The sequence below is a fragment of the Psychrobacter sp. JCM 18901 genome (assembly GCF_000586435.1).
Taxonomy (GTDB): domain Bacteria; phylum Pseudomonadota; class Gammaproteobacteria; order Pseudomonadales; family Moraxellaceae; genus Psychrobacter.
This window is the reverse complement of the sequence record NZ_BAWH01000007.1, coordinates 1-57,671: the sequence shown is the minus strand read 5'-3', so window position 1 is coordinate 57,671 and position 57,671 is coordinate 1. Positions and strand designations below refer to the sequence as shown.

43 protein-coding genes, 1 tRNA gene and 14 pseudogenes (1 of these 58 running past the window's edge) are annotated in these 57,671 nt (G+C 42.8%); 23 read left to right on the top strand and 35 right to left on the bottom strand.

Translation table 11 applies throughout. The features are described 5' to 3' along the window. Both TT11_RS07110 and TT11_RS07105 read left to right on the top strand, forming a co-directional pair. Positions 1–84: the 3' end of a hypothetical protein gene (locus TT11_RS07110; protein ID WP_261869781.1), read on the top strand. It extends 732 nt beyond the left edge of the window; only the last 84 of its 816 coding nucleotides appear in the window; its start codon lies beyond the left edge, outside the window; the stop codon is at positions 82–84. Then, positions 69–473: a hypothetical protein gene (locus TT11_RS07105; RefSeq protein WP_261869780.1), complete on the top strand. Its 405-nt coding sequence runs from the start codon at positions 69–71 to the stop codon at positions 471–473. Before TT11_RS07110 ends, TT11_RS07105 begins: the two co-directional genes overlap by 16 nt. A 144-nt stretch (positions 474–617) precedes the next feature. Here the strand turns inward: TT11_RS07105 and TT11_RS17175 are convergent. Next, positions 618–1,855 (bottom strand): annotated as a pseudogene (locus tag TT11_RS17175) (argininosuccinate synthase). Positions 1,856–2,190: 335 nt separating this feature from the next. Between TT11_RS17175 and pyrC the strand changes: the two are divergent. The 4 genes and pseudogenes from pyrC (at position 2,191) to TT11_RS07075 (ending at position 4,823) form a co-directional block, all read left to right on the top strand. Next, positions 2,191–3,278, top strand: a pseudogene (pyrC, locus tag TT11_RS07090) (dihydroorotase). A 149-nt stretch (positions 3,279–3,427) separates the two neighbouring features. Further along, on the top strand, positions 3,428–4,213 hold the full coding sequence (gene rnt, locus TT11_RS07085; protein ID WP_261869776.1) for a ribonuclease T: 786 nt from the start codon (positions 3,428–3,430) through the stop codon (positions 4,211–4,213). A 284-nt stretch (positions 4,214–4,497) separates the two neighbouring features. Beyond that, on the top strand, positions 4,498–4,695 hold the full coding sequence (locus TT11_RS07080) for a hypothetical protein (RefSeq protein WP_134292217.1): 198 nt from the start codon (positions 4,498–4,500) through the stop codon (positions 4,693–4,695). Positions 4,696–4,747: 52 nt separating this feature from the next. Then, positions 4,748–4,823: transfer RNA gene (locus tag TT11_RS07075), tRNA-Glu, on the top strand. A 239-nt stretch (positions 4,824–5,062) separates the two neighbouring features. On the opposite strand, the gene TT11_RS07070 is transcribed toward TT11_RS07075, so the two are convergent. The 12 genes and pseudogenes from TT11_RS07070 to TT11_RS07005 all read right to left on the bottom strand — a co-directional run bounded on the left by TT11_RS07070 (position 5,063) and on the right by TT11_RS07005 (position 19,220). Next, positions 5,063–5,428 carry a hypothetical protein gene (locus TT11_RS07070; protein WP_261869775.1) on the bottom strand — a complete coding sequence of 122 codons (366 nt, stop codon included), beginning with the start codon at positions 5,426–5,428 and terminating at the stop codon, positions 5,063–5,065. Beyond that, positions 5,421–5,672 (bottom strand): BLUF domain-containing protein, encoded by a 252-nt coding sequence (locus tag TT11_RS07065; RefSeq protein WP_261869773.1) that lies wholly within the window; start codon positions 5,670–5,672, stop codon positions 5,421–5,423. Before TT11_RS07065 ends, TT11_RS07070 begins: the two co-directional genes overlap by 8 nt. 416 nt (positions 5,673–6,088) lie before the next feature. Continuing rightward, positions 6,089–6,844, bottom strand: a pseudogene (ispD, locus tag TT11_RS17170) (2-C-methyl-D-erythritol 4-phosphate cytidylyltransferase). Positions 6,845–6,984: 140 nt separating this feature from the next. After that, positions 6,985–7,293 carry a septum formation initiator family protein gene (locus TT11_RS07045; protein WP_057761172.1) on the bottom strand — a complete coding sequence of 103 codons (309 nt, stop codon included), beginning with the start codon at positions 7,291–7,293 and terminating at the stop codon, positions 6,985–6,987. 165 nt (positions 7,294–7,458) lie between these two features. Further along, positions 7,459–8,775 (bottom strand): annotated as a pseudogene (eno, locus tag TT11_RS07040) (phosphopyruvate hydratase). Between the two features lie 326 nt (positions 8,776–9,101). Continuing rightward, positions 9,102–11,459 (bottom strand): annotated as a pseudogene (locus tag TT11_RS07035) (heavy metal translocating P-type ATPase). A gap of 236 nt (positions 11,460–11,695) precedes the next feature. Then, positions 11,696–11,920 carry a heavy-metal-associated domain-containing protein gene (locus TT11_RS07030; RefSeq protein ID WP_057761178.1) on the bottom strand — a complete coding sequence of 75 codons (225 nt, stop codon included), beginning with the start codon at positions 11,918–11,920 and terminating at the stop codon, positions 11,696–11,698. Between the two features lie 254 nt (positions 11,921–12,174). After that, positions 12,175–12,432 carry a heavy-metal-associated domain-containing protein gene (locus tag TT11_RS07025; protein ID WP_201548208.1) on the bottom strand — a complete coding sequence of 86 codons (258 nt, stop codon included), beginning with the start codon at positions 12,430–12,432 and terminating at the stop codon, positions 12,175–12,177. A gap of 27 nt (positions 12,433–12,459) precedes the next feature. Next, complete coding sequence (kdsA, locus tag TT11_RS07020; RefSeq protein WP_102092253.1) at positions 12,460–13,335, bottom strand: 3-deoxy-8-phosphooctulonate synthase; 876 nt, start codon at positions 13,333–13,335, stop codon at positions 12,460–12,462. Between the two features lie 213 nt (positions 13,336–13,548). Continuing rightward, positions 13,549–15,183, bottom strand: coding sequence for a CTP synthase (locus tag TT11_RS07015; RefSeq protein WP_201568858.1), 1,635 nt, complete (start codon positions 15,181–15,183; stop codon positions 13,549–13,551). Positions 15,184–15,368: 185 nt separating this feature from the next. Next, positions 15,369–16,412 carry a porin gene (locus TT11_RS07010; RefSeq protein ID WP_201548205.1) on the bottom strand — a complete coding sequence of 348 codons (1,044 nt, stop codon included), beginning with the start codon at positions 16,410–16,412 and terminating at the stop codon, positions 15,369–15,371. A gap of 612 nt (positions 16,413–17,024) precedes the next feature. Beyond that, positions 17,025–19,220 (bottom strand): annotated as a pseudogene (locus tag TT11_RS07005) (malate synthase G). A 552-nt stretch (positions 19,221–19,772) separates the two neighbouring features. Between TT11_RS07005 and TT11_RS07000 the strand changes: the two are divergent. Continuing rightward, the gene (locus TT11_RS07000) at positions 19,773–20,555 is read left to right on the top strand and encodes a tRNA-(ms[2]io[6]A)-hydroxylase (RefSeq protein ID WP_261869766.1); all 783 of its coding nucleotides are present in this window, start codon (positions 19,773–19,775) and stop codon (positions 20,553–20,555) included. A gap of 178 nt (positions 20,556–20,733) precedes the next feature. Here TT11_RS07000 and TT11_RS06995 read toward each other — a convergent pair whose 3' ends face one another. The 6 genes and pseudogenes from TT11_RS06995 to mtgA all read right to left on the bottom strand — a co-directional run bounded on the left by TT11_RS06995 (position 20,734) and on the right by mtgA (position 25,284). Further along, positions 20,734–20,934 carry a hypothetical protein gene (locus TT11_RS06995; protein WP_261869765.1) on the bottom strand — a complete coding sequence of 67 codons (201 nt, stop codon included), beginning with the start codon at positions 20,932–20,934 and terminating at the stop codon, positions 20,734–20,736. Between the two features lie 72 nt (positions 20,935–21,006). After that, positions 21,007–21,333, bottom strand: a complete 327-nt coding sequence (locus TT11_RS06990) for a hypothetical protein (RefSeq protein WP_102092250.1) — start codon at positions 21,331–21,333, stop codon at positions 21,007–21,009. 66 nt (positions 21,334–21,399) lie between these two features. After that, the gene (locus TT11_RS06985) at positions 21,400–21,657 is read right to left on the bottom strand and encodes a hypothetical protein (RefSeq protein WP_261869762.1); all 258 of its coding nucleotides are present in this window, start codon (positions 21,655–21,657) and stop codon (positions 21,400–21,402) included. Between the two features lie 63 nt (positions 21,658–21,720). Beyond that, positions 21,721–21,891, bottom strand: a complete 171-nt coding sequence (locus TT11_RS06980; protein WP_185156594.1) for a hypothetical protein — start codon at positions 21,889–21,891, stop codon at positions 21,721–21,723. 316 nt (positions 21,892–22,207) lie between these two features. After that, a pseudogene (ppk1, locus tag TT11_RS06975) lies at positions 22,208–24,406 on the bottom strand (polyphosphate kinase 1). A gap of 218 nt (positions 24,407–24,624) precedes the next feature. Then, entirely contained in the window at positions 24,625–25,284 is a 660-nt protein-coding gene (gene mtgA / locus TT11_RS06970) for a monofunctional biosynthetic peptidoglycan transglycosylase (RefSeq protein ID WP_261869760.1), read from the bottom strand. A 298-nt stretch (positions 25,285–25,582) separates the two neighbouring features. Between mtgA and TT11_RS06965 the strand changes: the two genes are divergently transcribed. The 5 genes and pseudogenes from TT11_RS06965 (at position 25,583) to TT11_RS06945 (ending at position 31,559) form a co-directional block, all read left to right on the top strand. Then, positions 25,583–25,897 carry a glutaredoxin family protein gene (locus TT11_RS06965; protein WP_261869758.1) on the top strand — a complete coding sequence of 105 codons (315 nt, stop codon included), beginning with the start codon at positions 25,583–25,585 and terminating at the stop codon, positions 25,895–25,897. A 470-nt stretch (positions 25,898–26,367) separates the two neighbouring features. Then, positions 26,368–28,141: pseudogene (locus TT11_RS06960) on the top strand (L-lactate permease). Positions 28,142–28,232: 91 nt separating this feature from the next. Then, a pseudogene (locus TT11_RS06955) lies at positions 28,233–29,419 on the top strand (L-lactate dehydrogenase). A gap of 106 nt (positions 29,420–29,525) precedes the next feature. Next, positions 29,526–30,529: pseudogene (locus tag TT11_RS06950) on the top strand (rhomboid family intramembrane serine protease). A gap of 217 nt (positions 30,530–30,746) precedes the next feature. After that, positions 30,747–31,559 (top strand): MipA/OmpV family protein, encoded by an 813-nt coding sequence (locus TT11_RS06945; protein WP_261869755.1) that lies wholly within the window; start codon positions 30,747–30,749, stop codon positions 31,557–31,559. Between the two features lie 112 nt (positions 31,560–31,671). Here TT11_RS06945 and TT11_RS06940 read toward each other — a convergent pair whose 3' ends face one another. Both TT11_RS06940 and fumC read right to left on the bottom strand, forming a co-directional pair. Further along, positions 31,672–32,103, bottom strand: a complete 432-nt coding sequence (locus TT11_RS06940; protein WP_261869753.1) for a peroxiredoxin — start codon at positions 32,101–32,103, stop codon at positions 31,672–31,674. A 407-nt stretch (positions 32,104–32,510) separates the two neighbouring features. After that, positions 32,511–33,915: pseudogene (fumC, locus tag TT11_RS06935) on the bottom strand (class II fumarate hydratase). Between the two features lie 226 nt (positions 33,916–34,141). Here fumC and TT11_RS06930 point away from each other — a divergent pair. From TT11_RS06930 to TT11_RS06915, 3 genes are all read left to right on the top strand, one after another. After that, on the top strand, positions 34,142–34,699 hold the full coding sequence (locus tag TT11_RS06930; protein WP_261869751.1) for a 5-formyltetrahydrofolate cyclo-ligase: 558 nt from the start codon (positions 34,142–34,144) through the stop codon (positions 34,697–34,699). 106 nt (positions 34,700–34,805) lie between these two features. Beyond that, a complete protein-coding gene (locus TT11_RS06920) occupies positions 34,806–35,054 on the top strand; it encodes a hypothetical protein (RefSeq protein ID WP_261869749.1) in 249 nt (82 codons plus the stop codon). Between the two features lie 155 nt (positions 35,055–35,209). After that, positions 35,210–35,626, top strand: coding sequence for a hypothetical protein (locus TT11_RS06915; protein ID WP_261869747.1), 417 nt, complete (start codon positions 35,210–35,212; stop codon positions 35,624–35,626). A gap of 118 nt (positions 35,627–35,744) precedes the next feature. On the opposite strand, the gene TT11_RS06910 is transcribed toward TT11_RS06915, so the two are convergent. Continuing rightward, a complete protein-coding gene (locus tag TT11_RS06910) occupies positions 35,745–37,106 on the bottom strand; it encodes a Na+/H+ antiporter family protein (protein WP_261869745.1) in 1,362 nt (453 codons plus the stop codon). A 631-nt stretch (positions 37,107–37,737) separates the two neighbouring features. Between TT11_RS06910 and lon the strand changes: the two are divergent. Continuing rightward, positions 37,738–40,144, top strand: a pseudogene (gene lon, locus TT11_RS06905) (endopeptidase La). Between the two features lie 360 nt (positions 40,145–40,504). After that, positions 40,505–41,062: a superoxide dismutase family protein gene (locus tag TT11_RS06900; protein ID WP_179797811.1), complete on the top strand. Its 558-nt coding sequence runs from the start codon at positions 40,505–40,507 to the stop codon at positions 41,060–41,062. 225 nt (positions 41,063–41,287) lie between these two features. Here the strand turns inward: TT11_RS06900 and topA are convergent. From topA to TT11_RS06885, 3 genes and pseudogenes are all read right to left on the bottom strand, one after another. Beyond that, a pseudogene (gene topA / locus TT11_RS06895) lies at positions 41,288–43,958 on the bottom strand (type I DNA topoisomerase). A 284-nt stretch (positions 43,959–44,242) separates the two neighbouring features. After that, positions 44,243–44,458, bottom strand: a complete 216-nt coding sequence (locus tag TT11_RS06890; RefSeq protein WP_261869742.1) for a hypothetical protein — start codon at positions 44,456–44,458, stop codon at positions 44,243–44,245. A 7-nt stretch (positions 44,459–44,465) separates the two neighbouring features. Next, the gene (locus TT11_RS06885) at positions 44,466–44,840 is read right to left on the bottom strand and encodes a hypothetical protein (RefSeq protein ID WP_261869741.1); all 375 of its coding nucleotides are present in this window, start codon (positions 44,838–44,840) and stop codon (positions 44,466–44,468) included. A gap of 358 nt (positions 44,841–45,198) precedes the next feature. On the opposite strand from TT11_RS06885, the gene TT11_RS06880 reads away from it, so the two are divergent. Then, positions 45,199–45,738, top strand: a complete 540-nt coding sequence (locus TT11_RS06880; RefSeq protein WP_261869740.1) for a DUF2799 domain-containing protein — start codon at positions 45,199–45,201, stop codon at positions 45,736–45,738. Positions 45,739–45,951: 213 nt separating this feature from the next. On the opposite strand, the gene TT11_RS06875 is transcribed toward TT11_RS06880, so the two are convergent. The 5 genes from TT11_RS06875 to TT11_RS06855 all read right to left on the bottom strand — a co-directional run bounded on the left by TT11_RS06875 (position 45,952) and on the right by TT11_RS06855 (position 48,244). After that, entirely contained in the window at positions 45,952–46,353 is a 402-nt protein-coding gene (locus TT11_RS06875; RefSeq protein WP_025651314.1) for a biopolymer transporter ExbD, read from the bottom strand. 144 nt (positions 46,354–46,497) lie between these two features. Then, on the bottom strand, positions 46,498–47,175 hold the full coding sequence (locus tag TT11_RS06870; RefSeq protein WP_261869738.1) for a MotA/TolQ/ExbB proton channel family protein: 678 nt from the start codon (positions 47,173–47,175) through the stop codon (positions 46,498–46,500). 108 nt (positions 47,176–47,283) lie between these two features. Then, complete coding sequence (locus tag TT11_RS06865; protein WP_261869736.1) at positions 47,284–47,574, bottom strand: energy transducer TonB; 291 nt, start codon at positions 47,572–47,574, stop codon at positions 47,284–47,286. A gap of 17 nt (positions 47,575–47,591) precedes the next feature. Continuing rightward, on the bottom strand, positions 47,592–47,885 hold the full coding sequence (locus tag TT11_RS06860; RefSeq protein WP_261869732.1) for a hypothetical protein: 294 nt from the start codon (positions 47,883–47,885) through the stop codon (positions 47,592–47,594). A 203-nt stretch (positions 47,886–48,088) separates the two neighbouring features. After that, entirely contained in the window at positions 48,089–48,244 is a 156-nt protein-coding gene (locus TT11_RS06855) for a hypothetical protein (RefSeq protein ID WP_261869729.1), read from the bottom strand. Positions 48,245–48,802: 558 nt separating this feature from the next. Between TT11_RS06855 and TT11_RS06850 the strand changes: the two genes are divergently transcribed. From TT11_RS06850 to TT11_RS17165, 5 genes and pseudogenes are all read left to right on the top strand, one after another. Next, on the top strand, positions 48,803–48,958 hold the full coding sequence (locus TT11_RS06850; RefSeq protein ID WP_261869727.1) for a hypothetical protein: 156 nt from the start codon (positions 48,803–48,805) through the stop codon (positions 48,956–48,958). Then, complete coding sequence (locus TT11_RS06845) at positions 48,951–49,787, top strand: siderophore ABC transporter substrate-binding protein (protein ID WP_261869725.1); 837 nt, start codon at positions 48,951–48,953, stop codon at positions 49,785–49,787. The genes TT11_RS06850 and TT11_RS06845 overlap by 8 nt, the downstream gene beginning before the upstream one ends. 82 nt (positions 49,788–49,869) lie before the next feature. Then, positions 49,870–50,955 carry an ABC transporter permease gene (locus tag TT11_RS06840; protein ID WP_370587816.1) on the top strand — a complete coding sequence of 362 codons (1,086 nt, stop codon included), beginning with the start codon at positions 49,870–49,872 and terminating at the stop codon, positions 50,953–50,955. Between the two features lie 96 nt (positions 50,956–51,051). After that, a complete protein-coding gene (locus tag TT11_RS06835; protein WP_261869722.1) occupies positions 51,052–52,137 on the top strand; it encodes an iron chelate uptake ABC transporter family permease subunit in 1,086 nt (361 codons plus the stop codon). A gap of 78 nt (positions 52,138–52,215) precedes the next feature. Next, positions 52,216–52,985: pseudogene (locus tag TT11_RS17165) on the top strand (ATP-binding cassette domain-containing protein). Between the two features lie 428 nt (positions 52,986–53,413). On the opposite strand, the gene TT11_RS06820 reads toward TT11_RS17165, so the two are convergent. The 5 genes from TT11_RS06820 to TT11_RS06800 form a co-directional block, all read right to left on the bottom strand. Then, positions 53,414–53,566 carry a hypothetical protein gene (locus TT11_RS06820; protein WP_370587815.1) on the bottom strand — a complete coding sequence of 51 codons (153 nt, stop codon included), beginning with the start codon at positions 53,564–53,566 and terminating at the stop codon, positions 53,414–53,416. Between the two features lie 76 nt (positions 53,567–53,642). Beyond that, positions 53,643–54,131 carry a PepSY domain-containing protein gene (locus tag TT11_RS06815; RefSeq protein WP_261869854.1) on the bottom strand — a complete coding sequence of 163 codons (489 nt, stop codon included), beginning with the start codon at positions 54,129–54,131 and terminating at the stop codon, positions 53,643–53,645. A gap of 44 nt (positions 54,132–54,175) precedes the next feature. Continuing rightward, on the bottom strand, positions 54,176–54,697 hold the full coding sequence (locus TT11_RS06810) for a PepSY domain-containing protein (RefSeq protein ID WP_261869717.1): 522 nt from the start codon (positions 54,695–54,697) through the stop codon (positions 54,176–54,178). Positions 54,698–54,912: 215 nt separating this feature from the next. Next, entirely contained in the window at positions 54,913–55,110 is a 198-nt protein-coding gene (locus TT11_RS06805; protein WP_261869716.1) for a TonB-dependent receptor, read from the bottom strand. Then, a complete protein-coding gene (locus tag TT11_RS06800) occupies positions 55,074–57,233 on the bottom strand; it encodes a FepA family TonB-dependent siderophore receptor (protein WP_261869714.1) in 2,160 nt (719 codons plus the stop codon). The genes TT11_RS06805 and TT11_RS06800 overlap by 37 nt, the downstream gene beginning before the upstream one ends. Positions 57,234–57,671: the final 438 nt, after the last annotated feature.

Here is a 57,671-nt window from a genome sequence, read left to right as displayed (position 1 = left end):
CAGCAGGGTCGTCACAACGATATGCTAGTATTTACGGAGATGCATGCCGTTGCCTTACCACATCAACGTTGCTGCTTCAATTAGCCAAAATCTCAGATATCTATCTCAGTCGAAATCGACTGCGCGTTAACTCTGAACCAGCCAATCCGCCTAAACCGCCTTTAGTAAGTTTGGGACTAATCGGCGGCAATAATGATAATACACCAACCACCACTAGTGAAAAGCCCATCGAGTATGAGGCTTCTACACCGCTATGGAAAAATCCTGTCATTCTTATCATCATACTTGTCGTTGGTGTCCTTGGTGCGCTCGCTACCTTAAAATACCAATCGCAAAAATCTGACGGTGCCATCCTTGCAACTGAAGAAGTATTAGAACAAGATGCCATTGATGAGCGTCAACAGCAAGATGTGGCCATTGTAATGGTAGATGAAGATGAACCTGACATTGCAAAGACAGAAAAAGCTGAATAAAAAGCTTTACTATTAAGACAGCTATCCTCAAAGCAACCATTTTAGCAATCATTTACTAACCATAAAAAAGAGACCCTATCAATATAGAGTCTCTTTTTTGTTGTGCGATCTAAGTTACGAATTGACTATAAGTAGCCCAAAAACTTACTTAGATAAATCGCGACCACGGCTAGCTTCGATAGCTAGACGTAAGCCATTTAGACGGATAAAGCCTTCTGCGTCTTTTTGATCATAAGCGCCCGCGTCATCTTCGAAAGTAGCGATTTTTTCATCAAATAATGAGTCGTCAGATTTACGACCAACGACGCTCACGCTACCTTTATACAGTTTTACACGTACAGTACCGTTGACGTATTCTTGTGACTTGTCAATCAATGCTTGTAGCATCATACGTTCAGGACTGAACCAATAGCCATTGTAGATGATTTTTGCGTAGCGTGGCATTAGCTCATCTTTTAGATGGGCAGCTTCACGATCAAGCGTTAGTGATTCGATACCGCGATGCGCTTTTAGCATAATCGTGCCCGCTGGCGTCTCGTAGCAACCACGTGATTTCATACCGACGTAACGGTTTTCAACGATATCTAAACGGCCGATACCATGTTTGCCACCGATTTCGTTCAGCTTAATCATGACTTCATAAGCTTCAGCGCTTCGCCATCGATAGCAACGATGTCGCCTTTTTCGTATTCTAGTTCTAGATATTGCGCTTCATCAGGTGCTTCTTCTGGCTGACAGACCAGCGCCACATGTCATCTTCTGCTTCAGTATACGGTTCTTCTAGGACACCGCCTTCATAAGAGATGTGCAGTAAGTTAGCATCCATTGAGTAAGGAGATTTTTTTCTTATTGCCCGCATAATCGATTGCGATATCATGCTCTTCAGCATATTTCATCAGACTTTCACGCTTGATAGATCCCACTCACGCCAAGGGGCAATAGTCACTACGTCTGGTGATAAAGCGACCGCACCTAGCTCAAAACGAACTTGGTCATTGCCTTTACCAGTCGCACCATGACTGATAGCATCGGCATTATGCTCTTTAGCAATCTCAACCAAACGCTTGGCAATCAATGGACGGGCAATAGACGTACCTAGCAAATACTCACCTTCGTAGATAGCATTAGCACGGAACATAGGGAATACATAATCACGAGCGAACTCTTCGCGCAAATCTTCGATATGAATATGCTTGATACCCATTGCTTGAGCTTTGGCTCGTGCTGGCTCAACTTCTTCGCCTTGACCGATATCAGCGGTAAAGGTGATTACTTCCGCATCATAAGTTTCTTGTAGCCATTTAGCGATGATTGAGGTATCAAGACCACCTGAATAAGCCAAGACGATTTTATTGATATTTTTTTGGATCAAGTTGAGCCATGAATAACTCCCATTATGAAATATAGTTTTAGAAAAGGCGACGATCAAATCGAAAGCAAGTCGAACGATAATTACCTGCTCAGTGTACATCATATTTACTATGGGCAAAAGTCTAACTGCCATAAGGCGTGCGCTTTTGACTTAAATTCTAGTCAACCTCATTTTTGCCACCAGAATTTCAACATCATTTAATGACAAGATATTAATCTTAGCTCGATGAATTATGTATAGATATCTAGCCTTATATTTAGTCAAGTGGGCAAATCTGTTATGATAGACCCACAGTATCACTCCCTTTTGTTTCCTTTATTTGACGATATAGAGCGCTTTGACACTATGACTGATTCGATTAGAGAATTGACCATCCTTCAGCCAGATGACTGGCATATTCATTTGCGTGACGATCTCGCTTTAAGCACGACCGTACCTCATGCAGCAAGCAGCTTTAACCGTGTCATCTGTATGCCAAACCTTGTGCCTCCAGTCAAAAATGCACAAGAGGCTATTGCCTACCGCGCACGTATTATGGAGCAATTAGCAGCAAGTGATTTAAGTCTTGAGCGCAAGTCAGCTTTTGATCCGCGTATGACCCTATACTTAACGGATAATACCACTGCCCAAGACATCGAGTTGGCAGCGCAGTCAGGTATCGTACAAGCTGTCAAACTCTACCCTGCTGGAGCAACTACCAATTCCGCAGATGGCGTCACTAATATCAATGCCTGTGTCGATGTTTTTGAAGCATTAGAGAAGTACAATTTGCCACTACTGATACATGGCGAAGTGACACAAGACCATATAGATATCTTTGATCGCGAAAAGCGTTTCTTAGATGAAGTGCTGGCACAAATTATCGTGAAATTCCCTACATTGAAAATAGTAGTAGAGCACATCACTACCAGCGATGCGGCAGATTTTGTATTGTCACAAGGTAACCATGTTGCTGCGACTATCACGCCGCAGCATTTAATGTTTAACCGCAATCATCTATTGGTTGGTGGTATCAAACCGCATTTTTATTGCCTACCTATTTTAAAGCGTGAAAGCCATCAAAAAGTGCTATTAGATGTGGCTACTAGTGGTAATCCAAAGTTCTTCTTGGGTACCGACTCTGCACCGCATGCGACAGACAAAAAAAAGAAGCCGCTTGTGGTTGTGCCGGTTGCTATAGTGCAGCCACGGCGCTGCCTTTATATGCGACCGCCTTTGATAGTGTTGGAAAAATAGATAAGTTAGAGGGCTTTGCCAGTCGTTTTGGTGCTCAGTTCTACGGCTTACCTCTAAATGAAAGCACTATCACGCTTGTCAACACGCCTATGCAAGTACCTACTGACTATCCTTATTTTGATGGTGCATCATTGACGCCCTTGATGGCAGGTGAGACGCTACCTTGGTCGATTAAGCTTAACGCCCGCAAAGCTTAGCATTCAATAAACGACCTATTATTTTATCCTATGATATTAATGATACCTTTGTAGTAGATTTCTTTGTACTAAAGGTACAGTTAATATCATAGGATGCTTATTTCTTATTCAATATATTAGTACGACTGATAAAAGTGATTTAACTTTATATGACCAATCAAAACATAGCGACCTTGCCTGACGAAGACTTATCACACCCTAAATCTGCCAGTCTTAATGCTACTCTAAATACTTCTCCTAAAGATGCAGCCTCAGCGACAGATGAGCAAGCGCCTATAGCCTTAAAAGACCGCTTTCGTAAGTTCTTGCCTGTCGTCGTCGACGTGGAAACAGCAGGCTTCAATGCCCAGACCGATGCCCTGTTAGAAATTGCCTGCATTCCTGTTTTACTGAATGAGCAAGGTGTATTTTATCCAGGTGAAGCTTTTAATGCTCATATCGAGCCTTTTGAAGGTGCAAACTTAGAACCAAGTGCGCTTGCTTTTACCGGTATTGACCCTAAAAACCCAATGCGTAAAGCCATTGCGGAAGATGAAAAAACAGCCTTACGCCGCATCTTTAAAGGGTTGAAAGACGTACGCCGTGACGAAGAATGCCGTCAATGTGTCTTAATTGGGCACAATGCTCATTTTGACTTGGCTTTTTTGAATGCAGCTGTGCTACGAACCAATAGCAAAAACCACAATCCATTTCATAACTTTTCAGTATTCGATACCGTCACCTTATCAGCATTAGCGTTTGGTCAAACCGTCCTAGCACGCGCTTGTAAAGCAGCAGGGTTAGAGTTTGATGGTAAGAATGCTCACTCAGCTCTGTATGACACTCAAAAGACTGCTGAACTATTCTGTCATATACTGAATAACTATCCCATGTTGGCCAATGCGCTGCATAATGAAGACGCGAAAGAAGAGTCAACTGATAGCGACAGTCAATAAGTCACATATTCTATATTGCCAATCATACATAATAGTGCTATTTGTAATACTTGATGACTTTGACATCTTGATTTGGCAATCAATAGGGATATGATTGATATCATAATATATAGACGGAACTATTTTTTTCGTGATTACAGACATAGTTGTTCTATTCGATACGAATAACTGTCTGATGATAAAATATCACTCTTAAGCGATGTAGTTATATCCTATAGATGGTTTAAGTTGCTCACACTGTCTTGATAGCAAGCACTATCAAGATTAATAGGAGGGACTTTATTATGGATCCACAGCTCAAGTTATGGGGCACCATTCTCGGCTATATGCTGCTCGCATTGACGATTAGCGCCTGTACTTCTTTATGGATTCGCTATCATTTAAAGCGAAATGACCTGCATCCACGTCGCGCAATTAAAAAAAGATATTTAATTTTAAAAAGACGTAGAAAAAGGCTTGACAGGAAGCGCCGACGCTATTAAAATACGCACCACTTCGGCATAAATGGTGAAAGCAGTTGAAGTGTTGTTACTAGTCCCCATCGTCTAGAGGCCTAGGACACCGCCCTTTCACGGCGGTAACGGGGGTTCGAATCCCCCTGGGGACGCCACTATTTGGCGTCACTTGTTAGCACTATTGCTTAGCATTAAATTAGACTAACAAGCGTACCACCAAAAACCCAGTTCATAATTTATTATGAACTGGGTTTTTTTATGTCTCTCATTAAAAGCCAACTTATTCTTCTAAATAAAAAAGCCAGCATTAATTGAATGCTGGCTTTTTCTTTTGGTTGTCTTATTAATTGTAAATATAGCTTGGCTCAATGGGTACTTTATTCATATCTATCGATTACAGCAGCAACCATAGCAACGTAGCAACTATCATTAATCCCAATATCGTCTGGATCAAAAAGAACGCCTGATGCTGCCCTACAACTTTACTTAGAGTCACCCCTAGCGTGCTGTATTTGACAGGAGGCGTATCAACGTTACCTGTTCTCGTTTGCTCTTCATAGTAGCCTTGCAATATGTCTAAGAACTTCTGCCACTCATTAGAATCCCATTCATACGGCTTAAATGGCATTAACTTTTTAAGCTCAGGCTCTTTAGTCATCCAACGCTCAAGGGTAATCGAACGTAATGACCAACCAGCAAAACGGCGTTTGGTAATTTCAGAAAAATCTAAAATCTTTAATTCTTTATGTCGATCATCCACCAACAAACGATTTTTTTAGATTGGTTAGTGCCTGCTCTGAGCCTTCGACACACTGTAAAAAGTAGCCATTGCCATAGCAAAGAATACCCGTGACATTATCTATTTGATTACGTTCAACCGCGGTCTCTGAGATATCATTAAGCGTGCTAGGACTTGAAAGACCAGTAGAGGTAATCCGGCTTATATATACAAGCTGGCAGAGATCTGGCGTTACTGGATTTGTTGAATCGTTGATTGTTGACAATCAGCTTCTCCCTATTATCAGGTAAATGTCGCTAAAACAATCATACTAACTTCAGAAAAAATATAGAGACAACATAACTAAGCGTAATGAATCGGTCTGATATATTATTGATTTTATAAGTTTTTATATTAATTGTATTAAGTTAGTTACATCATAGGTTAGTTTGGTCATTAAAGCAACCTATTACTGGACATAGGCCCGCTCAGACACAAAAAACATATGTAATAACCATATTATATTCCAAAGTAGATTATATATATTCCTGGTATATGCTTTAGTAATAGTTAATTTTTTTAGAATAGTACAGAAAAGTCTAACGAGGATATAGTAGCTACTGAAGCCATAATTCTTATCATGGCCACCATTAAGTATAAAAGGAGTAAAACTGATGCTCGTTAGCAGAAGTAGGATTGAAACTAAGACTGAAGTGCCATAATCGCTGTTAACAGTACCGCATCATCAGGATAGGTCAGTTTTATATTCTGGCGACTACCAGAGACTAAGCGTATTGGAAAACCTAGTTGTTCAAAAGCACTGGCTTCATCTGTGATGCTTAGCTGATGTTCAAACACATGATTTAGGACTTTTTTTTAATTGACCTAAACGAAATACTTGCGGGGTTTGTGCTTGCCACATGTTGCTACGATCAATAGTAGATTTGGTATAAGAATGTGGACGACTCTCTTCTGCCGAGGTAGCTTGCTGATAAGAAGCTTTTAACGTATCGGCACTGGTGTCGCTAGAATAGCGCCGTAAGGCTCCAGCATCGCTGCTTCAATCACTTGATCGATATCTGAACTTGGTACAGCAGGACGTGCTGCATCATGGATAAGCACCAAATCTGAATCATCAGCACCTGTCTGACTAATCGCTTCAACGCCCGACTGTACTGACTGCCAACGCTCTGCTCCGCCGACTGCATATCGCACAGGAAGTGCAAACTCTAACTGTTGAGCCGTGCTGTCATCGGCTGATATGACCAATAGACATTTATCAATGTAATCGCTATAAGCAAGTCGTGCCACGCTATGCTGCAACAGCGTCTGACCTTCTAGCATTGTATATTGTTTGGCAATAGACGCACCAAAACGGCTACCGCGACCAGCTGCGACGATCATGGCATGTATATTAGGGATTGTATTCATAGTAGTGTACTCATGGTTTGAGCCCATGACAGTATATGTAAAGAGGAATAAAGCAGGTGTTAAGTGTGATGAATGGTGTCAGATAACAACATTATGATGCTGCATCATGAAAATTAATTCATGTCGTAAAAGTTAGTGTATTCGTGAAAGCTAGTGTATTTATAAAGCTAATAGTTGCTGTGCGTGGTTGGTGCGGTGGATACTTGGACAAAAGTCTCATTGGGTTTGATTAAACCTAAATCTAAGCGAGCATGCTCTTCTACGGCCTCAAGCCCCGTTTTTAAATCTTGAACATCGGTGCGTAGTAAGTTGTTTGCTGCAACTTGATTGTCATTCAAACGTTGTTGCTCTTCAATTTGAGCTGTCAACTTATTGTGTTCAAAACGGCCATTTTCACCCAACCAATACTGATATTGCAATCCTAAAAGCACTGCCACGGCTAAAGCAAGTAGTATAAATTGGCTAAAATATTTCATAAGGTGATAACGCCAAACGGTATAAAAGAAGATAGTAAAGTTTAAGCTGATTAGGCGATATACAAATGATTATATATCGCCTAAGTATTGACTTCAGCTGATGAGTCTAGCTTTTTAGCGTACATTACTTAACGCATATTACGCGCCAAAGAGCCAGTCAGACGCTTAGCCACGTAGACCGATAAACTCTTCACGGCCACGATAGCTTGCACGTACTTGCTGCTCAATACGTAGCAATTGGTTGTACTTCGCTACGCGGTCTGAACGGCATAGCGAGCCAGTTTTGATCTGACCTGCCGCTGTACCAACTGCCAAATCTGCAATGGTGCTGTCTTCAGTTTCACCTGAACGATGTGAAATGATAGTTGCATAGCCATTTTTCTTAGCCATATAAATCGCATCTAGCTTTCTGACAAGGTGCCAATTTGATTAAATTTAATCAAAATTGCATTGGCAATGTGCTTATCAATACCTTCTTGCAAGATCGCAGGATTGGTCACAAACAAGTCATCACCAACTAATTGGACTTTATCACCAATCTGCTCAGTCAGATATTTCCAGCCATCCCAATCTGACTCGTCAAGACCATCTTCGATAGAGATAATAGGATACTGACGTGCCAGCCCAACTAGATAGTCTGAGAACCCTTGGCTATCAAAGGCTTTATTACCTTCGCCTGCCAAGACGTATTGACCGTTTTTGTAAAATTCACTAGCTGCACAATCTAGCGCAAGATGAATATCTTCACCAGCTTTGTAGCCAACTTGTTCAATCGCTTGCATGATAACCGTGATGGCTTCTTCGTTACTACGTAGGTTCGGCGCAAAACCACCTTCATCACCAACGGCAGTGTTGAGACCTTGTGATTTCAATACTGACTTCAAGCTATGGAAAATTTCTGTACCAGCACGTAGCGCTTCTGAGAAGCTTGTGAAGCCTACAGGCTCAATCATAAACTCTTGGATATCAACCGTGTTGTCCGCGTGCTCGCCACCGTTCAAGATGTTCATCATCGGTACAGGCATGGTCAACGACGTTTGATTACGTAGATTGGCGATGTATTGATGTAATGGCAGATTCTGTGACTTGGCAGCCGCTTTGGCCGTAGCAAGTGACACTGCTAGCATGGCATTCGCACCCAAGCTTTCTTTGTTTTCTGTGCCGTCTAGCGCAATCATGGCATCATCAATGGCCTGTTGCTCAGTCACATCTTTGTCAATCAAGGCGCTGCGGATTTGACTGTTGACGTTAGAAACGGCTTTTTTTGACGCCTTTACCCATATAGCGAGATTTGTCGCCATCACGTAACTCAAGCGCTTCACGTGAGCCTGTTGATGCGCCACTTGGAGCAGCAGCACGGCCGACAGTACCGTCAGCTAAGATAACATCAGCTTCGATAGTTGGGTTGCCGCGCGAGTCTAAAATTTCACGAGCGCGAATGTCTTTAATTGCGGTGACGTTGTTGGTTTCTTCAGCGTACATAATGTCTGTTAATTCCTTTGGTCATGCCAAGTTTGTGAGATAAATAACGGCAGCTAGCATACAAAAAAGATAAAGCAAAATATCATATAGCACGTAATCCTAAAAACCCTTTATACCTTTCTATCTTGTAGCTATCGTTACCTAGCAATTAGAGGGATATAAAGCATATTAATAGTCGGCTATAGTGCTTGGCATCATAGCATATATTTTACCAAACTTCCCTTATCTTACACTGACTTGCGGTCATAAATATCATCATAGATAGGTATATCTCATATAATTGTTTGGTCTGCGTTGATGAAATATCAGCGCTACTATAGCAATTATTATTTCGCTAAACGCTCTTTATCCGTATGAGAGGTGGATACCGTATTATCTAACTCAACCTCTGTCTTAAACCGTGTCAATCGTAGTGCATTCATGAGTACTGAGATGGAGCTAAGCGCCATAGCAGCGGCAGCAATCATCGGATTCAAAAATCCAAATGCAGCAAGCGGAATGCCAAGACAGTTATAAATAAAGGCAAAAAACAGATTTTGTTTAATATTGCGCAGCGTTGCTTGAGCGATTTTTTTGTGCCGCATCGATATGCATGAGCGACTCACCCATTAGACGTGCAGAGGCACTATGCTGAGCGACATCAGTCCCCTCAAACATCGCAAAACTGGCATCGGCAGTAGCCATCGCTGGCGCATCGTTGACGCCGTCTCCTGCCATCGCTACCTTATGACCAGCAGTTTGCAATAGTGCAATTTGACTGGCCTTGTCACGCGGCTCATTTTGCCATAAGCCTTATCAATGCCCAACTGCCCTGCTACATGATCGACGACGGACTGCTTATCACCACTCATCAGAATCACATTAATACCCGCATCTTGTAGCGCAGTGATTGCTTGCGGCGTATCTGCCTTTAAGTCATCAGCTAGGGCAAACGCGCCTAATGGCTCATCATTGATACTAATCGCAACGGTACTGGCAATTTGCCATACTTTTGGCATGAATCTTGGCAACGTCAAGTTCGCAAACTCTGCCGTACCCACTTTTACTAATCCAAGCCCTTCGATATTTGCTTGTATACCAGCGCCTTTTATCACACTGATGTCAGTCACATTAAATAGAGACAGTTGACGGTCTTTAGCCGTATTGACGAGGGCAGTTGCTAGTGGATGACTGGCATGCGCCTCGACACTGGCGGCAATCTGCAATACATCGTCCACAGCAAGCGATTTATCAACCATGACATGATCGACGATAGTAGGCTTGCCAATGGTCAATGTACCTGTTTTATCGAGTACTACCGTATCTATATTACCTGCTGCCTCAAGACTTTGCGCATCCTTGAACCACACACCATGACGCGCAGCAACGCCCATACCCGCCATAATTGCCGCTGGCGTGGCCAAACCAAGTGCACAAGGACAAGCAATGACCAATACCGATACTGCGTGCATTAAAGCAGTATCAACCATACCTGTTAGCCACCACGTGACTCCAAAAGTAACCAACGCAATCGTTACTACCACAGGGACAAAAATAGCCGTTACTCGATCAGCGAGACGCGCTAGATTAGCTTTTGAGCCTTGTGCATCACTTAACGCTTGTACCATATCGCCGAGTTTCGTGTCGCTGCCCTTCGCACTGACACGGTATAGCAGACTGCCATTCTCTACCAAAGCGCCTGCCAGCAATCCATCACCTTGTTCTTTTTTTGAGAGCTACCGACTCGCCAGTTAAATGACTCTCCACGCACCAACCGCTGCCTTCTATGACGGTACCATCTGTAGCGACGCGGCTGCCTTGCTTTGCACGTAGGACGTCATCTACTTGCACATCAGATAATGTAATACGATGAAATTCACCATTTGGCTGCTGCTGCTCTACTTCATCAGGTGTCAATGACAATAATAAATCAATACTGTTTAGGCTGTGCTTCTTGGTACGTTCCTCAAGATATTTACCTGTACGTACAAAGGCAATGACCATCACCCCTGCTTCAAAATATACGGCTGGGCTGTTACCAGTACCGTGTCCACCCAAATACCCACTTTGCAATAGACTGTTTAAAGTACCATCGCCGTGCGTGAGCCAAAGGTAAGTCGAATATGCCCATATCGTCACTGTACCAATGACCACCAGTACATCCATATTGCAAGGCCACCTTTTATAGATGCCCATGCGCTCTTATAAAAAGGTAACGCCAAGCCAAACTGTACTACAGTCGCTAAAATAAATTGCACCCAGACTGGCGGCATCCACGCCATACCAAAACCCGCCAACATACCTACCATACCCACCAAAAACGGCACCAAACAAACCCATAATCCGATTAAACGCCATGGGTATTGAGTGGCGGTATCTTCGTCAGTCTGAGCAAATAAGCTATCGGCTGCCTGCACATTAGCGACAAAGCCTGTTTTATTCACCCACTCCGTCACCTGTTCGGGCGTCGTTTGGGTCGGATCATAATCGACATTGGCAGTCTCGCCAGCAAAATTTACACTTACCTCGTACACCGAAGGCTTTTTGTTAAGCACCTTCTCGATTCTTGAGGCGCAGGCCTGACAAGTCATGCCATCAATCGCCAATTGCAAATGCGCGCGTTGCGGGGTCAGTGGCGTGTTGGACTCAACATCAGTTTCGACATCATAAGACTCATCTTTGGTAGTACGGGTGGTATCGTTCATAAACAAAACTCGTCATGGTGCCTATAAATTTGTAGGAACCACATAAAATATCAGTGGGTTAGTAAAAAAATTCAAATAAAGCAATTGGGTAATATCGTATTCAGTATGAGTATTTTAGACAAAGTAGCAATGTATTAAAGTATCGAGACTGAATACTCATAATCGTTAATCATTAAAAAACCAGCTATCATGCGTGTAATAACATAATAGCTGGTTCTTTACGTAGAAGATGAGATTTATGAGTTAGCAACTGTCGCCTCAAATCCCGCATCGTCAATAGCTGAAGCAATAGCCTCTGCACTGGTTTTGCTATCATCAAAGGTTATCGTCGCTAGGTTATCAGCGAGGTCAACGGTAATAGTTTCTAATCCATCAATATCGGCTGTTGCCGTATGTACGCTTGCTACGCACCCGCCACAGGTCATACCATCAATTTTAATAATACGTGTTTGATCTGCCATATTGGGCTCCTTATTTTTATTAGTAATGAGCAACTCTAATAGTGATTCTGTTAATGCTTACTTTGATATTTTTTAAGTTACCAAAGTAAGGCCAACTATCAAAGCTACATTAAATAAGCATAAGCCCTATTATCCTCGACAACAAGACCGTTTGGTTGTTGCTTTATTAACGAGATGCTATTAACGAGAAAGTAACTTATTAATAAAAACGTAAAAGAGCGCATCAACAAATTTATAGCAATAGCTATTTGTAATTATAAATCGTTATGGTGCGGGTTCTGTGGTGAATCAATCGGAAATGGCTGAGTCACATAGTCCACCATACTAATCGCTGCTGTTAAGGCATGGATACTAGTATCTGTATCATCATAGCTTACCGTTGCGACATTATGCTTAGGATCCAAACTAATAGCCGTCACGCCTGAGATATTCTTAAGCACAGTCATTACGCTATCTAAGCCCTCTGCATCATCGATATTTTCGATGCTTACTTGCGCCATCTGAATTGCCATTGTATAGCCCTCTTATAACGTACCGTATCAATGAGTATCCAATACTTCAAAACCTTTGACCAAATCATCAATTTGCTTAAGCTGACGTAAGAAAGGCTCTAGTTGGCTCATACGCAGCGCACATGGACCATCACACTTTGCAGTTTCTGGGTTTGGATGCGCTTCTAAAAATAACCCTGCCAACCCTGTAGCCATACCTGCACGGGCAAGCGTTGTAATCTGCTCACGACGTCCACCAGCACTATCACTACGTGCACCTGGCTGTTGTAAGCTATGCGTCACGTCAAAGAATACCGGTATATCCATCTGCTTCATGGTATCAAAACCAAGCATATCCACGACCAGATTGTTATAGCCAAAGGCACTACCACGCTCACAAAGTATCAATTTGTCATTACCACCTTCTAAGCACTTATTAACGATATGACGCATCTCGTGAGGAGCCAAAAACTGCGCCTTTTTGATATTAATAATGGCATCTGTTTTTGCCATCGCATGTACTAGATCTGTCTGACGCGACAAAAATGCAGGTAGCTGAATAATATCGGCCACTTCAGCGACTGGTGCTGCTTGATGTGGCTCATGCACATCAGTGATAATCGGTACTTGGAATTTTTCTTTGATCTGACCTAGCCAATCGATACCTTGCTCTAAACCAGGCCCACGATACGAATGCAGACTTGAGCGGTTGGCTTTATCAAAGCTTGCTTTAAAAACATAGCCGATACCCAAGCGCTTGCAGATATCAACATACTGCTCAGCAATCTCAAATGCCAATTCTTTAGACTCTAAAACATTCATACCACCGAACAATACAAAAGGCTGGTCGTTACCAATGTTAATCGTATCGTTATTAGGAGTGTTGAGCGTGATATGTGATTGTGCAGTCAATAAGTTTTCCATGAAGCCATTACCTCTTATTTTGTTATTAATATCTCTATCACATATTGTAACCGATAGGCTGATTAAAAAAAGTATGCAAGCGTAATTAGACATTATTAATGAGGATTGACTTGTTAATAACTACTAACAGTTTGGATTAAGCAAAAAAAAGACCAATCCGAAGATCAGTCTTTTTTATAATAAACGCTTTCAATATACATTACATTTTGAGAGCTATTTTGCTTCGCTGTGGTTCTTAGCGGCTTTTACAAAGCTGTTAAACAGTGGATGACCACCGCGCGGTGAGCTAGTGAACTCTGGATGGAACTGTACAGCAACAAACCATGGATGCTCAGAGATCTCTACCGACTCTACCAAATGCTGCTTGGCAGAATAACCAGAGATGGTCATACCTGCTTGCTCTAACGGCTCGATATAACGGTTATTCATCTCATAGCGATGGCGATGACGCTCAGTGATATTGCTTGCACCATAAATTTGGCTTAGCTTACTGCCAGAAACCAGCTCTGCTTGCTGTGCGCCTAGACGCATCGTGCCACCAAGGTCTGAATCATCACTACGAATCTGTAGCTCGCCGCGCTCATCTAACCACTCAGTGATTAGACCAATGATAGGCTCAGCTGTCTTACGATCAAACTCAGAAGAGTTGGCGTTAATATTAAGTACGTTACGTGCATACTCAATCACAGCCAACTGCATACCAAGGCAAATGCCTAAATATGGAACGTTGTTTTCACGAGCATAAGTGATGGCTTTTATCTTACCCATCGTACCGCGCTCACCGAAACCGCCTGGTACTAAGATAGCATCAGCATCATTTAGCTGAGCAAGTAAAGTATCATCATCTTCTAGACGTTCAGCATCGATGTAGTCAATCTTCACGTCTACTTTATGCGTGATACCTGCATGTAGCAATGCTTCGTTGATAGACTTATAAGCATCTGGAAGCTCGACATATTTGCCGACCATCGCAACAGTCACTGTTCCTTCTGGATTCAACTGGGCTTCAACTACTTTATCCCAATCGCTCAAATCAGCTTCAGGCACATCAAGACCGAAACGCTCACAGATTAAATCATCAAGATCTTGCTCGTGTAGCGTGCGCGGGATTTGATAAATACTTTGTGCATCTTCACACATGATTACCGCACGCTCTTCAACGTTGGTAAATAGCGCAATCTTACGACGGTTGTCTTGAGAGATGTGATGATCAGAGCGACAGATTAAGATATCAGGCTGTAGGCCAATAGAGCGCAGCTCTTTTACTGAATGCTGTGTCGGCTTGGTTTTGGTCTCACCAGCACTAGCAATATACGGTACTAAAGTAAGATGCATTAGCATAGCTCTATTACGGCCAAGCTCTACTTGCATCTGACGTACGGCTTCCATAAACGGAAGTGATTCGATATCACCAACGGTACCGCCAATTTCGATAATAGCGATATCATACCCTTCGCCACTGGCAAGGATTTTGTTTTTGATTTCATCAGTAATATGCGGAATAACCTGTACCGTACCGCCAAGGTATTCACCACGGCGTTCTTTATTTAAAACATTTTGATAAATACGGCCGCTGGTAAAGTTATTACTTTTACTCATTTTTGAGTGACGCAAGAAGCGCTCGTAATAACCCAAATCTAAGTCTGTCTCTGCGCCATCTTCGGTGACAAACACCTCACCATGCTGAAATGGGCTCATCGTACCTGGATCGACGTTGATATACGGATCCATCTTGGTCATCGTGACAGTCACGCCACGCGCTTCTAAGACCGCAGCAAGAGAAGCGGCGGTGATACCTTTTCCTAGTGAGGACACTACCCCACCGGTCACAAATATAAACTTGGTCATAGTACTCATCAACAATTGGTAAAGAAGGATTTTACTAAAAATACGCCATAAAATATAGGGCAAAAATGCAAACTGTCTGAAACTCTTGTTTTCTACCTCAGCGGTAGACTTTTGTCACAAATAATACATACAACAAAAAACCCACCCCGAAGGATGAGTTTTTTATTTAGATTCTAATGGTTAGATTAGAATAAGTACTCTAGACCACCACCGATAGCTAGTACGTCAGCATCAGTATTGCCAAGGTCAGCTGAGTTATTACCAGCATAAGCATGTACAATCATATTATCTTGATAGTAGTATTTACCACCAACAACGATTTGATCTGAGTCAAAGTTGTCAACACCATCTAGGTTGTCAGTTTTGTTGTACTGAACATAAACAGTTGCTGGACGAGCAAAGTTAGATAAGCCTAATGCACCACTAACTACTAGACCTTTCTCTTTTTCGGTATCACCCTCATAGTCAAAATCAGCTACTTGATATAGAGCACCTAATGTTACAGGAGCTGCCATGTATTTACCTAGATCAACAGTTGCTGTACCACGGATGATATCACCATTGATGTTTTGGTCTTTATCGTACGCAACACCAGCAGTGAAGCCAGTACCTTGGTCAAACATTAGCGCAGCACCAAAGCCACTATTACGATCATCACTATCCTCTACAAAGCTTTCGTCAGCACTATACATAACAGAAAGTTGTAATGGTAGGTTGTTGTATTTTGGAGACATCCAAATAACTGAGCTGTTGATACGGCTACTATCAGCCATATTCAAACCACCATAGTTTTCGTTATCTTCAAGTTTATTGCCACCTAGGTTATCCCAATAACCATCGTTAACGACTACGTTGTTGATTTTATCTAAAGTAGATTGGTTTTTACCAGCACGGAATTCACCGAACTGCTTGTTTACAACACCAAGATACGTATCACGGTTAGAGAAACCATCGCTATCACCGTCAACACGAGTACCATACTCTAAGCGATAGATGACGTCAGTATTTGCCGTCATCGCTTCAGAACCTTTGATACCGATACGTGATGAGTTAGAGTTGATCTGTACTGAGTCAGACTCTCTGTCTGCACGAGCATCACCATTTGGGTAATCAACTTCGGCATTTACATAATCAGCAGTAACAAACGCTTTACCATATAAGGTAGGAGCGGCATTGGCTGCAGAAACAGATAGAGCAGCAACGGCTGTAGCTAAAAGTAGTTTTTTCATGGGGTATCTCCACTTTACAATTGTAGTAATGAGCAAGCTATTATTAGCTGGCGCCCATAATGGTATCGTCACAAATCCTCAAAGATATAATGTGTAACTGGCTACCGAGATTAGTCAGAAACAAGTGTGGCGAAGTTCTATTACAGTAAGATGAAAAAAACCATGATTTACATAACTGGGATTAAAAAAGTAACTGCCATGTAATCTTTAGTTTTTATCCTTCCATTGCGTAACATCGGTTACCAAACTCATACTTCGAGTACAAGCATAACAACTTTGACATAATTTGCAACATATTTTTTTTGCCTTTTCGATACATCCATTATCAAATAACAGACCCTTCATTTTATTTGAACGATTGTTAAAAAAACTTCCGCTTACTCAATTAGATACGAATAATATTGGTTAATATGATTACTAATATTCTTAAATTTTTATAATAAACATCGAATAATAGTCCAAAATAAAGCGCTATTTACTAAAAAATAAATAGCGCTAATTAAGAAGTTAATAATCTATTTGAGCAAATTCATTAGTTACAAATGAGCAAGACTGACTAGCATACTTGCTCATCAAGTATGCTCAAATGCCTGTCATATTTAATCTATTGTTCTAAGCGTTTGCTTTAAGATCCAAACGTGCTTGATGTAACAATGGCTCAGTATAACCACTAGGCTGCTCACGTCCTTTAAAGACTAAATCACAGGCGGCTTTGAATGCATAAGAGCTATCGAAGTTATCTGCCATTGATTGATAGTCATCATCGCCTGCATTTTGCTCATCGACGACCTTGGCCATGCGTTTCATCGTATCCATCACTTGCTGCTCACTAACCACGCCATGATGCAACCAGTTGGCAATATGTTGGCTCGAGATACGCAAAGTAGCACGATCTTCCATGAGACCGACATCGTTGATATCAGGCACCTTGGAGCAACCAACACCTTGATTTACCCAGCGTACGACATAACCCAAGATACCTTGAGCATTGTTTTCAAGCTCCTGCTGCTTTTCTTCGTCAGTCCAATCGGTATTTTTCGCCAATGGGATGGTCAAGATGTCATCCAAGCTAGCACGCTTGCGTGATTTTAGCGTGTCCTGTACATCAGCCACGCTTACTTGATGATAGTGTATGCTATGCAAGGTAGCGCCCGTTGGTGATGGTACCCACGCAGTGCTAGCACCAGACTTAGGATGAGCAGCCTTAGTATCCATCATCTCTTTCATTTCATCAGGCTTAGCCCACATACCCTTACCGATTTGCGCGCGACCTTGTAGGCCTGTCTCTAGACCGATATCGACGTTCCACTGCTCGTAAGCAGCTGCCATGCTTGCGATTTCATCTCGCCTTTTGGTACAAATGGACCTGCATTCATGCTGGTATGCATCTCATCACCAGTACGATCTAAGAAACCTGTGTTAATAAAGATAACGCGCTCTTTAGCTTGGCGGATTGCTTCTTTTAAGTTCACCGTCATACGGCGCTCTTCGTCCATGATGCCGATTTTGAGCGTATTGCGCTCTAGACCTAATAGATCCTCTGATGCATTAAATAAGTCATTGGCCATTTTAACTTCTTCAGGGCCATGCATTTTTGGCTTCACAATATACATTGAGCCTTGACGCGAGTTTGATAGCTCGTTTTTGCCTTTAATATCATTAAGTGATAATAGTGGCGTGATTAAGCATCCATCAAGCCTTCAAATATCTGCTCTTGACCATCGCCTAGATCGACTAAGATGGCAGGGTTCTGCATTAAGTGACCGACGTTACGAATTAATAATAGCGAACGACCTGGCAAGATCAGCTTGCCACCATCTGGCGTGTTATATTCACGATCTGGGTTTTGCTTACGTGTACGCGTCTTGCCGCCTTTTTCAAAGGTTTCTTGTAGGTCGCTATTCATTAAGCCAAGCCAGTTACGATAGACTTCGACTTTTTCTTCTGCATCTACAGCAGCAACAGAGTCTTCACAATCCTGAATGGCTGTCATAGCCGACTCAAGCAGTACGTCCTTGATGTTTGCTGGATCGTCTTTACCCACTGGATGGTTGCTATCGATTTGAATCTCAGCATGCAAGCCGTTGTTCTTTAACAGTACACCTGTAGGAGATTCAGCGTCACCGACGAAGCGACAAACTTAGCCGTATCTTTTAGCTCGGTACTGCTATTACCTTGTACGACTTCTAGCTTGCCATCGACTACTTTAAAACCAGTCACATCATTGTAAGAACCAGATGCTAGTGTGAAGTGCTCATCTAAGAAGGCTTTAGCGTAAGCGACAACAGCAGCACCGCGAGTAGGATTATAGCTACCGCCCGCTTCTTGTCCATTATCACTGCTGATAACATCGGTACCATACAAAGCATCGTATAAGCTACCCCAACGCGCGTTGGTCGCGTTAAGCGCATAACGAGCATTACGAACTGGTACGACCAGCTGCGGCCCTGCGATGTGCGCGATTTCGTCATCGACGTTTTTGGTATCAACCGTAAACGCTTCGCCTTCAGGTAGCAGATAACCAATTTCTTGCAGGAATGTCTTATAAGCTGGATAATCGATTTCGCCATTTTTTGCAGGATTATCTAGGTGCCATTGGTCAATTTGCGCTTGAATCTTGTCACGAGTCGCAAGCAACGCTTTATTGCGCGGGGTAAATTCTTTAATAACCTTTTCGAAACCTGACCAATAATCGTCTGAATCCACACCGACTTTCGGTAGTACTTCGTTTTCAATAAAGTCATATAACTGCTGATCGATGGCAAGACTGCCTTTTTGAATACGATTGGTGTTAGAAGACTGGCTCATATTGTTATCCTTATCTGTTCGTGAGGGGTACTAATACTGAGTTGTGACAGTAACTGTTTAAGATTTTTTTAATCTTGTAAGGTTTTAAATGTTCATATCTCATTCGTTGTGGAATCTTTGATTCTCTAATTTTTCCGAGAAGATATATCTACAAATTTGATGTTCTAGTAAAAGGTAACCTATTAATACTAGACTGACTCTTTACTAAGAGTGAATCATAAAAGTAAGACGAAATGCTTAAATAGCAAAATCTCATCCTACTATCAAATAATAAAATTAACAAGGAAACACCATTCACTAAGTAAATACTTAGGCTGTTTAATAATGATAATGTATAAGTGGCCTACTCTAGGAGCTATAATCATCATCTGGGAAATAGATGCAGCAACGTTAATATAAACAGTAAGTAATCATTGGCACCTTTAATTATGCTTAACCGTTATCTATTAATAAACACCTATTGATGACTGTCAGTTATTTAGCATCGTATCTAGGTCAGACTAACGATATAATTACTGGTATTACCATTCATAAATAAAGCTTTCTTAGACTATGACTATCAATCAAAAAGACCTCGCAACATTACAACCAACAGCAAATACGATAGATAACGATAATATCGAGAAAAATTCTGTCGAAGAAAATCTCTCTCAAACTGTAAATAATAGTGCTGAAAAAGAGCTGCCTGAAGAAGATAGCATCGATATTACGCATCTACGTACTCCTATAAAGGTAGACCTTTCTCCTGTTTACAGCTTTTTGGGTGCTCGAACCACACAAGCTTGGGTAGATGCTGCGACTGAAAATCTACCTATGATCATTCAAGACCACGCTAACTGCGAAAAAAAGGCCGCTGGCACTGCGATGAATTTAATATTTCGTTATGAGTTCTCGTATGACTTGCAGCGTAAACTTGCACAGCTGATACGAGAAGAGATGCTGCACTACGAGCAAGTACTGGGTATCATGAATGAGCGCGGTCAGGAATGGAAATATCTAAGTGCTGGACGCTACGCCAAAGGTATGTTGAAGCATAAACGCACTTACGAGCCAGCAGCGATGGTTGATGTATTAATAATTGGGGCATTTATTGAGGCGCGCTCTTGTGAGCGTTTTGCAGCATTGGCCGAAGTCATCGATGATGAACGCTTAGCAAAATATTATCGTTATCTGCTCAAGTCAGAGAGCCGTCATTTCGAGGATTATCTCGCGCTTGCTCAATCATTGTCAGATGAGAATATCGATGAGCGAGTTGCTTTCTTTAAGGAAGTAGAGGCTGAATTAATAATTAGCCCAGATGCTGAGCTACGCTTTCATAGTGGTACACCCGCTTAAAGCCCATGCCTTACTTAAACATGTCTATCTATACAATGTCGAAAGTAAAAATATAGTAAGCAAAAAAGGCACTGTGTTTGATACGAGTTATATACTCTTACCAAACACAGTGCCTTTCTGTTTATGTACAAATGCCTATTTATGTACAAATACTAATAGCTACCGATATAGTTAATTCTTACTTTTTATCTTCCATCAGTGGACTATCATACTGTTTATGATTCTTGGCAACATTATGCGGATCATGATCTTCCGTAGCTTTTTCTGCTGCGGCTGGATTTGCTTTCTGTAATGCATCATCAGGGACAATACCATTATTATCATCTGCATCTTTTAAGTTATGATCGCTATTGACGCTTTCATTATGTGAGTTATTCATTGGTACTCCCTACTATAATAATTACTCGTCTAATCCAAGAAACGCTATATATCTTTCGAGATTTAAACCTATCTAATCTTTTTCATCAGGATTTAAAATACGGGTTTGTGCATTATCAATATTGGCATAACGATTTAAATCATTAATACCCTCACTCTTGGGGGCTGCACTACCGACAGTATCTTCATTGATATTGTCATCAAATGCGGTACTACCTTCTTGATCACGACGATCTGGTTGGCGCGCTGGATTGTCATTGTCATTTACGTGTTCTGAGTCGACCACAGACTCATCAAAAGTATCAGTCCCTTTGTTCTCAGTGGTATTTCTCTCAATTGCACTATGATCATCAGATCCTAGTACCTTTGTCTTGTCTATTGCTGAGTCTTTGGCTTGCATTATCATATCCTCTTTCTATATTTATAATTTTATCGATTTGGTTAGCACGCTGTTATCTATAGTCCTTTACTCATTACCTTTTTGGCTCAAGTCGTAGGCACTTAGTTCTGCTGCGTTCTTGCCACCTGCTGGAAGATTCTCTTCTTTACGTGGATCAGCATAAACTTCGTCAGTCTCTTGTGAGTCTTGCTCAGGGCCATCGATTTCAGGCTTGTGCTTGCGCCCTGCGTAGCTATCTTTAGGGTTTTCTAATTGATTACTAGCAGGGTCATCCACGATTACCTTTTCCTCTGTGTCTGTTACTACTGGTTCTTGCATAGTCATGGCGCGTCCCTCGCTTTATTATTGGTTATTATTAATTATTGGGTCGATGTTCGATGTTATAGATTACTTATCAGTACGTAGATCATCATCGATAAAAGGCGTTTGCTCTTCTTCGCTTAATGATTCAGGAGCGTCGACTTTTTTATTCTCTGCTAAGTTCTTCTCAACTTCCTGACCATTTACCTGTTCTGCAGCTTGCTTGATATCTGAATTGTCATCGTTAGTAGTACTCATGGTTTATTTCCTATTATTATGATTTGATTACGTGGTTTTGGAATATTAAATAGATATATGTTTCGAGATTATACCAACGCTTAAATGAGCAACCAATACTTCTCAAGTAGCGTCGGAATTGATATTAATTATAGGTATGACCTTGGGTAATGCACCAGTGTACTGCCGTATCAATATGTGAATAATTGTGAGGTTGCAAGTCAGTTTGTAACTTTTGCAATTGGTGAGCACAAAAAAACCAAGCACCAGTATTTACCAGTGCTTGGTTAGATAGACAATCGAATAGCTGATTATCGCCTAAAGGTATCTTTGCAAATTAGCTAGACTCTTCGACACGATTAATCGTTTTTAATAAATGCTCTTGTGCGACGTGTGGCTCCTCACCTGCTGCTGGCTGTGACTGCTGCCAAACGCCAGTGCCATCAAGTGTCCACGCTTGCGTATTATCCTGTAAGTAGTTAATTAAGCCATCTTGATAAATCTGCTTAAACAGTTTCTTGTTCTCAATCGGGAACGCCACTTCTACGCGATGGAATAGGTTACGATCCATCCAGTCTGCACTACCGCAGTATAAACGCTCATCGCCATTATTATAGAAATAATAAACGCGCGTATGCTCCAAAAACCGACCGATAACAGAACGTACTGTAATATTTTCAGAGAGTCCTTTTACTTGCGGACGTAAACAACACATCGACCGCAGAATTAATTCAATCTTAACGCCTGCCTGCGAGGCATCATATAATTTATCAATGAGGCGGCGCTCAGTGAGCGCATTGGCTTTTATAATGATATGAGAACGTTTACCCGCTTTGGCATGAGCGATTTCATCATCGATAAAGCTCATCAATTTCTCATGCAAAGTAAACGGTGCATGTAATAGTTTTTTGAGGTTGGCAGGCTTACCCATGCCAGTTAGCTCTTGGAATATTTTGTGAACGTCTTCTGAGATATCAGGGTCGGCGCTAAACAGACCATAATCAGTATAGACCTTAGCATTGGCCGCGTGATAGTTACCGGTGCCCAGATGCACATAACGGCGGATTCGGTCTTCCTCGCGGCGTACGATTAGCATGAGCTTGGCATGGGTCTTGTAACCGACGATACCGTAGACCACGACCGCGCCTGCTTCTTGTAGATAGTTAGCAACTGCGATATTAGACGCTTCATCAAAACGCGCACGCAGTTCAATAACAGCCGTGACTTCTTTGCCATTACGAGCGGCGGCAGCAAGTGCTTTGACGATTTCTGAATTGGTGCCTGAACGATATAAAGTTTGTTTAATTGCCAATACTTTGGGATCGCTGGCCGCTTGCCAAAGTAAATTAATAATCGGAGAAAAGGCATGAAAAGATGATGAACCAACACATCGCTTTTACGCATGGCAGCGAACATACTGGTCGATTTATCTGACTTATCCATTTCTCGGCGGAATGCCTTTGGCACGACATGAGTAAATGCTGGTAGCGTAGTGCAGGAATATTAAAGTCAAACAGTAAACGCGTTAGGTTGACTGGGCCATTGACACGGTATAGCTGATTGTCATGCAGCTCAAACTCATTGAGCAGATACTCACTGATATGCGTTGGGCAATCGGTTGTGACTTCAAGGCGCACCTTATCACCAAAGCGGCGGTTTTCAAGCTCGCCTTCTAGTGCTTTGGCAATATCTTCGACATCATCAGCCAAATCTAAATCAGCATTACGTGTCAGCCTAAATTGATGACAGCCTGTCACACTCATTCCAGGGAATAGCTCACCGATATGCTCATGAATGATAGCGGATAGCATCACATGATGCTCTTTGCCACCAGTTAGCTCATCTGGCAGGCGAATCACACGCGGTAGACTGCGCGGCGCAGGCACAATCGCCAAGTTGATATCGCGTCCAAACGCATCTTTGCCTTCCAAGGTAGCGATAAAGTTTAAACTTTTATTTACAAGACGCGGGAATGGATGCGCCGGATCAATGCTAATCGGTGTCAATACGGGTACGACTTGCTCCGTAAAATAACGCTTCATCCATGCAGATTGCTCAGCGTTTAGCTCATCACGTTTTAAGTAGCGAATATCCTCAAGGGCAAGCGCTGGCAGGATATCCTCATTGAGAATACGGTACTGTTCGCTGATTGCAGCATGAGTGATAATAGATATCTCGTTTAACACTTCGCTAGGACGCATGCCATGAGCACTGGTAGATACATCACCGATGTTGAGCTTTTGCATGATACCAGCGACACGAATCTCAAAAAAACTCATCAAGATTAGATGAAAAAAATAATCAAGAAAAATAAGCGTTCAAGCAATGGATGACGCGAACTAGATGCTTGCGCTAATACCCGCAGATGAAACTGTAGTAAAGACAAATCACGATTGATATAACTACTCGGTGAATAGCTGCCATCTGCTGAGCGTTGCCATTCGATTTCGGCCAAGTCGTTCTGGCTATTATCTATATTGATGTCTTTATTAATATTATCATTAGCGCCATCTTCAACATTATTAACGTCAATCATTTTGTTAACATCACCACTGCCCTGATTACTAGTCATCTCTACCACGTCACTACTCCTTTTGCGTTATCGATACGCCATCATCTTTTATCGTTCTGTCTTTTTTTAGGGCATGTCCTAGTTTTATTCGAAATAGCCGATCCTACAACATCCGATCCTATAATCTAACCTAGCCCTAATGATTTATATTTATGAAGCTGCTTGCGGTAATACCGCATTTTTCATGCGTTTTTTTTGATAATACGTTGCTTGTTACGTAAACGCTTATCGCCTTGATTGTCTTCGTAGTACTTTGGATTGGTAAGCATCGCAATCAGAAGGGCTGACTCATCTCGGTTTAGATTGGCCGCAGACTTATCGAAATAGTGATGCGCTGCTGCATCAATACCATAGATACCATTACCAAACTCCGCCACATTTAGGTAAGCGGTCATAATGCGCTGTTTGTCCCATAGCGTCTCAATCATCACAGTAATGACAGCCTCTTCCGCTTTACGGACATAGGAGCGATGTGAGGTGAGGAACAAGTTCTTTGCCAATTGCTGAGTAATCGTTGAGCCACCAGCAGACATTTTGCCTGTCTCTTCATTTTTCTTTTGCGCCGCTTTGATACCTTTAAAGTCAAAACCACTGTGCTGACTAAACGTCGAGTCTTCACTCACAATCGCTGCTTGCTTGGCAGATTTGGCAATCGCATCATATTCAGCCCATGTCTGAGTGACTGTGCCGCCCGTTAGGCGATGCGTCAACATAAACATGCTGTTATTAATTGGCTGTGTTTTCCAAATTAATAGTAGCCCAACGACCAATATATGGAATGCGACAACCAATAGCATAATTGCCAATAACAGACGTTTGATAAATGTGCCAAAACTTGCCATGCGCGATATCCGAGTGGTTAAAAAAAGTAATAAGATAAGGTAGATACTCTATTAATAACTATGAGACATCAACTAAGAATCGATGATTATAAACGGGCCATTTATAGCCAATCATTAACTGCTGAGCATTCGTCATTAATAATGATCAATAGCAGGTCATCTTACCTAATCTCACAATCGCTGTCATTATTTACCCCACTTCTTTATGATGTAATGACCGTTAAAGTATTTTATGTTTTAAATAAGCGCGTGCTGAGCATCAGCGCTTTGCAATCAGTATGAAGATAAGAGACTACCCATGCACGATGATAATATAGAAGTATTACGAGCGCGTGTTATTGCAGCAAATCCAAGCCTAAACACTGCTGAAAATAACAATCAATGGTGGCTACTGGGCACCTCGGGCTGCCATTTATGTGACATCGCTGAGCAAATAATCACTCAGTTTCAGGCGGTACAACCGATTAGCTACCAAAATGTCGATATTGCAGACTTTGATGAGGCGCTGATGATGGAATTTGCCACCACTATTCCTGTAATTTTGACGCCATCCAAACGATTAAACTATCCGTTTTCGGTGATGGATTTACAGCAACTGTTAGCTCACAACTAACGGCACTTTGTTTTGATGTTATAGAGCTTTTAAATTTCTTATATTAGAATATCTACCGCTAATTTTAGCTAGTATGGTATTTCAATATTTGCTAGACTACTTTTATATTCTGTTTGGTAAATTGATTATACTAATGCTAATGATTTACTGATCAATAATCTCAACTCTCTAACCTTGCACTCTGTTCAATCATATACATACAATTCTCAGCGAAAGCACCTAAGAGCAACTTTTAGGGCGTGTTTAACACGCCTTAATAAATATAGTTAGCTGAATGTAAAACTGTTATGGATTTAAACGCGCTACTGGTATAAATTTTACTTGCGTGCTGCGTTCCCAGAGGCTGCGCAAAATCCATCCCAGTAGCGCTATGACATTTTTAGAGTGTATCGACTATAGTAATAACTTAGTATGACTTTAAAACCAGTAAAAAAATAAGCTGGTATACACAACAATAAGGACTGTTAATTATGTACACTTTCTTAGCCTTAGCGCCAATTCTCGTTGTATTCATACTACTCATAGTTATGCGCCTGCCAGCTAAGATATCTATGAGTATTGCCTATTTGGTGACAGCTCTGCTAGCCTTTTTCATTTGGCACGCTAGTGGTGCTCAGGTAGCGGCTGCTACTGTTAATGGGATTATTGTGGCACTTACTATTTTATTCATTGTATTCGCAGCTATTTTACTGCTGAATACGCTGAAAGAAAGCGGCGCTCTTGTCGCCATACGTAAGGGCTTTATGGATATTTCACCTGATAGGCGCGTCCAAGCGATCATTGTGGCATGGTTGTTCTGCTCTTTAGTAGAAGGTTCATCAGGATTCGGAACACCATCTGCAGTGGGTGCTCCGCTGTTGTTGGCTTTAGGCTTTCCAGCGATGGCATCGGTCATGGTTATTCTTATCATTCAATCTACACCCGTATCATTCGGTGCAGTTGGTACGCCTCTACTACTTGGCGTTTGGTCTGGTATTACTGATAAACAAGATTTAGCACAGTCCATTGCCCCTACTACTGCCGAAAATTATTTATTACAGATTACAGCTAACGTAGGCCTTGTACATGCGCTTATTGGGTTTTTGATACCTTTAATTTTAAGTGCTTTTTTTGACAAGGTTCTTTGGTGAAAAACGCTCCTTCATAGAAGGGCTTAAAGTATGGCCATTTGCCATTTTTGCAGGTCTTTGCTTTACTATTCCTTATTTTTTGGTTGCTAAATTTCTAGGGCCTGAGTTCCCTTCACTCATTGGCGGTTTCATTGGGTTGTTAATTGTACTTCCCGCTGCTAAGCGTGGTTTTTTGATGCCTAAAGATACTTTTGATTTTGCCCCTCGCGCAAAATGGGACAAAGACTGGCTGGGTACTTTAGACGAGGTAAAATATGATGATTCAGCAACCCCAAAGTTCTCTTTAATTCGTGCATTTTCGCCCTATTTCATTGTGATTGCCTTATTGGTCATAACTCGAGTGATTGCACCACTCAAAGCTTTTCTGGTAGGGGATTTAACAACCATTAGCCTTACTAATCTTTTTGGTACAACAATCTCTAGTAAGATACAGCTCGCCTATTCTCCTGGTAGCATTCTAATTATTACTTCTTTATTATGTATTTTACTGTTCAAAATGAATAGCCAAGCGGTAAAGCGCAGTTGGAGTAACTCGGCAAAGACCATGGTTGCTGCCGCACCAGCTTTGCTATTCTCGGTGCCTATGGTACAAGTATTCATTAATTCAGGCTCAGCCGCTGAAGTCGCTACTGCGCTACCGGCTATGCCAATATTACTGGCTGAAAGTGCTGCCGATGCTTTTCAAAATGCGTGGCCGCTAGTGTCTCCATGGATTGGGGCAATGGGTGCTTTCATCGCCGGTTCAAATACTATTAGCAATATGATGTTTTCATATTTTCAATGGTCAACAGCCAATCAGATCGGACTCAATAGCGACCTTGCAGCACAAGTAATAGCCTTGCAAGCTGTGGGTGGTGCGGCTGGTAACATGATTTCGGTGCATAATGTGGTAGCTGCTTGCGCAGTAGTCGGCTTGGTGGATAAAGAAGGCTATGTGATTCGCAAAACACTGCTAGCGATGATTTATTATGTCGTGCAAGCAGGTTTGATCGGTATGGCTATCATCTTCGGTCAAATATGGTGGTGGGCTTTAGCCGTTCTCTGGCCCATAACATTCTTTGGACTGATGTCTTTTTGTGGCAAATTTTCCCGTAGAAAACTGAATGGACGATAATCAGGCAAGCTGACGCTATTAAACTAGATCTAGTAGCGTTAGGTTAAGGTTGCCTTCTAGTTAAAACATAACAGCAATAAGAGATAAACCTATGAAAGACTTAACTAAAATCACCGAAATCGAAGATCTGCGCCGCGTTGCTGAGCGTAAAGTGCCGCGTATGTTCTATGACTATGTCGATTCAGGCTCGTGGACTGAGACCACCTATCGTAATAACGAGACTGACTTTGACCGTATCAAGCTGCGCCAGCGCGTATTGGTCGATATGGATAACCGCAGTCTGGCAACGAGTATGATCGGTGAGCCAGTCAAGATGCCTGTAGCCATCGCCCCAACGGGTTTTACCGGCATGATGTGGCAGATGGTGAGATACATGCCGCACGCGCCGCTGAAAAATTCGGCGTGCCCTTTTCACTATCGACCATGAGTATCTGCTCTATCGAAGACGTCGCTGAAAATACCAGTGCGCCGTTTTGGTTTCAGCTTTATGTCATGCGTGATCAGGACTTTATGGCCAATTTGATTCGCCGTGCCAAAGCAGCAAACTGTTCTGCGTTGATTTTGACTGCGGACTTACAGGTGCTGGGACAACGTCATAAAGACATCAAAAACGGTCTATCCGCACCGCCAAAACCCACATTGGCTAATATTTTAAATTTAATGACCAAGCCAGAATGGTGTCTTAATATGCTCGGCACCAAGCGCCGCACGTTTGGTAATATCGTCGGTCATGCACAAAATGTTGAGGATCTGTCATCACTCTCTGCTTGGACGGCAGAGCAATTCGATCCGCGTCTGAGCTGGGACGATGTGGCGCGTATCAAAGACATGTGGGGCGGTAAACTTATCATAAAAGGTATCATGGAGCCTGAAGATGCTATTATGGCGGCTCGCAGTGGCGCGGATGCCCTAGTCGTCTCAAACCATGGCGGTCGTCAATTGGATGGCGCGTTATCTTCTATCTCTGCCCTCGCAGACATCGTACAGGCAGTACAAGCCGAAAACAGCGATATCGAGGTATGGCTAGACAGTGGCGTTCGCTCTGGTCAAGATGTACTAAAGGCTATCGCATTGGGCGCAAAAGGCACGATGATCGGTCGCGCTTTTCTCTACGGATTGGGAGCGTATGGTGAAGACGGGGTGCGCCGCGCGCTTGAGATTATCTATAAAGAGTGTGATATATCTATGGCATTCTGTGGTCATACCGATATCAATACTGTCACGGATAATATCTTGGTAAAAGGCACGTATGAAAACCTCAAAGTGGGTCGTTTTTAGAGCGGCTGATTGTAGAACAATCAACGTTTAAAACCGGCTACACATAACATAATTTGCTCATACCCTTTATACTGTCTCTATAACTTTTTGATGACAGTTAGCCTTTATGACCATTCAACAATTATTAAAAACAGCGCCCGTCACTACCCTGCTATTAGCCAGCTTTATCGGGCTATTTGTCATGCAGCTAGTCACGGGCGTCGATGCCAATAACCCGTCAACTGAAGCGTTAGTTAAATGGGGTGCCAACGCCTTACCCTTAACGATGATGGATGACCCATGGCGCTTGGCCAGTAGTGCGTTTTTGCACATTGGTCTCATGCATCTACTATTTAATGGCTTTGCATGTATTTCTTTGGGCAGATTGCCGAGCCGCTGTTTGGCTCAGCCAAGTTTTTGGCATTGTTTTTGTTGGCAGCCATCGGTGGCAACTTGCTCAATAACTATGTCACATGGCAAAGTATATTGGATGGTACAGGACAGCCTGGACTATCAGCTGGCGCGTCAGGCGGTATCATGGGTATTGGCGCGGCATTATTAATCGCTGCACTGTTTAAAATATCGGTCAATGGCATGGTGCTTAACCTCAAAAGCCTGATATTTATTATGGGCATCAACCTCGTCTATGGGTTTGCCGTACCGGGTATTGATAATGCTGGTCATATCGGTGGCGCAATCACAGGACTAGTGATTGCGTTGGCTTTTGCCATTGGCTACCGTCAGCGTCTAGCCGTTGCTATACAGAATGCAGCGATTCAGCAGCAGCGCACGTTTAACCCTTATCAAACCAACTACTCATACAGTACTCAAGACAACTCATCATATAACAGTCAGTATAGTGGCCAATATCGTGCACAATACGATAATCAAAGCTCGTATGATGCCACTTCTATCGACCAATCGCCTCATATTGATGCCAATTCAACCGAGCAAGATGCTGCGTTTGCCAACAATGAAACGAATACAGCAGATATATATGCCGATAGCATTACTGCTAACAACTCACCGTTAAACAATGGCACTGTTCATAATAGTATTGAACCCAAAGCACTTAAAAAAACCTTCCATTATCTGGCAACTATTACCATGGCTTGCGATGTTACTTATTAGCATTGGTTTTGTCTGGTGGTGGCAAGATATTCATCAGCAATTACTGCAAGTACTAAAAGCCATTGAGTAAATGCTCATACTTATCTATCATTGCTATATAGACTCCAAAAACAGCATACTGACCTATATTACTGATTCGTTTTATTGTTTGTCCTTTTGAACATGTTTTGCTTAACCGCACCACTCAGTTATTTATACTCACTTACGAGATCCAATTATGTTAAAACTTGCAGCGCTACCTAATATCTCTACACGTACTATGTTTAGCGCGTTCACCGCTACTGCACTATTTAGTGTGGCTAGCATGTCTAACGCCGCACTTTTTAATGACAACTTGCCGACTGACAAAGATGCTGAGCTCAGCGTTGGGGTCAATGTCATGGCAGTCAAATCAGCCTATGATCTCGAAGACAGTACTGAAGTGCGCGTGCTACCAGGTGCATTTTATGACAACAATAAAGTCTATGTACGCGGTGCGCAAGCTGGTGCGTATCTGATCAATGATGGTGTCAATCAGTTATCTGCTTATGCCAAGCTTGCGGGTTCTGAGTTTGAGCCTGATGATGCCAATGGCGCACTGCAAGGTTTGGATGAGCGTAAATCATCAGCAGAAGCAGGTCTAAGCTATCAGCGTCGTACGGCTATTGGCGGCATCCGCGCGCAGATAGGTGCTGATGTATTAGATCGTAGTGGCGGCAACACGGCTCGCTTGACCTACCTTTCTAGAATCACTAAAGGCAAGCTAACGGTCTATCCAAGTATTGGCTTTGAATATCATGATGCTGACTACAACGAGTACTACTATGGTGTCAGTGAAAAAGAGTCCGCTAAAACAGGCGTTGACGCTTATAAATCTAACTCTAGCTTGAACCCATATATCAATATCAGTGCCAACTATGACTTTAATGAGCGCTGGGCAGGATTTGCCAATCAAAGCGTGAGCTATGTACCCAATGAGCAGTACGATAGTCCAATGGTCGACTCACGTACTGAAGCAGCGACGACACTTGGTTTGCTTTATAAGTTTTAATTGAGCCTAAATTGTCATAAAAAAGACCTTGTCATATAACGTGACAAGGTCTTTTTATTCAATAAATTTATAGATTTGCGGGTTACCACCCACACTACAAACTCAATGGAATCTAAGCGTTACTTTTTAAATACGCTAACATAGTGTCCGCATCTGATACTTCAAATGGGTCTATTGGACAGTTGTCGCCAAAGTCAGCTTCCTTAAACACTTTCTTAACTTCTTTATTATCGACAACCATCGAATAACGCCATGAGCGCATACCAAAGCCAACATTGCTTTTGTCAACAAGCATGCCCATTTTGCGCGTAAACTCACCATTACCATCAGGAAGTAAGAAAACGTTTTCACGGTTTTGCTTTAGACCCCATTGGTACATGACGAACGCATCATTGACAGAAATACAAACTACTTCATCTACGCCCAATGCCTTAAACTCATTATAAAGCTCTTCATAACGAGGGAGATGGCTGTTTGAACAAGTTGGTGTAAAGGCACCTGGTAGAGAAAACACAACCACTTTTTTTATTGGCAAATAACTCATCTGTGGTTAGATCATACCATGTGAACGGGTTGTCTCCGCCAATAGAGTCATCACGAACACGAGTTTTAAAAGTCATATCAGGAACATGGGTAATCATTATTTACTCCGATTTAGGTTATTGTCTTTTTTTCTAAAATCCTGCAGGTATATGATAATAGTTATACTGGTCCATAAGCAATCTTTGAGATTATGTCCCCTAGATAAAATATAGCGCTAACTTGAAAAATATAGACAAAAAAACCTTGCCACATTCTCTTATAACTCTTATAAGAAGTGACAAGGTCTTTTTATTTCTAAATTCTCAGTGGAATAAATATGATGCTGCTACCAGAAAGACGAGTGCAAACTGTACTTATCGTACGTTAAGCAAGTCTGACGCCGTAGCAGGTCATTATTTGGTCTACTGCTTACTTAGGATGTACCATATCAGCAGGAATTACCCACTCATCAAACTGCGCTTCAGTTAGTAGCTCTAGCTCAACCGCAACTTGCTTCAAAGTTTTGTTTTCTTTATAAGCAGTCTTAGCGATTTTCGCAGCATTTTCATAACCAACATGACGGTTCAATGACGTGACTAGCATCAATGAGTTGTGCAAGAAGTCATCAATTTTCTCTTTTACTGGCTCGATACCAACGGCACAGTTCTCGTTGAAGCTGTTGCAAGCATCGCCAAGCAGCTTGATAGACTGTAACAAGTTAAAGGCGATAACTGGCTTATACACGTTTAGCTCAAAGTTACCTGATGCGCCAGCCATGCTGATAGTTGTGTCGTTACCCATAACCTGAGCGACAACCATAGTCATTGCTTCTGACTGCGTTGGGTTTACTTTGCCTGGCATGATAGAAGAGCCTGGCTCGTTTTCAGGAATCGTCAACTCGCCCAGACCACAACGAGGGCCAGATGCCAACCAACGTACGTCATTAGCGATTTTGTTTAAGCTAGCTGCTAGCGTTTTTAGTGCGCCTGAGGCAAATACTTCTGCATCACGAGCGGCTAGTGCTTCAAATTTGTTTGGTGATGTAACGAATGGCAAGCCAGTCAAAGTTGATAGTTGCTCAGCTGATTTTACTGCATAGTCAGGATGGGCATTTAGACCAGTACCAACTGCAGTGCCGCCTAGTGGCAATTCATATAGACCTTGTAGTGCATTGTCGATACGAGTCAATGAATGGTCAAGTTGGCTCACATAGCCGCTGAACTCTTGGCCTAGGGTCAAAGGCGTAGCGTCTTGTAAATGCGTACGGCCGATTTTTACGATGCTATCAAATTCTTTGGCTTTTGCCGCTAGCGTATCGCGTAGTGCTGTTACCGCTGGAATCAATAAGCTGTTGATCTGACGAGCAGCAGCCACACGAATCGCCGTTGGGAAGCTGTCGTTGGTAGACTGTGCGTGGTTCACATGGTCATTTGGGTGAATTGGCGTGTAGCTGCCACGCTCAGAACCAGCGATTTCGTTGGCACGGTTGGCCAATACTTCGTTCATGTTCATGTTTGACTGCGTACCAGAACCTGTCTGCCATACGACCAATGGGAACTGATCGACCAGACCACCGTTGATGACTTCGTCAGCGGCTTGTACGATGAGATCACGCTTGTCGCCTTCGATACGCTCTAGGCTTGCATTGGTAATCGCAGCAGCTTTTTTTGACCAGTGCCATCGCTTCAATCATTGGACGCGGCAATGTTTCGCCACCGATTTTGAAGTTTTCGCGGCTACGCTGAGTTTGCGCACCCCAATAAGCATCAGCTGGGACTTCTACGTTGCCCATGGTGTCTTTTTCGGTACGAGTTGCCTGATTCTGTGTCGACATAACTACCCTCTTTACTGGTTTGTTGTTAAATAACTGAACGATAAAAAGTGCAACAGCTGCTGCACATAAACGGAAATACGATGTAAAGTGGCGTTATGATAGCATGACTAAGGCGTGTTGAATATTCACAAATAGCCTTGAGCGATGCCTAAAAACGAATGTCTAAAAACGCCTGTCTAAAAACGCCTGTCACCACCAATCTGATACTTCATTGGATAAGATACCTATGCACTCTAAAACTATGCCCACTGAGCCAAAAACTTTTAACTCACAAGAGCCCACACTAAGTAACCCGCCTAGACGACACTTTACTCGCCAACGCCGTCAGTTGAGCGATGGAGAACGTAGACAACTTGCTCAGTCTGCAAGCTTACATTTGACCAAACTACAGCAGCGATTGCCTACACATGCACGCATTGGGCTTTATTATGATGGCTTTGGTGAGCTACCTACTCAGCTAATATTAGACTGGTGTCAACGCTTAGGCTATTTACCTTATTTACCAATTGTTGGTTCTCTTGGTCGTACTAGCAATGGCAATGATGATAAACGCCTGCGCTTCGTACCTGTTTATCATTCAAAATTGATTAATATCCCCACTTGCATTCATCAATTAGGCATGAAACAGAACCACAGTCGCGCCCTGCTCTGGGCGTCAGAACTAGACGTGATTATTTGTCCGTTAGTCGCGGTCGATGAACATGGCAACCGAATGGGCATGGGTGGCGGGTTCTATGATACGACGCTTGGGAAAAGTTATCGCTCAGGGCTTCAAGGCCGTTAAAGATAGGCTGGTGCTATGATTTTCAAGTGGTTGAACAATTAGCGCGTCAACCGTGGGATGTGCCACTAGATGGCTTAATTACGCCAAGCGGCATAAGGTGGTTTTGATGAAAGATGATGAACAATTTGAAAAAGACTCTAGCGCTGCTGATTCCATTGCAGACAGTGTGGATGAGTATTTGCAGACATTAGGCAATGAGGACGCTAGAGAGCAACGCTACTACAGTCAAGAGCAACCGTTTAGCGCTGAAGAAATGACACAGCTCGTCAATGAAGAACGCTTAAATGAGCTGCTTGCGCAAAGTGATGCATTTTTGAGTAGTTTGAATAGTGAGATTGGGGATTTTGATGAATAACATCTATAAATGATAGAGCACAATTTGAATAAACGCGGTTATATGTTAGTTTGATTTGATCGACGTTTTCTTTTTATTGCCAAACTATTGTTTCTATATAACCTATAAACTATACTTATCGCAAATAATTATCATTACAGTATAGGTCGTTGATCGTGGACAAAGTAAAAAAAGAGTTTATGTCGCCCGCTTCGCTACAAGTTTGTTTTTATTTGTTCGTGCTATTACTACTGGCCACGCCTGCGGCTTATATTTATGATTACGACGGCTTTGATTTTGCTGAACTAAGAACCTTTTTGCTAGCGCTTGCAGCATTTTATACCTTCGCGCTTAGCACTCACATTGAAATGCGTCATATAAAGTCCTCTAGCAGCACATCTTTTCTACATTTTTTGATCCCTATATCTCAATGCTTTTCTTTGATTCTACTATCTTTGTTTGGGTTGGCCACTATTGAATACATCAACGGTGATTTGAGGCTAGATCGTGTTTATGACCCATTCATTACACTGTTTTTCGTATACCTGTTGCGCAAAAATATAGAAAGTATAAAGCAAGATATCGGTACTTAAGATAACCGTCTAATTTAATTATTCTAACAATCCTATAACTAATGCAAAAAAAGACGCTTACCGATAAGCGTCTTTTTTGTTAGATACTTGGATTGAGTTAAAGGGCTGACCAAATCACTTATAACACCATCGCTGCAATCCAACCAAATGCGAGTAGCGGAATGTTGTAGTGTAAGAAAGTCGGTATCACACTATCTTTGATATGGTCATGCTGTCCATCAATGTTTAGACCAGAGGTTGGCCCCAATGTCGAGTCTGACGCAGGCGAACCGGCATCCCCAAGCGCGCCAGCCGTACCGATAATCGCCACAGTAGCCAATGGCGAAAATCCTAAAGAGATACACAGCGGCACATAAATCGCAGCCAAAATAGGAATGGTCGAAAATGAAGAACCAATGCCCATGGTCACAATCAAACCAATCAATAGCATGATAAATGCGGCCATTGCTTTGTTACCAGCGAACAGCGATGCTGCCCCATCGACCAATGGCTGAATCTGCTCAGTCGCTTTCATTACTTCAGCAAAGCCCTGCGCGGTAATCATAATAAAGCCAATCATCGCCATCAACTTAATGCCGTCATTAAAGACGCTATCAGCATCACGCCACTTCACCACGCCAGTGGCCATAAACACACCGAAGCCAAACATCGAGCCAAGTAGTAGCGAATCAGTATATAGCTGCACCACAAAAGCAGTCACGATAGCAGCCAGTGCAACCAGCGTCTTTAGCTTACTTTGCGACTGTGCACCAGCGGCAGTTTTGCTTAATGCATCACCTTCTACTACTGCATCATGCGCTTGCTGATCTATCGCAATCTGCTGATATGCGCGTGGCTTACGGTAGCTGATAAATACGGCAACCAGTAAACCAATTAGCATACCCAACGCAGGAATCGCCATGGCTTGCACCACAGAAATATTAGCAACATCAATGCCCGCTTCACCCACGTTTTTTAGCATAATCTGATTGAGGTAGATATCACCAAAGCCATAAGGAATAAACATATAGGTGGTGACCAGTCCAAACGTAATCAGACAAGCAATCAGGCGTCTATCAATCTGCATGCGATTAAATGCTAACAATAGTGGCGGTACAAGCAGTGGAATAAAGGCAATATGAATGGGGATTAAGTTTTGGCTAAAGCAGCTCATGGTGATAAGACCTGCAAACAGCATATATTTAATCATGCCACTCGTACCCGCAGCATCAATACGTTTGATGACCGCACCTGCCAATGACTGCGGCAAACCTGAATGAGCAATCGCTACCGCAAACGCCCCAAGCAGTGCATATGACAGCGCAATCTCTGCGCCATTACGGATGCCTTCTTGAAAAGCATTGAGCGTATCAGTAATACCAAGCCCTGCCAGCAGTCCACCTGCCAGCGCGCCGATTAATAAACTGAGCACCACGTGCACTCGCGAAAGTGACAGTCCTAGCATGATAATAACTGCTAGCAATACTGCATTGATGGCCATGTGTTGCCCCTTGTTCTTTATACTTTAGTCTTAATGAGACCTATGAATATTGAAACTAATGAATATCGCCCTGTTGTCTAAAACGTCTCAATATGAGAGCCTGTTTTAGACGCGCGCCAGTTTACCTTATTTTGGGTATAAAGCCTACGCATAGAACCAATTAGCCATCAATACAGACAGCCAAATGCTACCTATACATTCAAACCCTCTTCTCTAATTTCTGACTGTCTTTATCATTTATAGACCAGTCATACTCCTGTCGACACAGTATTGATAACATTAATAGCATTGCTTACTGGGCGCTCAAACAACTATTTAACAAAGATAAGCAGACGACTTCACCATTCAGCCTTGCAATTTTTTTTCGTGAGCACCATTTATCTAAACATGAACACGAACTTGACTTACAAGTCTGGGGAACGAGGAAAAACATATGAGTGAACATAATATTGATAAAGACAACATCGACATCGATGTATCATCTGCCCTAAACACTGACACGACGTCTGATGCAAATACCAACACTGACGCTAACATCAGTGCCGATGCGAATAATGAGACAGAAAGCTCATCTACGGATGCGTCAAATGCCTCATCCAACGCTGCCAAAGACAATGAAGATGAAAGCTATCTGCCACTGTTAGCATTACGCGACGTCGTCGTCTATCCACATATGCAGATTGCATTGTTTGTGGGACGCGCGCCATCGGTGAAAGCGGTTGAGTTGGCACAGGCTGAGTATGGCAACAAAGTACTGGTAGTCGCGCAAAAAGACTCACTGACCGAAGATATTGATCAAGATAACTTGTATCAGTACGGTACGGTGTGTCGCATCGTTAGCACCATGCCACACGATAGCGATGAGAACTGCATTAAAGTATTGATCGAAGGTCAATACCGCGCTCGTGTCGATAATATAGAAGGCCATGACGATTTATTAATGGCGAGATTTGAACGTGCCGACCTTGATGTCAGCATGGATGAGAGTCAACAGAAAAACACCATTCAAGCATTAACCACATTATTCGAAAGCTATGCAGATGCGCGACTTCGCAATGCACGTGAGCTGACTCGTGTGGCCAAACGTATTGACGACTTGCTTGAGTTGGTTTATTTCATCTCAACTCGTGTGTCGATGGACCTTGATATCAAACAGTCTTTCTTAGAAGAAGACGATATCAAAACGCATATCAATACTTTGACTGAATATCTAGTCAAGCAAAGTGCTGAGCAAAATATCGAACAAGATATCCAAGATGCTGTTCGTCAGCAAATGGAAGACAATCAGCGTGAATACTTCTTAAATGAAAAGATGAAAGCCATTAAAAACGAGCTGTCAGATATGAATGACGGCGCGTTCGATGGTGAAGATGATGTGGCTGAGCTAGAGCAGCGTTTAGAAGATGCTGACCTACCAGAAGATGTGCGCAAAAAAGCGGAGCAAGAGTTCAAAAAGCTCAAAATGATGCCGCCTGCATCAAGCGAATCGTCAGTGGTACGCAACTATATTGAATGGATTTTGGACACGCCGTGGAATGCGACGACCAAAGTATCTATCAATTTAGATAAAGCTAAGACGGTATTAGACGAAGACCATTACGGTCTACAAGATGTAAAAGACCGTATCTTAGAATATCTCGCCGTGCAATCACGCGTGAAGAAACTTCGTGGCCCGATTCTATGTCTCGTCGGTCCTCCAGGTGTCGGTAAAACCTCGTTGGGTGAATCTATCGCCCGTGCCACGGGTCGCAAGTTTGTACGTATGGCGCTTGGCGGCGTACGTGATGAAGCCGAGATTCGTGGTCATCGCCGTACTTATATCGGTGCAATGCCAGGTAAAATCGTTCAGTCACTTGCAAAAGTAGAAGTCAAAAACCCACTATTCTTATTGGATGAAATCGATAAGATGGCGCAAGACTTCCGCGGTGATCCAGCGTCAGCATTGCTTGAAGTATTGGATCCATCACAGAACGATACGTTTAACGACCATTATTTAGACATGGACTTAGACTTGTCGCAAGTGATGTTCATCTGTACTGCCAACAGTATGGATATTCCACCTGCACTGCTTGACCGTATGGAAGTCATTCGCCTGCCGGGTTATACCGAAGAAGAAAAAGTTAATATCGCACAGAAATACCTAGTGCCAAAAGCGATTAAGCAAAACGGTCTTAAAGAAGGTGAAATTGAGATTGTTGAAGCAGCATTGCACAGCATTGTGCGTAGCTATACGCGTGAAGCAGGTGTGCGTAACCTTGAGCGTGAAGTGAACAAGATCTGCCGTAAAGTGGTTCGCGGTTCGGTTGAAACTCATGGTGCTCGCGCTCCGAAAAAAAGCAGAACGTCAGCTAGTGACCGTCGATGACAAAAATATCGATGACTATCTAGGTGTACATCAGTATGACTACGGTCTGGCTGAAGAAGAGCCTGAAATTGGTCGTATTACTGGTCTTGCATGGACTCAGGTCGGCGGTGAGCTATTGACCATCGAAGCGGTCGGTATGAAAGGTAAAGGCGAGCTTAGCTTTACCGGTTCACTAGGCGATGTAATGAAAGAGTCGATTCGCGCGGCTATGAGTGTGGTTCGTGCTCGCGGTGATAGCTTAGGTATCGACTACGAAACGTTTAAAACAACAGACGTCCATGTGCATATGCCAGAAGGCGCCACGCCAAAAGACGGCCCATCTGCTGGTGGTGCACTGACGACAGCGCTAGTCTCTGCGTTGACAGGTATTGCTATTCGTCCAGATATTGCGATGACAGGTGAGATTACCTTACGCGGTAAAATTCTACGTATCGGCGGTCTCAAAGAGAAGTTGCTTGCGGCACATCGCGGTGGTATCAAGCATGTCTTGATCCCAGCGACTAATGAGCGAGATTTGGCTGATATTCCTGATAACGTGAAAGAAGGCTTAACCATTCAGCCAGTCGCGACGATTGAAGAAATCTTAAAGGTTGCTTTGGTCAGTATGCCAACACCAATCAAACCTGCAAAAGTGACCGTTGATAAAACCTCTGGTAAAGCACTACACAATTAATTGATTATTCGTTAGCCAATTCTTAAAAAAATAAGAGCTGCTCATCACAATGATGGGCGGCTTTTTTATGCCTGTTTATTATTTATCTACTTGCAATTCATAGCCTTCTTAGTAAGTTTCCCACGCATTTAAAGCCATTTAATTTCAGAAATTATTTACCTTAGTTCGTTTTTCAAACCCATACGTTACTTACATTTATTAACTGATTGTTGCGCATTTGATGAATAACTATAGAGTTAGCTTGGCTATACTGACTCCGATGTTAACGAATATTGACACCGATTTTATAGAACGATAACGATAGATATTCGTGGCTTTCATAAAGATTAAAAATAACAACTCAAACAATTGGAGATAATAATGAATAAGACATTACTTGCAAGTACCCTATTATGCGGTTCAGCGTTAGCAATGACTGGTTGCCAGACCGTAGAGAGTCAAATGCAAACGGGTAATCCTTTAGCACAGCCGACGCTAAAATCAACCATACAAACAGTAGATGGTGAGAAGAAAGAAGTTGGTCAAGTTTTCTTACGTCCAGTCGATGGCGGCGTCCAAGTTTACGGTAAACTTACTAACCTACAGCCAGGTAGAACTGTCTCATTACATATCCACGAAACAGGCAGCTGTGACGTTATGGGTAAAGCAGCAGGCGGTCACTTCAACCCAGACAACAAGCCACACTCTAATCCAGATGATATGAATGGTCATGCTGGTGACTTGCCAAACTTAACTGCTAATGAAGATGGTGTTGCTACTATCAATTATGTGAATAAGAAAATCGCGGCAACTGAAGCAGGTAAATACAGCGTAAATCGTTTGGCCTTTATCGTACATGCTGGCGTTGACGACTATACCAGTCAGCCTTCAGGTAATGCAGGCGATCGTATTGGTTGTGGTATCATTGTAAAAAACTAATACTGTCCAAATCTATTAATTTAGGTTAATTCTATAAATATAGAAATAGCTTAGAAGAAATATTACAAGCATAAAAAACCCTCTTAAATTATAAGAGGGTTTTTTTATTGGAAGTAACTATTAGGTTTGTTGAAGCCAATACAAGAAAGACAAATGTAAATTGTACCTATAGTACATTAAATGAGTCTGACGCTATAAAAGCACTATATTAGTTTTAACTAATAGTTACTCCTCTACCCATTCACCATTACGCCAGTAAACACCCCAACGTGTGGCCTTGCCGTTTTTCTCAGAGCCGATATACTGCTCTTTTTTCTTACGTGACCAGCGCAAGATGGTTGGGTTACCTTCAGGATCTTCATCTGGTCCTGCAAACAGATACTGGAACTTGTCCTCCATCTTGTCTTTAATTTCTCGTAGCTCAGCCAGCTTTGGCGGACGTGTCTCACGCACTTTCGGGAACTTAGACGCTGCTAAGAACATCCCAGCCGCCCCTTCACGCAAAATGAAATAATCATCATGCTTGGTCGACTTTAGCTCTGGCAGATGGATTGGATCCATACGAGGCGGCGCTGCTTCACCAGTTTTTAGTACCTTGCGCGTATTATCACAGTTTTGACAAGCAAAATACGGACCAAAGCGTCCTGTTTTAAGCTCCATCTGCCCATCGCACTTATTACAGTCAATAGTTGGTGCATCTGAGCCAGGAACTTCAAACTTGCCTTCTTCTAGGATATAACCATCGCAATCAGGGTTGTTACCGCAAATGTGTAGTTTGAGGCCACCATCCACGATGTAACCATTCATCGCCGTACCACATTTCGGGCAGCGTTTTTTTCTCCATCAGATCTTTAACTTCTGCCGCTTCGTCATCACCTTCCGCATCATCTAGATTAGCGAATGCTTCAACTGGCATTAGATTTTTGGTGCCTTTACAACGTTCTTTCGGCGGTAGATTGTAGCCAGTACAACCTAAGAATACACCTGTTGAGCCTGTGCGCAGCTGCATCGGACGATCGCAAATATCACAATGAACATCTGGCACGTCAGTTGGATCGTTTGGACGCATGCCGTCTTTTTCTTTGGCACGCTCTAGAGTGGTTTTAAACTCACCATAGAAATTATCAAGCACATCTTTCCAGTCTTGCTCACCTTCTGCCACATGATCGAGCTTGTCCTCTAACGCAGCAGTAAAGGTATAATCCATTAAATCTGGGAAGCTAGCTGTCAATCTATCAGTGACGATATCGCCCATTTTTTCGGCAAATAAACGCTTGTTCTCTAACTTCACATAACCACGATCTTGAATGGTTGAGATAATTGAGGCATACGTCGATGGACGACCGATACCTTTTTTCTCAAGCTCTTTTACTAGACTGGCTTCAGTATAGCGAGGCGCAGGCTTAGTGAAGTGCTGACTTGGATCTAGCTTATCTAGGTTTAGCTTATCGCCTTTTTTTGACATCAGGCAGTAAGGTATCGTCAGTCTTAGCTGGTGGCATCACTCTCGTGTAACCATCAAATACCATGGTACGACCGCGGGCCTTTAGCTCGATATCGTCTGCGCCTACAAACAGGTTCACTGACAGATATTTGGCAGGTAACATCTGACACGCCACAAATTGACGCCAGATTAGCTCGTATAGACGTATCGCATCACGCTCAACACCTTTGAGCTGCGTTGACTTCATATTGACATTAGAAGGACGAATCGCTTCATGCGCCTCTTGTGCGCCTTGCTTGTTACCATAGAATTTTGGTTTTTCTGGTACGTATTTTGCGCCATAACTGTCTTCGATATGACCACGGACAGCTGCAAGTGCATCGCCTGATAAGAATGTCGAATCGGTACGCATATAAGTAATATGACCGGCTTCGTATAGACGCTGCGCTAAAATCATGGTTTTCTTAACAGAGAATCCTAAGCGCGTGCTAGCAGCCTGCTGCAAGGTCGAAGTAATAAACGGTGCGCTTGGACGTGATTGCGTTGGTTTCTCTTCACGCTCTTTGACGATAAAGTCGCTTGCTTTGAGCACCTCTAAAACTTTATCGGTCTGCTCTTTATTACCAAGCTTTAAGGTTTTGCCACCTTGTTTTGTCGCCTCTAAGCGGATACCGATTTGCTCAGCGTCTGAGGTTTTTTTGGCTTTACCATTAGCAATGTGCGTGTCCGCATGAATTTGCCAGTATTCTTCTGGAATGAACGCGCGAATTTCATGCTCACGTTCGACGACCAAGCGCATAGCGACTGACTGTACACGGCCTGCCGACAGTCCGCGAGCAATCTTTTGCCATAATAGTGGCGATACCATAAAGCCGACTACACGGTCCAAGAATCGACGGGCTTGCTGCGCGTTCACACGGTCAATATCTAATTTTGAAGGCTGTTTAAACGCACTTTGAATAGCTGACTTGGTAATCTCGTTAAAGACCACACGTTGATACTTGCTATCAGGGCCACCGATGACTTCTTTTAGATGCCAAGCAATCGCTTCCCCTTCTCTATCCATATCCGTTGCTAGATAGATTTTATCAGCGTTTTTGGCGAGTGCTTTAAGCTCTTTGATGACTTTGGTTTTGTTTGGTAGTACTTCATAGACTGCTGCCCAGTCATGCTCTGGATCTACACCCATGCGGCGTACCAGTGCTTGCTGCGCTTTTTCTTCTTTGGTCAGACTGTCATCTTTTTTTAGCAGTTGTTGCTTTTTTTTGCGCTTTTGCTCGCACTGACGGGCAAATCACGGACGTGACCGATACTTGAGCGTACGATAAAGTCATCACCAAGGTATTTATTAATCGTTTTTGCCTTGGCTGGTGATTCTACAATCACCAAAGACTTACCCTTTGGGCTGTCAGCAGCTGGTGCTGGACTTTTTTTGGTTGTGGTTTTTGCCATGTTTGACGACACCATAATATAAGTAAATTAAAAGTAAGGTTAAATTCAGCAGCACGGCAATTTATGGAAGCGGATACTCATGGTTTGACCATGGTTCAACTATTTATAGTAATAATCGCTGCTGATAAAAAAGGTTATAAAACAAATAATAACCATAAAATAAAGATATAGTTATAAAGACGTTACACTGCTAAGCGTTAAACTGTCAACTTTAAATAATTTGAATATGACAAACCGCTTGCATATTGCCCTTTAATGGAGACGAAAAAAACGCTTTACTAGGTTTATGCTTGTTTTTGCATCTGTAGCGCCCACTTCTCAAGGTTTTGTTTGAGCACTAATAAGTCCGCTTCGATCCGTTTTTGATGATACGTAGGATTAGATGCTGGACGTACATAAGCAATATCTTCCCAATAAATAATAATGCTATTTGCCTTAGTCAATAGACCTTTAACAAACGGTTCGATACTTACGGGTAGCTCTAACGGCACCTGATCCAAGCTAAAATCAGTTTTTTTTGACTACTGGATTATTGCTGATTTGACTAGAACGAATCGCACTGGGAATAGTAAGCGTCTTATCATCTGTACTGGTATCGACAAAACTGCTGTCTGGTCGCCACTGTCCATCAATCACTTGATAACGGGTATGCGGCAGTTTAGTGTCTTCAAATATCAGGCAGTACTGTCCAAGCATACCGCGGCCATACTCATTATCACGACCTTTGATCCAATCAGGGCACGAAACAAGTTTTGGATTGAGCTGTAAACGACGCGCGGTCATACGCAGCTTATCCAAACGCTGATCAATACCGTTCGGTTTGAGCGCCATCATACTCCCTAATACGAATAGTACAATGATAACGCCAATCAATGTTCCCATGATGGTCTGGCCTTTTGACTAAATGAAAAAGATACTAAAAGATATAGCGATAAATATCGCTAATGAACCGTTATTTATAAATAGTACATATAGATTTGCGATTAGCACGATAATAAACAACGATATATAAGGGCTTATAATGAGCACGAACCATTAAAAATCAAGCGTTGTCGTCCAATCGCGGTGCAACAGGTGCTTTTAAAGCATATGAAAATTTAGCAAGTTACGCTATTAAATCAATTGTTTAACGTATATAAACTTACCGAGTACAGTACACTATAAAAACCAGATACGAAAAGTGGTCAGCGCAAAAAAAGTGCTATGATAAACCATAATTTTAAACGCGCGCAGGTTTATTATGAATTATCTTATTGAGTCAAACTCATCGGGCGCTTATCACGCTCGCAAGCTGATGAGTAAAGTCATGAGCAAAACAGGCATGAGCCTATCGCTACTTGGCGCGGTCGTACTGACATTATCAGGCTGTGCCACGACTCAGAGCCTAACCCCGCAGCAGTGTCAAAGCAGCAACTGGCAAGAAGTCGGCTACACTGATGGCTCGCAAGGACGTTCTGGTGCCTACTTCGGTCACTATACCAATAGTTGCGCCAGTGTCGGCGGTGCTAGCCCTAACCGTATCCAATGGGAGCAAGGCCGTCAACAGGGTCTCAAAAACTACTGTACCGAGCTGAATGCTTATAAGCTCGGTCGCGAAGGCTATGACTGGCAACCTGTCTGTCCATTAGAAGGTATTGAGAAGTTAGAAGAATCCTACTCTCAAGGGCGCTACTACTATATCCGTCAGCGCGATCTCGACTACTTACGCTCACCTTACCCATTTGGCTACAGACATGCAGGTTTTGGTTACGGCTATCGTCCATTTGGCTACGGTTGGTAAAAAAAGAAAACCTCACTAACGACTTAATTTGAGGTTTAAGTAGTTAATGAGGTTGGAGAAAATTTTATTATTTTAATTGTTTTTATTATAGCGGTGTTGGTTGGGCTATTGGTTTATCTAGCCAGTTTTCTAATATAAAGTCAGAGCTACTAGCACTAACTCACAGTGCTTAAACTATTCAGTGCTTAAGTTATTCAGTATTTAGCTACTAAGCTACTCATTCACAAACGCGATTTTGGTCAGTCCAGCGTTACTTGCCGCTGCCAAGACTTGAGCGACCGTATCGTACTTGCCTTCTTTATCCGCACGTAACTGTACTGCTGGATTCTTACCAGTCGCGCCTTGCTGCTGCAAGCGTGTCTCTAACTCTTCCATACTGATTGGATCGCTATCCCAGAATATCCCCGCGTCTTTATCAATACTGACTTGGATCGCTTCTGGCGGCGTTTCATTGAGCGCGGCACTAGTCTCTGGCAAATCTAAAGGCACCGTCGGATTCAGCACGGTCGCTGTCAATAAAAATATAATCATCAATACCAGCATGATATCGATCAGCGGAATGAGGTTCATCTCATCCATGCTTCGTACGTCATCATCACCCAATTGAAATGCCATAGTTACTCTCAATACTTTTGGTTATTTTCACACAGCCAAGCCGTTTTTCGACGGTTTTTCGACTTGTCGTTTGAGCCTTTACAGACCTAGCATCTACAGAATCAGTATCTGTAGAATTAGCAGTATCTATAGAATCAGCAATATCTATAGTTGCTTTGGCACAGAATTACTGTAGTTGCTAGTATGCTGCGTCTCGCTCGTCGTTGAACGACTGCTTGTTGCAGCGTGCACTTGTGAGGCGCTCGCAGTTATCTTTGTCGTATCCACAAGACCCGTTGATTGCGCCAATAAATCATGCGCTCTGTCGTTGGCTTGATACATTATGCGGCGATTGATACGTACTGCAAGGTTGTAAAACACCACAGCTGGAATCGCTACTGCAATACCAAGACCTGTCATAATTAGAGCTTCACCGACTGGCCCTGCAACCTGCCCCAATCCTGCCTGACCACTCATACCGATGTTGTGCAAGGCATGGAAAATACCCCATACCGTACCAAACAAGCCGATGAACGGTGCAATCGCTGCCGTCGTACCAAGAATCGGCAGACCACGCTCACTAGCAAAGCGATAGCGACCGATATGTTTGAGCAAAGTCTGCTCAGTCACCAAACGGCGAGTGGCAGCATCAGTACCAGCCAAATCAGACTGTCTGGCTTGTAATTGCTGACTCAAATCATCTGCTACATTGGTCGCCAGTTTACGGCTTTGCAATACGCGGACGATACCTGTCACCCAAGATAGAATAGATAACGCAAGCAACAAAAAGAACAACGTTTTTGTCACCATGTCGCTGATCTGCCAGTATTGCATAAAGTCCATGTCAGACTCCTTAATGTGTAATGCCATTACATGATACTGAGGTAAATATCATGTTTAGTTTTATAATGAAAAATGATCAATAAATACGTTGTTATAAAGTATGAGCTATCAAGGAACCGCGTAACTGATCGGTAGGGTCACATCACCTACCACGGGTACGCCATTCTTAGTAAAGGGTTTGAACTTGCCAGATCGCACTTGACGTCTGGCTTCTTTGTCTACTAGCGGATTACCTGATGATTGAGCAACTCGCACGTTATCGATGCCGCCTTGTTTGTTGACTCGTAATACCAAGACAACGTTGAGCGTATCACCAGAACGGGCCCTACGTGCGGCGCGCTCAGGGAAACTAAAGTTTGGCGCAGATGCCCAATTGGCTGAGCTAGCAGTGAAGCTCACAGGCTCGTTACTCTGTGCTAAAGCAGCTGCTGCTTCTGCCTCAGCTCTTGCTTGTGCAGCGGCGGCCTCTGCAGCAGCCTTCGCTTGAGCGGCAGCTTTTGCATCAGCGACCCTTTTGGCTTCTTGCTCTGCCTAGCTTGCGCCTCTTGCTCAGCTTTTCTGGCTTGTCGCTCTGATTCAGCTTGGGCAGCTGCTTGACGTTGTGCTTCAACTGCTGAGTTATCAACCTTCGGTTTCGGTAGCGGCTCTTTTGGGGCTACTTTTTGATTGGTATCAGGACGAGGCTTTTCTGACGCTATCACAGGCGTCACTTTCGGCTCTACATTTTTTACAACAGGCTCTTTTGGTTTTACTGGTGTCTCTGTTGGTTGTTTAACCGGCTCTTTGGGCTTTGGTTCAGGTTGGGGTGCTGGCTGAACTTGTACCTCAGGCTGTACTTCTTTTTTTGGCTGTGACTGTTTGCTTTTCTACTTCAGTTGAGAGCGTTTTTGCCGGTAATGACACAAACTTTATCTCAAGTGGTGACATCTCTTTTTTTTGGCTCAGGTTTGAGTTCAGGCGTTTTTATTGCCACTAGTGCAACTGCGGCAAGCACATGGAGTCCTAAGACTGCAACAATAGCTAGCAATAACGATTTAAGTGGTGGCGCGTCTAAATCCGTTGAACTCATAACAGCCTAATGTTTATTACTCAGAGTAGAATGGCGTAGATAATAATGCAAACGATAATTATTATCAATAATAATTTACAATATTTTCGCTATTTAATACATCTCTGACACGTGACATTGCTTAGTAGCCTTATTTATCAGAACGCTTATTTCTATGAACGTTACCTACTTTTATACCTCACTACTATGAATCTTATCTTTACATCAAATGATACGTTGCGTTTAATATAACAAGTGCTGTTAATAAAAACCATTATCATTTATATTGATAATGAGTCTCAACTACTTTATTATAACCGCTGTATTGTCTACCCATACTATTTTTATAAAAACTATTCGTATAAAAAATTAGTGAGTGGTACTAAGTAGACTATTTATTTTATGCTTTTTATCTCAAGCAACTTTCAGACTTAATATTTTTAGCGTTATTCATTTGCAATTATTTTAGACAATTGCTTAAACATTTTTTTTGATAGACCGAGTTCATTATGCCGACACCCTTATTATCTAGCAGATCTACCGCCTCTTTTTTTCAAACGTCCATTATTGACTGCTGCCATGACAGCGTTATTAGCTACGGTAGTGGCAGGATGTAGCTCGCCTGAATCAAATGACTCTGAGCCAGCAGATGCCAAAACCGAAAACCCAACGGCTGATGAATCACAGAACGTTGCCAGTAATGACGCTGTATCTGCTGAAAAAAATCATGGTTAATACCGTTAAAGGTGATGTTGAGCTGGCTATGAACCCATCGCCACTTGTCGTTTATGACATGACATTGATGCAAGACTTGGCGGCGCTAGATGTAGCAGTCGATGGTATGCCTGGTGGTCTACTACTAAAGAACCTACATTCAGAAACACAGCCTGATCCAAAATCGGTAGGTACTGTATTTGAGCCAGATCTTGAAGCGTTGAATGCAATGCAGCCACAAGCTATTTTGGTCGGTTCACGCATGGCAGAAAAATACGACGAGCTATCAAGTATCGCGCCAACGTTAGACATGAGTATTGATACAGCTAACATTTACGAATCAAGCAAGCAGCGCCTGCATGATCTAGGTGCACTGTTCGGTAAAAGCGATCAAGCCGCTAAACTACAACAGAACATCGATGGACTCATCACTGAGACCAAGAATCTAACAAAAGAAAATAAAGGCACGGGCCTAGTCGTCATGGTCAATGGCAACAAAATGTCAGCCTATGGTGACAAGTCTCGCTATGGTTTTATCCACACTGTGTTAGGTGTGCCAATGGCAGATGACAAAATTGCCGATGCGCCTCATGGTCAGCCGATATCGTTTGAATACATCCAAAAAGCCAATCCTGATTGGTTATTTGTCATCGACCGTAGTGCTGCAATTGGTGAAGACGGTATTGGTGCCAAGGCCGTATTAGACAATCCACTAGTTGCCCAGAGCAATGCATGGAGTAAGCAGCAAGTGGTTTATTTGAGCCCAGACTCTTACTTAGCATTTGGCGGTTACTACCAGTGGATGCAGGATCTAACGACGATCAAAGATGCTTTTACTAACGCTAAATAACGTCGTTGCTTATAAAAACGATGATTGCTCAAGTAGGTAATTATTACCGTTAACCCTGCTCATTTTTAAGCCAGTAGAGATTATGTCGTTATTTTCACACCGCACTCATGCTAGGCTCAAATCCAGTACTGCTCCATCAGCGTCAAGCTGGCAAAGCGTTACTGGCAATGCGTTACATCGACGTACTGTCATACCACCGTGGTTAATCAACACCGCAAGCCTCATTCTTATGGGGCTTTTGGTGTTATTGAGCTTATCTATTGGTGTGGCTGACTTTTCGTGGTCAGGTATCTTGCAGAGCCTGCTGACTCAGAGTGCCAACTCCGATAGCTCATTGTTATTGGTTAGCCGTATACCGCGTACCATCGCCATTATCTTGACTGGTATTGCGATGGCAGTGGCTGGGATGATTATCCAAGTAGTACTAAAAAACCGCTTTGTAGAGCCATCTATGGTTGGTGCAACTCAGAGTGCTGCACTTGGTTTGCTAGTGGTCAGTCTGCTGTTCCCTGCCAGTGCGCTCATTGTAAAAATGGGCGTGGCAACCATCGCTGCCGTTTTTGGCATGATGCTATTTATGCTGCTCATTCACCGCATTCCGCCCACTGATTTTTTGATGATTCCACTGATTGGCATTGTCTTTGGCGGCATTATTGAAGCCGTCACTACCTTTATCGCCTATCAAACCGAATCACTACAGATGCTGAGTGTTTGGCAGTTTGGAGATTTTTCGGGCGTATTGGCAGGGCGCTATGAGCTGTTGTGGCTCACGGGTGGACTGTGCGTATTGGCTTATATTATTGCTGACAAGCTGACCATCGTCGGTTTGGGTGACAATATCGCCTTAAACTTGGGTATTAGTAAGCGTCAAGTCACTTGGATTGGCGTGGGTATGGTAGCCATGATGAGCGCTGTCGTGGTCGTGACTGTGGGCATGATTCCTTTTATTGGGCTGGTCGTACCAAACATTGTGAGCCGTCTAATGGGAGATAAGTTGCGTCGCAGCTTGCCAGCAGTGGCCCTACTTGGTGCTTCAGCCGTACTGCTATGCGATATTATCGGGCGCTCTATTCGCTATCCATTTGAAGTACCGGTCGCCACTATTTTTGGTGTGGTTGGTACGGTGCTGTTTTTATGGCTGTTATTACGTGCGCCAGCTGAGCAGTAGCACCATGTTCACTAACTATGTATTAATTTTCAGTACTCACTTACCGTCGTTCATTTTTTGCCTTATTAGATAAGCTTGGCACCATAGGATTTTTGTATGTTCTCATCAACTAAGCTTACTTCCACCAAGACTGATGCTACCAAAACCAGCACAGCGGTAAATAATTCATCTTCAGCAGATGGTCAGTATTCAGCCGCTGCACAAGGTCATTTGGCAAAGCTTTGGGCATGGATAGCTGCCCATCCAAAATCCATAGCAGCTATTATTCTACTTATCTCGATGACCTTGTTTATGACGCTCAATGTCAATGGCTATTGGGACTTTGCGCTACCATTACGCGGCAAAAAACTGCTGGCACTAATGGTGGTTGGCTATGCGATTGGCGTGTCGACGCTACTGTTTCAGACGTTGACTCACAATCCAATTCTAACGCCCTCCCTACTTGGGTTTGACTCACTCTATGTTCTGTTGCAGAGCTTACTGGTTTTCTTTTTAGGTGCGATTAGCTTTACCAGTCTCGATCCTATTGCCAAGTTCACGCTAGAGATTGTCCTGATGTTTGGGGCATCTTTATTATTATTTAAGTTATTATTTTCTAACAGCAGTCAGGATCTGACGCGGCTAATATTGGTGGGCGTTATCTTTGGCGTGTTATTTCGCAGCTTATCAGCACTCATTGCACGGCTAATAAACCCTGATGATTTTGTGGTCGTACAGTCTGCCAGCTACGCACAGTTCAATACGGTCAACCCTCAGCTACTAGGTATCAGCTTATTTATCTGTGCCATCACTGCGATATTTGTGTGGCGCTGGCGTTATCAATGCGATGTGTTGATGCTCGGACAAGCACAAGCCGTCAATCTTGGTATCAACTATCAACGTTTAGCATTTGGTCTATTAACTGTCATCGCTGTACTGGTTGCCACGGCTACTGCACTGGTCGGTCCAGTGACTTTCTTTGGTTTATTGGTTTGCGCATTGACCAATCGTATCGCTCGACATATGTATCACACCGAGCGGCTGATATTGGTCAGTTTGGTCGCTATGATTTGCTTAGTGCTGGGTCAGACACTCTTTGAGCAAGTGCTAGATATGGCAGGCGTATTGTCAGTGGTGATAGAGCTAGCGGGCGGATTGATGTTCTTAGCATTGATATTTATGTCTCAGCGTCGTTCTTTATGATTACTTAGCCGACATTGTTTATTTAGCTGATCCTGTTGATAGAGAAAACCCTAAGACTTTTTTTAAATAAGACTGACTATGATTAAACTGAATAATATCTCTCACCATATTGGTAAACAACAAATCTTGCATGACATTACGTTGTCCCTCCCAACGGCGCAGGTGATTGCTTTGATTGGGCCTAACGGCGCTGGGAAGTCTACGTTGTTTTCTGTCATGGCTCGCTTGCAACCACTACAATCTGGGCAGGTGAGCTTCGCTGTAGATAATGAGGAACGTGACATTGTCAGCTGTCAGGCGCGCACACTGGCCAAAACTGTCGCTATGCTTGGGCAAGACAATCATGTGCAAGGACGTCTGCGCGTACATGAGCTACTGATGTTTGGGCGTTACCCTTATCATCAAGGCAACCGACCGCTGACGATCAGCAAAAAGTGCAAGAAATCCTCGAGCGCTTTGAGCTTGAGCCACTTGCCGAGCGTTTCTTGTCAACGCTATCGGGTGGACAGCGACAGCGCGTGCTGATCGCTATGATTGTCTGTCAAGATACGCCCTATCTATTGCTCGATGAGCCACTAAATAACCTAGACATGTATCATGCTGGTCGGCTGATGCGTGAGCTACGTCAGCTTAGCCACAATCAGCAAAAAACCGTGGTGATCGTCCTGCATGATATCAACCAAGCGGCACAGTTTGCAGATACAGTAGTTACGATGAAAGCAGGAGAAGTGACGGCTGTTGGTCGCCCTGCTGATGTTATTACTAAAGAGACGATGAAAGATTTATACAATGTCGATGTCACTGTCCTAAATCATCAGGGTCGTCCAGTGATTGTTGATGCAGCTTAAGTACAGCATTTTGCAGACGAAAAAAGGAATTTTTGATGCATAAGATCCTATTGAGCATCGATGGATAAACTATAAAAATCTATCTATATTAATTTTAGTAATTAGCTTTTGCTTATTCATTTTTAATGCTTTAAATAAAGAGATATCAAATACCTTTTTTTGGTTAGGAATCACTTTATATGCTTTAAGATTGGTGGTTATTCCTATGGATTTTACTCAAAACATCTCTTCAGTAGACTACATAAAGAACTACGATGAAAATAATACATGGCATAAATGGGTGATGCTAGGTGAGACGTTTGCTTTCTTCATTTTTACTGTCTCGATAGCATACACAATATTTTTGCAATTAAATTTATAACTAGGGCATGCTTTTGATTCAACAGATAACTATCTAAATAAAAACATACCCTAGAAATCTCACTATATTACCTACCCTTTTGCAACGCCTTCAATCGACTTTGACGCCCTTTCCACCACAGATAGACGCCAGTAACTGACAACATTGTCACAGCCAAACCTATCAATGCTAAAAATATTTGATACAGTAAGTGGCCAATGCCATGGCCAATATGACCCATATGTAAAGTCATCAACCAATTGTTAGTTTTGCTACCAAATGATGAGTTTTGGTAGCCAAAGTTCACCTGTTCAACGCTACCCGTTTTTGCATTGACCGTGATGGATGATGCACCGCCTTTTTTTACCAATGTCCTTATCTGTCTTAAAGCGCAGCTGCCATTGACCCTCGTCCTCAATCCAGCGTATGCCTAAAAACTCTCGCACTAGCATACCCTTGCTTTGGGCAGCGATGTTTGCCTGCTCACTTAAATAAGCAATGCTATTGGCTTTGTTGACCACATCAACAGCCTCGACATCGATAGTCTCATTGTTTACAGCTTCAACTCTAGTCGCTGTTTCTGCACCAGAAGCCTGTTCTGCTTTTTCTGATGGCTTTCTTGAGTTCTCCTGTCTTTCCTCTCTGCCTTCAAGACCTACGACAGTATGCATCACAGGTTGATAGACCTCTCTTAGGTTAAAACCAACACTCGACCACGCGATGACAAACAGTATGAGCCACAACCACAGCCCAAAGGCATGGTGTAGATCATAGTTGAGCTTAAAGAGATTGGTTTTGCGGCGGATTTTCCACGCTGGTAACCAGCGTTTTAAAAAGGAGGCACGTTTTTTTAGGCGAGGTTTGGTTCTGTGCTTTTTTTCTTAACCGCCCTAGGAAATGTTAAGTAGAAGCCAATAAAGCAATTAATCGTCCATACGAGCGCGACAATCCCTAGTAGCAATTTTCCAATATCACCCAGTAATAAATCGCGATGTAACCAAAACACTTTCCACATGGTGTTGTGCCATGCCCACTCATCTCTATCACGAGTACCAATGATATCGCCAGTATAAGGATGGACATAAACTTGTTGAAACGGTGCTTTTGGTTGGTTTTGGGCGATTTTTCCTCGTGCTCTATCTACCGAAAATACAGCTGACCTCTCTGCTGCTATCGAGGTTGGCATGCTAGAAAAAGTATATTGAGGATACGCATTAATAACTTTGTCATGAAGCTCTGCAATAGGCAGATGTGATGCGTTCTGCTTCTCAACCTGAGCCAGTTTATGGTTGAAGATATCATCTAGCTCGTCATGAAATGCCAATAATGTGCCAGTAATACCAGTGATAATTAAAAAAAGCTGCCATGGCAAGCCCAGTATAACGGTGAATCCAAAGACAGCTATAGCGAAAATTAAATGACATAAATAAATCTGCTGTTATATTGTGATAGTAAGTTATTGAATTATTAAAAATATTTACGGGGGCATGGGCTTATTTTAAAAATGAAAACCTGCCCTAACAACGCAAAAGGTCTAAGCAAATAGCTCAGACCTTTTTCTAACTTAACAAACCCTGTGTCTACCTCCTAAAAATCAACGCTAACGTCGAACACATAAGTACGACCAGGTTCATTGAACGTACGTGCACCTGCGTTCGTAGCGGTACCCTCACGATAAACACCCTCATCAAACAAGTTTTTGATACCAGCTCCAACAGTAATCGCTTTTGTCAAATCATAGCGAGTGCTCACGTTGGCAATGGCATACGGTTCGCGATCAAGCAACGGGTCACCACTATCTTCTCCAGTCGTAACTGAAATCGTAGGGGCTCAATCGTGCCGTAGTAGCTCACATCAAAGTCGGCATTCCAGCGAGGCGTAATATCCCAATCCACACCCGTGTTCACAGTGAACTTAGGAATGAGTGATAATGGCTCGCCATTGTCTTTTCGCTCTGAGCGGATGTTACTGGTGATATTGGTAGACCACGAAACATTGTCAGTAACTGGTACTTGTACAAAACCTTCTAAACCTTCGACAATTGCTTCACCTTGATTGTCCCATTGAAAGATAGAACGATTTGTCGCTGGATCTACCGCCACACGATCCGTACCAGCACCAATGCGGTTATCATAGGCATTGTGATAATAAGTCAAGCCTGCATTCAGTCCAGTACCATCATCATAAGTAAAGGTGATCTCTTTATTCCAAGATGTCTCATTTTCTAGGTCAGGGTTCCCTAATACATGGCAACCTCTTTCATCAGCAGGTACCCAAGATGGACAACCATTGCCACCAGTATAGTAAATATAGTTTGGATCAAGCTGATATAATGAAGGGGCTTTAAACGCACGACTGACGCCGCCTTTCACTGACCAATCAGGACTAAAGTGCCAAGTAGTATTGATACTAGGCGACCAATTACTACCAGCCTCGCTATGATAGTCGAAGCGTAGACCTGGAGTCACATACCAGTCAGGTGTGATCTCGTAGTTATCTTCTAGATATGCACCTATGAGGTAAGCATCTGAAGTTGGATCACGCTGTTCAGGATCGGTCTCTACATCACCAAAATCAAAACCATCTGCAAATGCCAAATCAGATACCACGGGGTTATCTAGCTTTTCGCCGCGAAACTCTGCACCAGCAGTCAAGGTATGACGATCAAAGTAAATATCCCATTCTGATTTGGCATTTAGCGTATCGTAAGTCGCCTCTGTCCACTCAAAATCTTCGCCATCGTCAGGTATGACAATCTGTCCTTCGCCACCACCCGCACTACCTTCACCCAAACGCTCATTAACTGTCCGAGTATACTCAATGAAACTGTTACTACTAGCGTCATCATACTCACCGCGATGCGTGATCGCCGCGCCATAGCGTTGCATTTTGCTCGTTGTTTCACCTTCTAACTCATCTAACAAATTTTGGTTCACGGTTTGGAACAATGAATCACCCGCCCAGCGGTTTTCTTGACGGCTATAATTCACTTCAAAACCGACCGTATTCATCGCATCCATCGCGTATTCAAACAATTGGCGCACATCGATATTTTCGACACCTTCAGTACCTGCCGCTACCGAGGCAGCCGGACCACTGCGCCCGTCAACAATCTGTGCATCTTTGGCATTGATATAAGGATCATCGCCTTCACTATCGTGATAACCAAGAGTGGTACGCGAGGACAGTTTATCCGTCAATGCACCTGCCATATTGATATTGGTACGCCAGCTACTGCCTTCTAGATCGCTCTCTGGTGCCTCATAGTGACCACTGATAGAAAACTCTGGCTCAGTCGGACTCTTAGTAATGATATTTACCACACCGCCCATACTACCAGAGCCATAACGGGCTGCTGCTGGACCACGCAATACTTCGATGCTTTCGATAGCGCCTGGTGGTACCCACTGCGAGTCACCACGCGTGTCTTGCTCACTCCCACGACTAGGTCGTGAGGAATTGCGAGAAGTGACAGGACGACCGTCGATTAAGATAAGTGTATTGTTTGGCCCCATACCACGCAAATCAATTTGACGTTGGTTACCACGCTGACCTGACGTTGATGAACCCGACAAATTCACACCTGGCATCTTACGTACAATCTCTGAAATATCATTAGAAACTGATGCTTTTTCGATGGCCTCTTCACTAATAATAGACAGCCCTGCTGCTTGTTCTAGCTCGTCCCTTGCTGCCCGCACCACAATTGTATCCAATGTAGCTGTAGGCACAGCTTCTTGGTCGGTCGCCCCTTGCACAGCTACCTCATCACCCTCGGCAGCAAAAGCGGTACTACTAAGAATAGAAGTCACAGCGATACTTAGTAAAAGCTTACCAGTCACGACGCGTTGAAGTTTTTTTGGAGAAGTGATGACTGAGAAATCAGAGCAACCTGATTGGTTTGACATAAGTAATATTCCTTGAAGCGCACAATTTCGTTAATACCTGTTTATCTCATCGTCAGTGAATGGTTTTAGCCACTTTTTATGCAATGCTTCGGATGCATTCTCGGTGCAAGTACACATAAATAAACGTCTAAAATTGACATACGATGGTCGGATAGACGTGTCCGTAAATATATGTGTTATAAAAACATGACTAAAATATCGCCAAGAGGCTTAGCTATTGAGAGTAAACGAATAAGGGTATGTACTGAGTAGGGTTAAAAGTTTGATGACGCTGTAACTGTCATTAGTCAACGAATTAAATATTTAGCGTAAAAAAGTCTCTATAAATAGAATAGAGCAAAGAGCCATTAACTGTTCTGTAATGAACGAAACACACTTTAGCAAGATACATATAAGAATGCAAACATTAATGATAATTATTATCATTAATGTTTGCAT

What these genes read in the sequence shown, in the direction of transcription:
- TT11_RS06920 (WP_261869749.1), top strand. Translation starts at nt 34,806, where the DNA reads ATGAAAGATGATGAACAATTTGAAAAAGACTCTAGCGCTGCTGATTCC.
- TT11_RS07045 (WP_057761172.1), bottom strand. Translation starts at nt 7,293, where the DNA reads ATGAAATATTTTAGCCAATTTATACTACTTGCTTTAGCCGTGGCAGTG.
- TT11_RS06850 (WP_261869727.1), top strand. Translation starts at nt 48,803, where the DNA reads ATGACAGCGTTATTAGCTACGGTAGTGGCAGGATGTAGCTCGCCTGAA.
- TT11_RS06800 (WP_261869714.1), bottom strand. Translation starts at nt 57,233, where the DNA reads ATGTCAAACCAATCAGGTTGCTCTGATTTCTCAGTCATCACTTCTCCA.
- rnt (WP_261869776.1), top strand. Translation starts at nt 3,428, where the DNA reads ATGACCAATCAAAACATAGCGACCTTGCCTGACGAAGACTTATCACAC.
- TT11_RS06990 (WP_102092250.1), bottom strand. Translation starts at nt 21,333, where the DNA reads ATGCAAGCCAAAGACTCAGCAATAGACAAGACAAAGGTACTAGGATCT.
- TT11_RS07015 (WP_201568858.1), bottom strand. Translation starts at nt 15,183, where the DNA reads ATGACCAAGTTTATATTTGTGACCGGTGGGGTAGTGTCCTCACTAGGA.
- TT11_RS06965 (WP_261869758.1), top strand. Translation starts at nt 25,583, where the DNA reads ATGCACGATGATAATATAGAAGTATTACGAGCGCGTGTTATTGCAGCA.
- TT11_RS07010 (WP_201548205.1), bottom strand. Translation starts at nt 16,412, where the DNA reads ATGAAAAAACTACTTTTAGCTACAGCCGTTGCTGCTCTATCTGTTTCT.
- TT11_RS06910 (WP_261869745.1), bottom strand. Translation starts at nt 37,106, where the DNA reads ATGGCCATCAATGCAGTATTGCTAGCAGTTATTATCATGCTAGGACTG.
- TT11_RS07025 (WP_201548208.1), bottom strand. Translation starts at nt 12,432, where the DNA reads ATGGCAATTCAGATGGCGCAAGTAAGCATCGAAAATATCGATGATGCA.
- TT11_RS06945 (WP_261869755.1), top strand. Translation starts at nt 30,747, where the DNA reads ATGTTAAAACTTGCAGCGCTACCTAATATCTCTACACGTACTATGTTT.
- TT11_RS06820 (WP_370587815.1), bottom strand. Translation starts at nt 53,566, where the DNA reads ATGGGTCATATTGGCCATGGCATTGGCCACTTACTGTATCAAATATTT.
- TT11_RS06875 (WP_025651314.1), bottom strand. Translation starts at nt 46,353, where the DNA reads ATGGCATTTCAATTGGGTGATGATGACGTACGAAGCATGGATGAGATG.
- TT11_RS06885 (WP_261869741.1), bottom strand. Translation starts at nt 44,840, where the DNA reads ATGGGAACATTGATTGGCGTTATCATTGTACTATTCGTATTAGGGAGT.
- TT11_RS07000 (WP_261869766.1), top strand. Translation starts at nt 19,773, where the DNA reads ATGACTATCAATCAAAAAGACCTCGCAACATTACAACCAACAGCAAAT.
- TT11_RS06880 (WP_261869740.1), top strand. Translation starts at nt 45,199, where the DNA reads ATGAATTATCTTATTGAGTCAAACTCATCGGGCGCTTATCACGCTCGC.
- TT11_RS06835 (WP_261869722.1), top strand. Translation starts at nt 51,052, where the DNA reads ATGTTCTCATCAACTAAGCTTACTTCCACCAAGACTGATGCTACCAAA.
- mtgA (WP_261869760.1), bottom strand. Translation starts at nt 25,284, where the DNA reads ATGGCAAGTTTTGGCACATTTATCAAACGTCTGTTATTGGCAATTATG.
- TT11_RS06845 (WP_261869725.1), top strand. Translation starts at nt 48,951, where the DNA reads ATGGTTAATACCGTTAAAGGTGATGTTGAGCTGGCTATGAACCCATCG.
- TT11_RS06855 (WP_261869729.1), bottom strand. Translation starts at nt 48,244, where the DNA reads ATGAGTTCAACGGATTTAGACGCGCCACCACTTAAATCGTTATTGCTA.
- kdsA (WP_102092253.1), bottom strand. Translation starts at nt 13,335, where the DNA reads ATGGAAAACTTATTGACTGCACAATCACATATCACGCTCAACACTCCT.
- TT11_RS07080 (WP_134292217.1), top strand. Translation starts at nt 4,498, where the DNA reads ATGGATCCACAGCTCAAGTTATGGGGCACCATTCTCGGCTATATGCTG.
- TT11_RS06940 (WP_261869753.1), bottom strand. Translation starts at nt 32,103, where the DNA reads ATGAGTTATTTGCCAATAAAAAAAGTGGTTGTGTTTTCTCTACCAGGT.
- TT11_RS06985 (WP_261869762.1), bottom strand. Translation starts at nt 21,657, where the DNA reads ATGACTATGCAAGAACCAGTAGTAACAGACACAGAGGAAAAGGTAATC.
- TT11_RS06980 (WP_185156594.1), bottom strand. Translation starts at nt 21,891, where the DNA reads ATGAGTACTACTAACGATGACAATTCAGATATCAAGCAAGCTGCAGAA.
- TT11_RS07030 (WP_057761178.1), bottom strand. Translation starts at nt 11,920, where the DNA reads ATGGCAGATCAAACACGTATTATTAAAATTGATGGTATGACCTGTGGC.
- TT11_RS06840 (WP_370587816.1), top strand. Translation starts at nt 49,870, where the DNA reads ATGTCGTTATTTTCACACCGCACTCATGCTAGGCTCAAATCCAGTACT.
- TT11_RS06900 (WP_179797811.1), top strand. Translation starts at nt 40,505, where the DNA reads ATGAATAAGACATTACTTGCAAGTACCCTATTATGCGGTTCAGCGTTA.
- TT11_RS06870 (WP_261869738.1), bottom strand. Translation starts at nt 47,175, where the DNA reads ATGGACTTTATGCAATACTGGCAGATCAGCGACATGGTGACAAAAACG.
- TT11_RS06995 (WP_261869765.1), bottom strand. Translation starts at nt 20,934, where the DNA reads ATGAATAACTCACATAATGAAAGCGTCAATAGCGATCATAACTTAAAA.
- TT11_RS06930 (WP_261869751.1), top strand. Translation starts at nt 34,142, where the DNA reads ATGCACTCTAAAACTATGCCCACTGAGCCAAAAACTTTTAACTCACAA.